At 66.6% G+C, this 57,671-nt stretch carries 42 protein-coding genes (2 of these 42 running past the window's edge); 32 read left to right on the forward strand and 10 right to left on the reverse strand.

The window, feature by feature from the left end; translation table 11 throughout:
* Window positions 1–1,060: the 5' portion of an HNH endonuclease signature motif containing protein gene (locus tag TZ00_RS18815; RefSeq protein ID WP_052521425.1), read on the reverse strand. 242 nt of this gene lie to the left of the window's left edge; the window shows 1,060 of its 1,302 coding nt (coding positions 1–1,060); it begins with the start codon at window positions 1,058–1,060; its stop codon lies off the left edge, out of view.
* 382 nt (window positions 1,061–1,442) lie between these two features.
* On the opposite strand from TZ00_RS18815, the gene TZ00_RS09045 reads away from it, so the two are divergent.
* The 18 genes from TZ00_RS09045 to TZ00_RS09130 all read left to right on the forward strand — a co-directional run bounded on the left by TZ00_RS09045 (window position 1,443) and on the right by TZ00_RS09130 (window position 30,015).
* On the forward strand, window positions 1,443–2,306 hold the full coding sequence (locus TZ00_RS09045; RefSeq protein ID WP_084606010.1) for an ABC transporter ATP-binding protein: 864 nt from the start codon (window positions 1,443–1,445) through the stop codon (window positions 2,304–2,306).
* The gene (locus tag TZ00_RS09050) at window positions 2,288–3,862 is read left to right on the forward strand and encodes a transporter (protein WP_044440989.1); all 1,575 of its coding nucleotides are present in this window, start codon (window positions 2,288–2,290) and stop codon (window positions 3,860–3,862) included. The genes TZ00_RS09045 and TZ00_RS09050 overlap by 19 nt, the downstream gene beginning before the upstream one ends.
* A 24-nt stretch (window positions 3,863–3,886) precedes the next feature.
* Window positions 3,887–4,690 carry an MOSC domain-containing protein gene (locus TZ00_RS09055; RefSeq protein ID WP_044440991.1) on the forward strand — a complete coding sequence of 268 codons (804 nt, stop codon included), beginning with the start codon at window positions 3,887–3,889 and terminating at the stop codon, window positions 4,688–4,690.
* Entirely contained in the window at window positions 4,687–5,646 is a 960-nt protein-coding gene (locus TZ00_RS09060) for a PDR/VanB family oxidoreductase (protein WP_044440993.1), read from the forward strand. The genes TZ00_RS09055 and TZ00_RS09060 overlap by 4 nt, the downstream gene beginning before the upstream one ends.
* 137 nt (window positions 5,647–5,783) lie before the next feature.
* Window positions 5,784–11,840: an Ig-like domain-containing protein gene (locus TZ00_RS09065; RefSeq protein WP_044440995.1), complete on the forward strand. Its 6,057-nt coding sequence runs from the start codon at window positions 5,784–5,786 to the stop codon at window positions 11,838–11,840.
* A gap of 30 nt (window positions 11,841–11,870) precedes the next feature.
* Window positions 11,871–12,845 (forward strand): AAA family ATPase, encoded by a 975-nt coding sequence (locus tag TZ00_RS09070; protein WP_044440997.1) that lies wholly within the window; start codon window positions 11,871–11,873, stop codon window positions 12,843–12,845.
* Window positions 12,842–14,158, forward strand: a complete 1,317-nt coding sequence (locus TZ00_RS09075; protein WP_052521426.1) for a DUF58 domain-containing protein — start codon at window positions 12,842–12,844, stop codon at window positions 14,156–14,158. The genes TZ00_RS09070 and TZ00_RS09075 overlap by 4 nt, the downstream gene beginning before the upstream one ends.
* Entirely contained in the window at window positions 14,158–16,515 is a 2,358-nt protein-coding gene (locus TZ00_RS09080; RefSeq protein WP_044440999.1) for a transglutaminase TgpA family protein, read from the forward strand. Before TZ00_RS09075 ends, TZ00_RS09080 begins: the two co-directional genes overlap by 1 nt.
* Window positions 16,512–17,903 carry an RDD family protein gene (locus TZ00_RS09085; protein WP_161793754.1) on the forward strand — a complete coding sequence of 464 codons (1,392 nt, stop codon included), beginning with the start codon at window positions 16,512–16,514 and terminating at the stop codon, window positions 17,901–17,903. The genes TZ00_RS09080 and TZ00_RS09085 overlap by 4 nt, the downstream gene beginning before the upstream one ends.
* Entirely contained in the window at window positions 17,900–18,724 is an 825-nt protein-coding gene (locus TZ00_RS09090) for a PP2C family protein-serine/threonine phosphatase (protein WP_052521427.1), read from the forward strand. The genes TZ00_RS09085 and TZ00_RS09090 overlap by 4 nt, the downstream gene beginning before the upstream one ends.
* Complete coding sequence (locus TZ00_RS09095) at window positions 18,721–20,142, forward strand: FHA domain-containing protein (RefSeq protein WP_044441003.1); 1,422 nt, start codon at window positions 18,721–18,723, stop codon at window positions 20,140–20,142. The genes TZ00_RS09090 and TZ00_RS09095 overlap by 4 nt, the downstream gene beginning before the upstream one ends.
* Entirely contained in the window at window positions 20,139–21,794 is a 1,656-nt protein-coding gene (locus TZ00_RS09100; RefSeq protein WP_044441005.1) for a serine/threonine-protein kinase, read from the forward strand. Before TZ00_RS09095 ends, TZ00_RS09100 begins: the two co-directional genes overlap by 4 nt.
* On the forward strand, window positions 21,794–22,576 hold the full coding sequence (locus TZ00_RS09105; RefSeq protein WP_044441439.1) for an FHA domain-containing protein: 783 nt from the start codon (window positions 21,794–21,796) through the stop codon (window positions 22,574–22,576). The genes TZ00_RS09100 and TZ00_RS09105 overlap by 1 nt, the downstream gene beginning before the upstream one ends.
* Window positions 22,577–22,579: 3 nt before the next feature.
* Window positions 22,580–27,037 (forward strand): FtsK/SpoIIIE domain-containing protein, encoded by a 4,458-nt coding sequence (locus TZ00_RS09110; protein ID WP_044441007.1) that lies wholly within the window; start codon window positions 22,580–22,582, stop codon window positions 27,035–27,037.
* A 140-nt stretch (window positions 27,038–27,177) separates the two neighbouring features.
* Window positions 27,178–27,444, forward strand: a complete 267-nt coding sequence (locus TZ00_RS09115; RefSeq protein WP_044441009.1) for a WXG100 family type VII secretion target — start codon at window positions 27,178–27,180, stop codon at window positions 27,442–27,444.
* Window positions 27,445–27,536: 92 nt separating this feature from the next.
* Window positions 27,537–28,010 (forward strand): LpqN/LpqT family lipoprotein, encoded by a 474-nt coding sequence (locus TZ00_RS09120; protein WP_044441011.1) that lies wholly within the window; start codon window positions 27,537–27,539, stop codon window positions 28,008–28,010.
* A gap of 149 nt (window positions 28,011–28,159) precedes the next feature.
* A complete protein-coding gene (locus tag TZ00_RS20065) occupies window positions 28,160–29,173 on the forward strand; it encodes a hypothetical protein (protein WP_052521428.1) in 1,014 nt (337 codons plus the stop codon).
* 128 nt (window positions 29,174–29,301) lie between these two features.
* Window positions 29,302–30,015 (forward strand): AfsR/SARP family transcriptional regulator, encoded by a 714-nt coding sequence (locus TZ00_RS09130; RefSeq protein WP_078714495.1) that lies wholly within the window; start codon window positions 29,302–29,304, stop codon window positions 30,013–30,015.
* Between the two features lie 39 nt (window positions 30,016–30,054).
* On the opposite strand, the gene TZ00_RS09135 is transcribed toward TZ00_RS09130, so the two are convergent.
* The gene (locus TZ00_RS09135) at window positions 30,055–31,263 is read right to left on the reverse strand and encodes an ice-binding family protein (RefSeq protein ID WP_044441012.1); all 1,209 of its coding nucleotides are present in this window, start codon (window positions 31,261–31,263) and stop codon (window positions 30,055–30,057) included.
* A gap of 200 nt (window positions 31,264–31,463) precedes the next feature.
* Here TZ00_RS09135 and TZ00_RS09140 point away from each other — a divergent pair, with 200 nt between their 5' ends.
* Window positions 31,464–32,090, forward strand: a complete 627-nt coding sequence (locus TZ00_RS09140; protein ID WP_238579633.1) for an HdeD family acid-resistance protein — start codon at window positions 31,464–31,466, stop codon at window positions 32,088–32,090.
* Complete coding sequence (locus TZ00_RS09145; protein ID WP_044441017.1) at window positions 32,087–32,332, forward strand: membrane protein; 246 nt, start codon at window positions 32,087–32,089, stop codon at window positions 32,330–32,332. The genes TZ00_RS09140 and TZ00_RS09145 overlap by 4 nt, the downstream gene beginning before the upstream one ends.
* A gap of 25 nt (window positions 32,333–32,357) precedes the next feature.
* Here the strand turns inward: TZ00_RS09145 and TZ00_RS09150 are convergent, their stop codons facing one another.
* From TZ00_RS09150 to TZ00_RS09160, 3 genes are read right to left on the reverse strand one after another with little or no spacing between them, the layout of a single operon-like run.
* Window positions 32,358–32,894 (reverse strand): HEAT repeat domain-containing protein, encoded by a 537-nt coding sequence (locus TZ00_RS09150; protein WP_044441019.1) that lies wholly within the window; start codon window positions 32,892–32,894, stop codon window positions 32,358–32,360.
* A 37-nt stretch (window positions 32,895–32,931) separates the two neighbouring features.
* Complete coding sequence (gene purB, locus TZ00_RS09155; protein WP_044441020.1) at window positions 32,932–34,314, reverse strand: adenylosuccinate lyase; 1,383 nt, start codon at window positions 34,312–34,314, stop codon at window positions 32,932–32,934.
* Between the two features lie 45 nt (window positions 34,315–34,359).
* Window positions 34,360–34,896, reverse strand: a complete 537-nt coding sequence (locus tag TZ00_RS09160) for a low molecular weight protein-tyrosine-phosphatase (RefSeq protein WP_044441022.1) — start codon at window positions 34,894–34,896, stop codon at window positions 34,360–34,362.
* Between the two features lie 113 nt (window positions 34,897–35,009).
* Here TZ00_RS09160 and TZ00_RS09165 point away from each other — a divergent pair, with 113 nt between their 5' ends.
* Together TZ00_RS09165 and TZ00_RS18825 are read left to right on the forward strand one after the other, a co-directional pair.
* Window positions 35,010–35,282, forward strand: a complete 273-nt coding sequence (locus TZ00_RS09165) for a hypothetical protein (protein WP_152631130.1) — start codon at window positions 35,010–35,012, stop codon at window positions 35,280–35,282.
* Entirely contained in the window at window positions 35,279–36,712 is a 1,434-nt protein-coding gene (locus TZ00_RS18825; RefSeq protein WP_052521430.1) for a hypothetical protein, read from the forward strand. The genes TZ00_RS09165 and TZ00_RS18825 overlap by 4 nt, the downstream gene beginning before the upstream one ends.
* A 17-nt stretch (window positions 36,713–36,729) precedes the next feature.
* Here the strand turns inward: TZ00_RS18825 and TZ00_RS09175 are convergent, their stop codons facing one another.
* From TZ00_RS09175 to TZ00_RS09185, 3 genes are read right to left on the reverse strand one after another with little or no spacing between them, the layout of a single operon-like run.
* Window positions 36,730–37,128, reverse strand: a complete 399-nt coding sequence (locus TZ00_RS09175) for a phage holin family protein (protein WP_044441025.1) — start codon at window positions 37,126–37,128, stop codon at window positions 36,730–36,732.
* 24 nt (window positions 37,129–37,152) lie between these two features.
* Window positions 37,153–38,448 (reverse strand): glycosyltransferase, encoded by a 1,296-nt coding sequence (locus tag TZ00_RS09180; RefSeq protein ID WP_044441026.1) that lies wholly within the window; start codon window positions 38,446–38,448, stop codon window positions 37,153–37,155.
* Window positions 38,445–40,637, reverse strand: a complete 2,193-nt coding sequence (locus TZ00_RS09185) for a glycosyltransferase (RefSeq protein ID WP_044441027.1) — start codon at window positions 40,635–40,637, stop codon at window positions 38,445–38,447. Before TZ00_RS09185 ends, TZ00_RS09180 begins: the two co-directional genes overlap by 4 nt.
* A gap of 195 nt (window positions 40,638–40,832) precedes the next feature.
* Here TZ00_RS09185 and TZ00_RS09190 point away from each other — a divergent pair, with 195 nt between their 5' ends.
* Genes TZ00_RS09190 through TZ00_RS09205 form a run of 4 tightly spaced genes read left to right on the forward strand, consistent with a single transcriptional unit; the run spans window position 40,833 to window position 44,579 of the window.
* Entirely contained in the window at window positions 40,833–41,672 is an 840-nt protein-coding gene (locus TZ00_RS09190; RefSeq protein WP_044441028.1) for an alpha/beta fold hydrolase, read from the forward strand.
* 2 nt (window positions 41,673–41,674) lie between these two features.
* Entirely contained in the window at window positions 41,675–43,459 is a 1,785-nt protein-coding gene (locus tag TZ00_RS09195) for a sensor domain-containing protein (RefSeq protein WP_052521431.1), read from the forward strand.
* 47 nt (window positions 43,460–43,506) lie between these two features.
* Window positions 43,507–43,917 carry a hypothetical protein gene (locus TZ00_RS09200; RefSeq protein ID WP_044441030.1) on the forward strand — a complete coding sequence of 137 codons (411 nt, stop codon included), beginning with the start codon at window positions 43,507–43,509 and terminating at the stop codon, window positions 43,915–43,917.
* Window positions 43,914–44,579: a DUF1345 domain-containing protein gene (locus TZ00_RS09205; protein ID WP_044441031.1), complete on the forward strand. Its 666-nt coding sequence runs from the start codon at window positions 43,914–43,916 to the stop codon at window positions 44,577–44,579. Before TZ00_RS09200 ends, TZ00_RS09205 begins: the two co-directional genes overlap by 4 nt.
* On the opposite strand, the gene TZ00_RS09210 is transcribed toward TZ00_RS09205, so the two are convergent.
* Together TZ00_RS09210 and TZ00_RS09215 are read right to left on the reverse strand one after the other, a co-directional pair.
* Entirely contained in the window at window positions 44,576–45,616 is a 1,041-nt protein-coding gene (locus TZ00_RS09210; RefSeq protein ID WP_238579634.1) for a LacI family DNA-binding transcriptional regulator, read from the reverse strand. The genes TZ00_RS09205 and TZ00_RS09210 overlap by 4 nt on opposite strands.
* A gap of 48 nt (window positions 45,617–45,664) precedes the next feature.
* The gene (locus TZ00_RS09215) at window positions 45,665–47,209 is read right to left on the reverse strand and encodes a sugar ABC transporter ATP-binding protein (RefSeq protein ID WP_044441033.1); all 1,545 of its coding nucleotides are present in this window, start codon (window positions 47,207–47,209) and stop codon (window positions 45,665–45,667) included.
* A gap of 415 nt (window positions 47,210–47,624) precedes the next feature.
* Between TZ00_RS09215 and TZ00_RS09220 the strand changes: the two genes are divergently transcribed.
* From TZ00_RS09220 to TZ00_RS18830, 6 genes are all read left to right on the forward strand, one after another.
* Window positions 47,625–48,620, forward strand: a complete 996-nt coding sequence (locus TZ00_RS09220) for an ABC transporter substrate-binding protein (RefSeq protein ID WP_044441035.1) — start codon at window positions 47,625–47,627, stop codon at window positions 48,618–48,620.
* A gap of 120 nt (window positions 48,621–48,740) precedes the next feature.
* Window positions 48,741–50,330, forward strand: a complete 1,590-nt coding sequence (locus TZ00_RS09225) for a sugar ABC transporter ATP-binding protein (protein ID WP_044441447.1) — start codon at window positions 48,741–48,743, stop codon at window positions 50,328–50,330.
* Window positions 50,330–51,397, forward strand: coding sequence for an ABC transporter permease (locus TZ00_RS09230; RefSeq protein WP_044441037.1), 1,068 nt, complete (start codon window positions 50,330–50,332; stop codon window positions 51,395–51,397). The genes TZ00_RS09225 and TZ00_RS09230 overlap by 1 nt, the downstream gene beginning before the upstream one ends.
* A complete protein-coding gene (locus TZ00_RS09235; RefSeq protein WP_078714481.1) occupies window positions 51,394–52,434 on the forward strand; it encodes an ABC transporter permease subunit in 1,041 nt (346 codons plus the stop codon). The genes TZ00_RS09230 and TZ00_RS09235 overlap by 4 nt, the downstream gene beginning before the upstream one ends.
* A 109-nt stretch (window positions 52,435–52,543) precedes the next feature.
* Complete coding sequence (locus TZ00_RS09240) at window positions 52,544–57,277, forward strand: family 43 glycosylhydrolase (protein WP_152631131.1); 4,734 nt, start codon at window positions 52,544–52,546, stop codon at window positions 57,275–57,277.
* Window positions 57,278–57,335: 58 nt separating this feature from the next.
* Window positions 57,336–57,671, forward strand: the 5' end (the start) of a protein-coding gene (locus tag TZ00_RS18830) for a family 43 glycosylhydrolase (protein ID WP_152631132.1). The gene runs 3,714 nt beyond the window's last position; 336 of the gene's 4,050 nt are visible here — the first part of the coding sequence; its start codon is at window positions 57,336–57,338; the stop codon falls past the right edge of the window.

The raw sequence follows: 57,671 nt of genomic DNA on the forward strand, positions 1-57,671 counted from the left end.
CTCCGTAGGCGTGGTCTTCGGTGTGGTCCATGTCTGCCTGCTCCGCCGGGACCGTGCATCCCGGGAACACGCATTCCGGGTGCACCAGCCTGGCGTTGTCGATCATCGCTGCGGTGGGCCGGTAGTCCCGAGGGTCGGTGTTGAGGATGCGTCCCGTGATGGGGTCGGTGAGGATGCGCCGCCACGATGTCGCCTCGGCGGTGAGTTGGGCGGCGGTGGCGGGGTCGATGGGGCCGTAGCCGCGGAGGATCGCCGCCTCCTCACCCACACCCAACAGTGTCATCGCAGGAACCATCACATGAACCCGTCCGCGGACGCCTCTGGTCGCTCCAGGAATCGACGTTTCGCCGTTGAGCATGAGGTCGGTGAGGACATCGGCTTTCAGGTGTCCCATGCTCCGCGGGTCACCGCCAGCCTTCAACCCGGCGGCCAGTCGGACGGCACGGTCTGCGATGGCGTGGATCTCAGGGGCCGGGGCGAACAGGGTGAGGGACGCCATGCCATCCGCTGCCGGATCGACATAGATGCGCCGGGTGGCTGCTGCTTTCTCTGCCCGCTCTACCGCGGTGGATGGTTGGGCGAGCTCCACCTCGTGGCGGGCCTTCTTCTCGAGCTGCCGAGGATTCACCTCCGTTGCGAGCGCCGCCAGGCGAGCGTCGTAGGTATGCAGTGCGTCGCCCTCTAATCCGTCGGCGTGTTTCGCGATGACTTCGGCGTGCTCCCACGACATGTGCCCTGCTGACAGGGCGTGAAGGGTGAGGGGAAGAGAGCTGACCAGGGCGATGCTGGTGTCGACGAGGGTGGCGGTGCGGTGTTCGGTGCGGCGAGTCAGGAGCGCGAGTTCGGTGACGAGCTCGATCCTCTCGACCCGGGCCGTTGACCACACGGGCCCGGCGGTGGACGTGTCGACGGGGGCTTGCCGGTGGAGCTGGCGGGCAGCCTCGGTGACGCGTCTGGCCCTGACCGCAGACAGGCGGGCTATCTGCGTGTCAAGGGCGGCGACCTCATCAAGCGCGACCAGGTACGGGTCAGGCCCGGAGGGTGGGGATTCGAATGTCATGGGACAAGTCAAACAGTGACCACCGACACTGGGTGGCGACAGGTATTCGACACTTGATCAGGGGATATTGCTGTGGATAACTCTCGCGATCGATGCCCTGTGGAGGAGTAGTCGTACACGGCCCGGGAGCCCTTCGACAGGCTCAGGGAACGGGGTCTCGATACGCGGTGCTCGTTCCTCGCGACCGCTATTCGACCGGCGCCATGGAGGGCGCGCAGCCGTGCCCGATGTCCCCCGCGCGGGGGATGCGGCCTGTCGGACGCTCCCCCTAGGGTGGGTGACACGCGCCGGGTTCGCGCACGCGCATCGAAAGATCGCACGACGGGGAGCGGCCCGAATGTCCATCGCAAGACGGAAATCGTAAGACGGAAAGCAGGCGGCTATGTCTTTGGAAGATCCACTACAGACAGATCCAGCACACACCGACCCAGCACACACCGATCCACTACAGATCGATCCAGCCCAGGTTCTCCCCCCAGTAACGGATGCTCAGGGCCCGGCCCTCGAGATCCGCGGCCTCACGAAGCGATTCGGCGACAAGATCGCCGTCGACAACCTGGCTCTCACCGTTCCCTCCGGCTCGTTCTACGGGCTCGTCGGCCCCAACGGCGCCGGAAAGACCACGACCCTGTCGATGGCGACCGGCCTTATGCGGCCTGACGCCGGCGACATCACCATCCACGGTGTGAACGTCTGGCACGATCTGCTCAAGGCGAAGCGCCTGGTCGGGGTGCTCTCCGACGGCGTTCGGCTCTTCGATCGCCTGACGGGCACGCAGCTCGTGACCTATGCCGGGCTGCTCAGCGGCATGAGCCGCGAGACTGTCGCCGAGCGCACACACGACCTGCTCAATCTGCTCGATCTCGAATCTGCCGGCGGCACGCTCGTGGTCGATTACTCGGCGGGAATGACCAAGAAGATCGCCCTGGCCTGCGCCCTCGTGCACGCGCCGAGTCTGCTCGTGCTCGACGAGCCGTTCGAGTCGGTCGATCCAGTGTCTGCGGCGAACATCCGCGACATTCTCGACGGCTTCGTCAAGTCCGGCGGCACCGTGATCGTGTCGAGCCACGCCATGGATCTCGTTCAGCGCATGTGCGACCACGTCGCCGTGATCGCCCAGGGCCGTGTGCTCGCCTCAGGCACAACAGAAGAGGTGCGCCAGGGCTCCACGCTCGAAGACCGTTTCGTCGAACTCGTCGGGGGTCGCCGCACAGGAGAGGGGCCGGAATGGTTGCGACTCTCGTAAGGCTGCGCTTTCTCATTCTGGCGAACAGCCTGAAGGGAAAGCCCTGGCAGATCGTCGCCGTGGTGATCGGCGGACTCTATGGACTCGGCGTTCTCTTCGGTGTGGTCGCGGGGCTTATCGCGCTCAGCTTCGCGCCGAGCGAACTGGCCCGCACCGTCACGGTGCTGGGCGGCGCGGCAACGATCCTCGGCTGGATCGTGCTGCCGCTCATCGGCCCCGGAACAGACCAGACCGTCGAGCCCTCCCGGCTGGCCATCTTCCCCATTCCGCTCAACCAACTCGTGCTGGGCCTCCTCGTCAGCGGCGTTCTCGGCGTTCCCGGAATCGTCACCTCGATCGCAGCCCTCGCAACGGCGGCGACGTGGTGGCAGCATCCGCTCGGCGCCATCGCGGCGATCATCTGCGCCGTGATCGGAGTTCTCACATGCGTCGCCGGTTCGCGGGCGATCACCGCATTGAGCTCGGGAGTCGGATCGGGCCGCCGCTTCCGCGAGGCCAAGGGAATCCTCTTCTTCATTCCCCTGATCCTCCTCGGCCCGATCATGATCGGCCTCACGGCGCTGCTGCGCAGCTCAGCGGATGCCCTCCCCGGCATCGCGGACATCGTCGCGTGGACACCGCTCGGCGCGATCTGGTCGGTTCCCGGCTACCTCGTGACCGGAGATCTCGGCCGGGCGGCGGCCGGATTCGTTATCGGTCTCGCGACCCTCGCCATCCTGCTGATCGTCTGGCGGTCGAGCCTGCGGCACGCACTCGAGAACCCGGCTCGCGCGTCGTCGCCCGCGATGAAGGGAACCCGCAAGCTGGGCCTCTTCGGAGTCTTTCCGGCCACGCCCTGGGGTGCGGTCGCTGCGCGAGCACTCACCTACTGGCTGCGCGATCCGCGCTACGCGCAGTCGCTCATCGTCATTCCGCTGATTCCCGTTCTGCTGTTCGTATATTCAGGAAATATGGGCAGCATGGGCGTGCTCAATGCACTCGGACCGGTCGTGGCGCTGCTGTTGGCGCTGTCGATCTACACCGATGTCTCATACGACAACACGGCGTTCGCGCTTCACCTGTCGACGGGCGTATCGGGCCGCGACGACCGGCTCGGTCGGGTAGTTGCCCTGGGCGTGTTCGCCGTACCGGTGTCGGCGCTGCTGACCATCGCGTCGGTGTGGTTCACCAACTCGTGGCAGGTGCTGCCCGGGTTGCTCGGAATCGTGTTCGGTCTGCTGCTTTCGGGATTCGCGCTCTCGTCGGTCATCTCCGGTCGGTTCGTGTTCCCCGTTCCGGCGCCCGGCGAGAGTCCATTCAAGGCGCGTCCCGGTGGTGGCTTTATGCTGACGCTCACCACCTTCGCCACCTGGGGAGCACTGGTCGTGCTCGTGCTTCCCGAGGCAGTCCTGGCCGTCATCGGCTTCGTCACTGGCGACGCGATCTACGGCTGGATCGCGCTGGCGGTGGGGTTGGTGCTCGGAGGCGGCATGCTCGTTGCCGCCGTGCGCTGGGGAGGATCGATTCTCGACAAGCGCGGCCCGGAGCTGCTCGCCGCGCTGCAGGCCGGCAAGTAGCCGCGCTGCTTGTAACCTCGAGGTATGCACGGCAGCATCCATTCGCTCTACCGTTATCCGGTCAAGGGGCTCACTCCGGAGCCGCTCGACCGGGTAGCGCTTGAGGCGGGACGGGCGTTCCCGTTCGATCGCCTCTTCGCGCTCGCCAAGCCGCAGGGCGCGTATAACGCCGACACGTTCGTTCCCGTGTCGAAGCGCGAGTACTACGTGCTGCTCAACACCGATCGTCTGGCGGGGCTCGCCGTCGGATTCGACCCGGAGACGGGTCTGATTCGCGTGACCGTGCAGGGGCATCCTGTGCTTGAGGCCGATCTGAGTACCGAAGCCGGCCGCGCCGAGTTCGTCGAACTCTATGCACGCGTGGCTGATCTTCCCGACGGTGAGCGGCCCGTGCTGGCCGAGCAGCCCGGCTATAACTTCACAGACCAGGCCAACAACGGCTCCCGCATGATGAACACGATTTCACTCATCAACCGCGCGTCCATTCGCGAGTTCGAGGCCAGAATCGGGCGCGAACTCGATCCGCTGCGCTTTCGGGCCAACGTGTACATCGAGGGCCTCGAGCCGTGGGTCGAACGCGACTGGATCGGGCGGGAGCTGCAGCTCGGGGGCTCCGGCGGCGTCACCGTGCGCGTGGTCGAAGAGACCGAGCGCTGCGCTGCCACCGAGGTCGACCCCTCGACGGCTCGCCGCGACGTGCCCGTGGTGCGCCTGCTGCACGAGAACTACGGACACGAGATCATGGGCGTCTTCGCCGAGGTGCTCTCTGTCGGAACCCTCGCGCCAGGCGACAGCGTCGCGGTGCCCGATGCGGCGACGGCCGCATGACCGCATCAACGACGACAGCCGACCTGACAGTCGTCGTCGCAGCCCGCCGGATGCTCACGGCCGACGTCTGCGAGTTCGAGTTGCGTCGCCGAGACGGCGGGCTGCTCGAGCCGGCCGAGCCGGGAGCCCACATCACGGTGCACACGCCGTCGGGTGAGGCGCGCAGCTACTCCTTGACCTCAGATGTGAGCGATCTCGGCCGCTACGTGATCGCGGTGCGACGCGACGAGGGCGGCCGCGGAGGTTCGCGCAGCATGATCGACGAGGTGAACGAGGGCGACTCGCTCACGATCTCCTCGCCCCGCAACGCTTTCGAGCTGATGGATGCTCCTGCGTACCTTCTCGTCGCGGCCGGAATCGGCATCACGCCTATTCGCGCGATGCTGCTCGAGCTGCGCAGACGCGGTGCGGCAGACGTTCAGCTGGTGTACCTGAGCCGTTCACGCGCCGAGACCCCCTACCTCGACGAGCTGGTCGAGATGACACTGAACCGGCCGATCACGCTGCACCACCGCTCGCTGCACGGGGCGCTCGACTGGTGGCCTCTTCTCGAGTCGCCGGGTGAGCGGCACCTCTATGTGTGCGGTCCGGAGTCGCTGCAGAACGAGCTGCGCGCACTGACGATGCACTGGCGCCCGAGCCGCGTGCACATGGAGGACTTCGCCGGGATCTCGGCCTTCGGAGGCATCAGTCTGCCCTTCGTTCTCGAGTGGCAGCCGTCGGGTGTCAGCATCGCGGTGTCCGAGACCCAGACGATGCTGGGTGCTCTCGAGCGCGCCGGTATCGATGCCGACAGCTCGTGCGGAAGCGGCACCTGCGGCACCTGCCGACTGCGGTTGATCGACGGCGAGGCCGATCACCGCGACGTTGTGCTCTCCGAGAGCGAGCGCCGCGACTTCGTTATGCCCTGCGTTTCGCGGGCGTTGAACAAGGGTCTGGTCGTCGCACCTCTCTGAACAACCCCGGCATGGGGAGTTCTCCCCATTTACTCTGGGTCGTGTCCCCGTGCTTGAATGTCCCGGTGCACCCGTGCCCATTTCAGGGGTGCATCCAGTGCATAAAATGACGTAACCGACGTGAAGATGAGGATCGTGTGAGGCTCTTCGAGGCATTGCGCCGCCGCAAGGCGACAGCTGCGTCGGTGGCGACCGTCACGGTCTTTTCGCTTGCGGTCACCACGATGGCATTCCTTTATCAGGGCATCACCACGGCCGACGTCGAACTCAACGACGGGGGCGTCTGGGTCACGAAACCCTCCGGCCTCCTCGTGGGTCACCTCAACTACCAGGCCCAGCTGCTCGACGGCGGCCTCAAGATGACGTCGAGCGACTTCGACATTCTGCAGCACGACGAGACGGTCATCACCGTCGACCACGCCACCGGATCGCTGGCGCCCATCGACCCCGTGTCGGTGACACTGGGCAATGCCGTGGCCCTGCCGGCCGAGTCATCCGTGACCATGGGCGGCAACACTCTCGCCGTCGTCGACAAGACCGGCGACCTCTTCACCACGCGCGCCAGCGACGTCGCCAACTTCCTTCCCGACCCAGACAAGCCGCTGCTGACGCTCGGCTCCGGCGCCGCGGCGACGGTGGATGTCGATGGCGGGGTTCACGCGTTGTCGCCGACGTCAGGCGAGATGGTCACCATCGCGCTCGACGAGAACGGCGCACCGCTCGAGCCCGTGAAGAACGGGTTTCCCGAGACCGAAGACGACGCAGCCCTCACGATGACGACCGTCGGTGACGACGCCGTGGTGTTCGATTCGGCCAACGGCATCGCCTACCTGCCGGGTGGCAAGAAGGTCGATATCGCCGATTCGACCGGCGGCGTGCTGCAGGAGACCGGCCCCGCATCGGATGCCGTGCTCATCGCCACAGCCACCTCACTCATCCGTCAGCCCCTCGACGGCGGAGCCGCCACCGTGACCTCGGCGGGCAAACCGGGCAAGCCGGCCGCGCCCGTGTACCTCGCAGGCTGTGCCTACGCCGCCTGGGCCATCTCGAACGCGTACCTGCGCGACTGCGCCGGCGACGACAAAGACGTCGAGACAACCATCGACGGCCTCACCGCCCAGGCCCAGCTCGTCTTCCGCGTCAACCGCAACGTGGTCGTGCTCAACGACCTCACCTCGGGCGCCGTCTGGCTCGTCAACCAAGACATGAAGAAGGTCGAGAACTGGGACGACATCGTTCCCCCGCCGGACGAGACGAAGACCGACGAAGAGGACGACAGCACCGAAGAAGAACTGCAGGTCATCCTTCCCGAGCGCAGCGAGATCAACAACCCGCCCATCGCCGAAGACGACCAGCTCGGCGTGCGCGCAGGCCGCACCATTGTGCTGCCCGTGCTCGACAACGACTCCGATCCCGACGGTGATGTGCTCACCGCCACGCTCAAGGGGCCGCAACCGTCGATCGGCGAGGTGCAGCCCATTCTCGGGGGTGTGGCCATGCAGATCATCGTCGACCCCGAGGCATCCGGCACCGGCACCTTCACCTACACGGCCGACGACGGCCGCGGCGGCACAGCGGATGCCACGGTGACGCTGACCGTCAAGGCTCCCGGCACGAACGAGGCTCCGGTTCAGAAGCGCGTTCCGAAGGTGCTCTGCGAGGTCGGCTCGACCTGCTCATACAACGTGCTGCCCGATTGGATCGACCCGGACGGCGACGACATGTTCGTGCGCTCGGCCACGGCCGACGGTGCCAACCAGGTGCAGTTCCGGGCCGACGGAGAACTCACCTTCACGGCCCTCGACCCCGATCCGGGTCGCAAGACCGTGACCATCGTCGTCTCAGACGGCGTGACCGACACCGAGGGCACCGTCGCCTTCGAGGTGCGCGAGTCGGGAACCCTCGTTCCTGTCACCAACGGCGACCATGTTGTGACACGTGCCGGCCAGCAGGTCACCGTGTCGCCCATGGCGAACGACTACGCCCCCAGCGGTGCCCCGCTGCGACTCGCGAAGGTCAACGAGGTTCCGGGCGGCACGATCACGCCCGACTACACGACAGGAACGTTCGACTTCACGTCGGCCGCGCCCGGCGACTACTACGCCCAGTACCTCGTGACGGATGGCCCGAAGTCCGCTCCCGGTATCGTGCGCATCACCGTAGTTGGCGACACCTCTGCCGACAAGCCCCCGATCGCCGTGCGCGACGTGGCCCTGCTTACGAAGGGCCGTTCGGTACTCACCGACGTGCTCGCCAACGACTTCGACCCCGCCGGTGGCATCCTCGCCGTTCAATCGGTGCAGGTTCCCGAGGGGCTCGGCGTGAGCGTCGAGGTTCTCGAACACCAGGTACTGCGCATCACCGACACCGGTATCTCCGAACCGACAAGCATCAGTTACACCGTGACCAACGGGGTCAAGTCGGCCAAGGGCGAAGTCTTCATCATCCCGATCCCGGCACCGGAGAGGCTGCTGCCCCCGGTCGCCACAGACGACACGGTGACTGTGAGGGCCGGCGACGTCGCAACGATTCCCGTGCTCAACAACGACTATTCGCCCAACGGCGACACGATCACTCTGGCGCCCGCGCTCATCGCGCCCCTGATCGACCCGGCCGACGGAGACATGTTCGTGGCGCAGGACACGTTGCGCTTCAAGGCCGGCCCTGTGGCCAAGACGGTCTACGCCACCTACGAAGTCGTCGACAGTCAGGGTCAGCGCGACGCCGGCTACGTGACCATCCAGATCGTCGGCAACGACGAGGGAGCAAACTCCCCGCCCCGCCCGCGCGACGTCACGGTGCGGGCCCTCGAGGGCACGACCGTGCGCATCCCGATTCCCCTCGACGGAATCGACCCCGACGGCGACTCCGTTCAGCTCGTCGGCCAGGGCGACGCTCCGAAGAAGGGCCGCATCAGCGAGGTCGGGCAGTCGTGGCTTGAATATGAGGCCTACCCCACCTCGGTCGGAACGGACGTGTTCACCTACACCGTGCGCGACCGTAAGGGTGCCGAGGCGTCGGCCACCATTCTGGTGGGCATCGTTCCCTCGTCGAGCGCGAACCAGCGCCCCTACGCGGTGAAAGATACGGTCTCGGTGCGGCCCGGCCGCACCGTGGCGGTCGACGTTCTCGCGAACGATTCCGATCCCGACGGCGACCCGATCGCCATCCAGAAGAACGGCCTCACGGTGCCCGAGGGCATGACGGGCGAGATCGACCGCGGGCGAGTTACTGTGACCGTGCCGAAGACGCCGGGCGATTACCCGGTGCAGTACACGATCGTTGATCAATACGGTGCGACCGCCGTGGGTCAGCTTCTCGTGACGGTGAGCCCGGATGCGACGCTGCAGGCGCCGATCGCCCGTGACGACCTGGTGCAGGTCGCCGACGTGGTGGGACGCACGACAACAGACGTCGACGTGAAGAAGAACGACGACGACCCCGACGGCACGATTGACGCCCTCGATGTGTCGGTCACCAGCGGCACCGCGACGGTTCGCGGCAACGGCCAGCTGCGCATCCCGCTCACGCCCGAGTCGCAGATCATCACCTACACCGTGACCGATGTCGACGGGCAGAAGGCGTCTGCGTTCGTGTTCGTTCCCGGGCTCGAAAGCGCGCATCCGGCACTCAAGGCGGGCACTAAGCCGATCGTCGTGAACAGCGGCGAGACAATCAGCGTTCCCCTCTCCGACTATGTCGTCACCGGCAACGGTAAGGACGCCCGAATCACGCAGGCCGACAAGGTGGCGGTGTCGCACGGCAACGGGGCGAACCTCGTGACCGACGCGACCACCCTCAGCTACACCTCCGCCGAGGGCTACTACGGCCCTGATGCACTGAGCTTCGAGGTCACCGACGGCACCGGCCCCGACGACCCCGACGGCAAGAAGTCCACACTCGTCATTCCCATCACCGTCGTCTCGAAGACCAACGTGTCGCCGACCATGAGCGGTGGCGCAGTGAACGTGGAGCCGGGTGGTGACGAGGTCGAACTCAACCTGCGCACGCTGTCTCGCGACCCCGACGAGGGCGACCTCGAGAAGCTCACGTACAAGGTCGTCGGCGAGCTCCCGCAGGGCATCTCCGCCTCAACGGACAAGCAGACGCTCAAGGTCAAGGCGGCCGGCAACGCGGCCAAGGGCGACTCACCGATTCAGATCGAGGTCACCGACGGGCAGAGCAAGCCGGGCACGGGAACCGTCACGGTGACCGTGGTCACGTCGACCAGGCCGAAGCCCAGTGCGACCGACGACGTGGTGCCCCAGGCCAATCAGGGCGAGACCCGCCAGGTCGACGTGCTGTCGAACGACTTCAACCCGTACCCCGAGAACCCGCTGAAGATCCTCGAGGCGGTCGTCGAGACCGGCGACGGTCAGGCAAGCCCGGCCGGCAGTGGCGTTGACGTGACTCCCGCGGCCGACTTCGTGGGAACGATGGTGGTGCGTTACCGCATCGCCGATTCGACCGGCGACCCGGAACGCCAGGCCGATGGTCGCATCCGACTGACGGTGCAGGGCAAGCCCGACGCCCCGACGACGCCGAGCGTCACGAGCATTCAAGACCGCACGGTTGTGCTCTCGTGGACTCCGCCCGTGAACAACGGCTCGCCCATCACCGGCTACACGGTGAAGAGCCCGCAGGGGTACTCGAAGCAGTGCGCCTCGACCACGTGTACGCTCGACGGCCTCACCAACGACGTCGAATACACCTTCAACGTCACGGCGACCAACGGTGTCGGCGAGTCCGACCCTTCGCCCTCGTCGGCGCCCGCCCGCCCGGATGCCCGCCCCGATCGCCCGGCCGCGCCGACGCTGGTCTTCGGCGACAAGAGCATGACGGTCAACTGGGTCACGCCATCCACCCCCGGCTCTGCGGTCACCTCGTACAACCTCGAGATCTCGCCGGCCCCCGCGCGCGGCGCGGTACAGAAGACCGGCGTCACGGGCAACTCCGTGGTCTGGGAGGGTCTGGAGAACGGAACCGCGTACCAGGTGCGGGTGCAGGCTGTGAACCGCGCGCCCGATCCCAGCGACTGGAGTTCGTACTCGGCCACGGAGATTCCGGCGGGCAAGCCGTCTGCTCCAGCCGCTCCCACGACCACGCCGTCAACGGCGGTCGGCGGGCAGGCTCAGATCACGGTCTCGTGGACCGCGCCGTTCGCCAACGGCGACCCCGTGGCCAGCTACACGCTCGAGACGCTGAAGGGCGGCTCGGTCGTGAACACGCTGCCCGGCATCACGGGAACGAGCGCGAATGTCGTTGTGTCAGTCGACACCACCGACTACACATTCCGTGTCTCCGCCGTCAATAAGGCGGGTTTGTCCGATCCGAGTCCTCAGTCGGCACCACGTCGTGCCGCGATCGCGCCTGGCGCCCCGTCGAGCGTGAGTATCACTCCCGCGGATCGAAGCGTCGATGTAACGTTCGGCGACGCGGCGGGCAACGGTTCGACCCAAGACGAGTTGACGTACCACTATCGAGTCGACCAGAGCGGCGCCACGGGGACGCTTCCGCGCAACTCCGGAACGATCGGCGGATTGACCAACGGAACGAACTACACGGTGACCATGTGGGCCACGTCGAATGTCGAGGGTGTTCAGCCGGGAGCGGAGACCACATCAAACGCGGCTGTGCCGTACGGCCCTCCAAATCAGCCCGGTGCGAGCGCCAGCCCCAACGACACAAGTGTGACGCTCAGCTGGAGCGCACCTGCCGCAAACGGTCGCGCGATCGTCAAGACGGAGATCTCGATCGACGGCGGCGGCTTCACGGAAGTTGAACCTTCTGGCAACCGCACGGTGGGCAGCGGATACTCCGAAACGCATAGCATCACCGTTCGCGTTACTGACGAGGCAGGTCAACAGTCCTCCAACTCCGCATCCGCGGCGAGCAGACCCGAGCCGGACAGCACGACCGTGACGGTGTCCAAGGGAGGCAACGCTCAGGGACAACCGAATTGTGCTACCTCAGGCTGCCGATTCGTCGTTGTGCAAATCTCTGGCTCTGCTGGAGGAAACTTCAGTGTCGAGTACCACTCGAACCGTCCGGGAACTGAAAATTGGGAATCCGGAACAATCAACGGTAATGGCACCGCGAGCGGCAAGTACTGGGGATACACCGGTTACGACGTCTGGGTGACGATTACGGGGCCCAATGGCAAGAAGTACGAGTCGAACCACGTCCCGTGGTGACGCGATGACACTCAGAAAGAGAAACGCGCAATGACAATGACACCGGAGCAGGCGACCTGGTTCGCCGGCACTTTCGATCGCCTCGTCGCGAACGTGGGAATCGCCGTACTCGGCAAGTCCCACGTGGTGAGGCTCTCGATCATGGCGATGATCGCCGAGGGACACGTGCTGCTGGAGGACGCCCCGGGAACGGGCAAGACCTCACTGGCGAAGGCGATCGCGGCGACCGTGCAGGGAACGCATCAGCGCATCCAGTTCACGCCCGACCTGCTGCCCTCCGACGTGACGGGTGTCACCATCTACGACCAGAAGACGGGCGCGTTCGAGTTTCACCGCGGACCTGTCTTCGCAAGCATCGTGCTGGCCGACGAGATCAACCGCGCCAGCCCGAAGACACAGTCGGCACTTCTCGAGGTCATGGAGGAGTCGCGGGTGACCGTCGACGGCCAGGTGCACGAAGTGGGCCGCCCGTTCCTCGTGATCGCCACGCAGAACCCCATCGAGCAGGCCGGAACGTACAAGCTGCCCGAAGCTCAGCTCGACCGCTTTCTCATCAAGACATCGATCGGCTACCCGGACCTGGCCAGCGTAGAGAAGATCCTGGCCGGCTCCGCCAACCGCAACCCTTCGTCGGCGCTCAGCCCCGTGATTACGACCTCGGCCGTCGCCGACATGGCCGACCTCGCGGCGACCGTGCACGTCGACAGCGCCATTCTGCGCTACACCGCGCAGCTGGCCGAGGAGACGCGCAATGCGCCTGAGAGCCGCGTCGGCGTCTCGGTCCGTGGCGCCATGGCCCTCGTTCGCGCGGCCAAGGTATGGGCCGCGGCCCAGGGACGACACTTCGTGCTGCCCGACGACATCCGCGAGCTCGCCGGCCCCGTCTGGACGCATCGTTTTGTGCTCGACCCCGAGGCAGAGTTCCAGGGAACGACGGCCGAGAAGGTTCTCGCGCGCGTGCTCAGCGACGTGGCCGCACCGCAGGCGAGGCAACCCGCCGCATGACCGTGACCGGGGAGAAGAAGGCCTCCCCGATGGCGTCGATCGGCCCCCGGCTGGCGAGCGCATCGGGCGCGGTGCGCACGAGCGCGCCCGCACGCTGGGCCGCGGGCACCGGATGGCCACGCGCGGTCGCCGGAGCGCGTGCAGCCTGGCGCATCATCGGGCCCGTGCTCACGACGGTCTCGGGCTTCGGCTGGGCCGTTCTCGCGTTCTCTCTCGTCTTTCTGTTCGTGGGGCTCGAATTCGGTTGGCGCGAGTTTCTGGTTGTCGGCTGCGTCGGACTGGCGGCAATCCTGATCGCCATCGGCTTCGCCGTGGGCCGCTCGGCCTACGCCGTGCGCCTCGATCTGGCCAGCGAGCGCGTTGTCGTGGGAGAACGCGCAGTAGGCCGCATCACCGTGTCGAACACCTCGCAGCGCATCCTCCTGCCCGCACGCATCGAACTTCCCGTCGGCGCCTCGCTCGCCGGCTTCCCTCTCCCCCGCCTGGCACCCGGTCAGGAGCACGACGATCTCTTCGGAATCCCCACCAACCGCCGCCAGGTCATCAGCGTCGGACCGGTGCGCTCGGTGCGCGGCGACCCTCTCGGACTGATGCGCCGCGAGCTGCGCTGGACCGACGCCGTCGACCTCTTCGTGCATCCCAGAACCGTGCGCCTCGAGGGTTCGGCATCCGGTTTCATCAAAGATCTCGAGGGCCTCGCCAGCCGAGATCTGTCGAACAACGACGTGTCGTTCCACGCCCTGCGCGAGTACGTGCCGGGCGACGACCGCCGCTACATCCACTGGAAGACGACGGCACGCACGGGCACCTTGATGGTGCGCCAATTCGAGGAGACGCGTCGCTCCCACCTCGCTCTCGCCCTCTCCACCAACACGGCCGACTACGCGAGCGACGACGAGTTCGAGCTGGCCGTGTCTGCGTGCGGGTCCTTAGGCATCCAGGCGCTGATGGAAGAGCGTGACGTGACCGTCATGGTGCAGGGTGCCACCCTGCACTCCGAGACGGGCCGACGTCTGCTTGACGACCTCTCGGCGATCGAAGAGCAAGAGAAGCGCGAGACCATCGTGCACCTGTCGAAGGTGGCGGGTCAGACTGTTCCGGATGCATCGGTGGCGGTTCTGCTGTTCGGCGGCCCGGTCACCCCCACCCAGCTTCAGGCCGCCTCGGTGCACCTTCCCCTCGGCGTGCGCGTCGTGGGAGTGAGCTGCCAGCCCGGAACCGAGCCGATGAGAAGGCAGATCGGCGACATGACCCTGCTCACGATCGGCGATCTCGGCCAGCTGCCGGCTGCACTCAGACGGGTGAACAACTGATGACCGCACAGCCACCGGCCTCCACTCGCCGAGGTCGCGCCGCCCAGACGATCGGCCGACGCTCCGCCCTCGACACCGTGCTCGATTGTGCCGCCATCGCGGCGCTTCTCATGGTCTCCATCGTCGGGTTCGGCCCCGCGTTCGGCGGAACCGGTTACCTCGTCGCCGGCTTTGGCGCCCTGGCGCTGGGCCTCGCGATCGCTCTTCTCGGCGCCCGGCTGCGCGCCAACATCCTGATGCTTTCGGCCGCGACTCTGCTGGTCTACATGGTCTTCGGCGGTCCGCTCGCCGTGCCCACGACGACGCTCTTCGGTGTCGTCCCCAGCCTCGAGACGATCCGGGCGCTCGTTCTCGGCGTGGTCTTCTCGTGGAAAGACGTACTGACCCTCGAGACTCCGGTGGGCGCCTTCGCCTCGGTGCTGATTGTTCCCTACCTCGCCACGCTCGTCGCATCCGTTCTGGCCTTCAGCTTCGCGCTGCGCCTGCGCCGCGCGGCGTGGGCGCTGCTGCCGGCCGGTGTGCTCTTCGTGGTGGCCATCGCCTTCGGCACGAGGGATGCGGCCGCGCCGATCGTGCAGGGTCTCGTCTTCGCCGGCATCGCCCTCGCATGGTGGGCCTGGCGCCGCAGCCAGGACCGCGCCCGCCGCATCGCTGCGACCACACTCGACAGTTCCGCTGGGACGCAGGCTCCGGATGCGGGCCTCGCCCGCACGCGGTTCGCGCTCGGCGCCGGGCTGCTCGTCGTCGCCCTGGGAGTGGGACTCACGACCGGCGGACTTCTCGCCCCCGTCAGCGCCCGCGAGGTGCTGCGCGACGCGATCGTGCCACCCCTCGACCTTCACGACTATCCCAGCCCTCTCGTGGGCTTTCGCAAGTATGTGCGCGACGAGAAAGACGACGTGCTCTTCACCGTCAAAGGCCTTCCCGACGGCGCCCGCGTGCGGCTCGCGACGCTGGATGCCTACGACGGCGTGGTCTACAACGTGGCGGGCGACGGAACGGCCGGTTCCGGCACGTTCACGCGGGTGAGCGGCGACATTCCGAACGACGTGAAGGGCGACAAGGCGACCCTCGACGTGACCATCGGCGATCTGACCGGTGTGTGGATCCCCGACGCCGGCTACCTGGATTCGTTCCATTTCACGGGCGACCGGGCCGACGAGCTCGCAAACTCGCTGCACTACAACCGCACAACTGGAGTCGCCATCTCGACGCTGGGTCTGGCCAAGGGCGACAGCTACTCGATGGACGTCGTGATTCCGAAGGTGCTCACCGAGGAGCAGCTCGAGAGCCACGGCCTGCAGTCTCTGTCGATGCCGAAGGCGACGGGCGTTCCCGAGGAGGTGCCTTCGCTTGCGACCACCTACATCGGCGACGCCGATCGACCGCTCACTCAGGTGCGCAATCTGGCGACCTCGCTGAGCCAGGAGGGCTTCTTCAGCCACGGACTGGAGGGCGAAGCCACGTCGCGGGCCGGCCACGGAGCGGAACGCATCTCTGCACTGCTGAGCGCAGACCAGATGATCGGCGACGACGAGCAGTATGCGGTTGCCATGGCCCTGATGGCGCGCTCGGCGGGCATGCCCGCGCGCGTGGTGATGGGCTTCTATCCCGACAAGTACGCCGGGGCGAGCGCCGAGCAGCAGATCACGGGTGACCAGCTGCACGCCTGGGTCGAGGTCGCCTTCGATGACGCCGGCTGGGTCGCTTTCGATCCGACGCCCCCCAAAGACCAGGTTCCTCAAGAAGAGGCCCCGAAACCGAAGTCCGACCCCAAGGCCCAGGTTCTTCAGCCGCCGCCCCCGCCGCAGGAACCGGCCGACCTTCCGCCGGACCTCCGCACCGACGACACCGATCAAGACGATGATCAAGCGGCGAACCCGATCCTCGTGACCGTGCTGATCGCATCCGGAAGCCTGCTGGCATTGATCATCGTGCTGATGACGCCTGTTGTGGTGATCGGCGCGTTGAAGGCACGGCGCCGCAAGGCGCGCCAGACGGCAGATCGGCCGGCCGACAGGCTGAGCGGTGGATGGGACGAGATCGTCGATCGCGCTGACGACCTCGGCACCGCTGTGGGTCGGGGCGTGACACGTCGAGCCGACGCCGCGGTGATCGCCGAGGCCTGGCCCGACCTGCCCGTGGGTGCGGTCGCGGTGCGCGCGGATCACGGAGTCTTCGGTCCGGGTGAGCCCTCGCCCGAGGAGGTTGACGCCTTCTGGAGCGAGGTGAACGATATCGTCAGGGGAATGCACGATTCGCGCGGATGGTGGAAACGCCTGCGCGCGAGGGTGTCATTGCGCTCGTATATCGGCAGGCGCCTGGAGAGTCGACGCAGACGAAGGAGGGCATCGTGACGAATACCGTTCAGCAGGGCCCCGGGCAGACGATGCCGTGTGTGCGCTGCGGATCGCCCGTTCCGCGCAGCTCGCAGTTTTGCCTCGCGTGCGGAACTCCGACCTCGACCCGCAGCCAGGCCGCGGCGTTCGGAGGCCCCGAGGTGCCTGTGCAGGCCGCGTGGCAGCCCACACCGGTGAACGCGCCCATCCTGTTGAGCACGATCGTGCCCGCCAACTATGGCCGCCGCGTCGTGGCTTTTCTCATCGATGGCGCGTTCGGCGGGGTGCTCACGTCGATCATCGCGCTGCCCATTCTGTGGATCGTGGCCGCCTCGGTCGCTCCCGGCAGCACGTTCGAGCTGGCCGGACTGCCCTCGGCCTTGATCACACTCGCAAGCGGCCTCTATCCACTGGCGATGCTGGTGCTGCAGGCTTTCACCGGCTTCTCGCTCGGCAAGCGCATCATGGGCCTGCGCATCGTCAAGGTCGAGGCGTTGGTTCGGCCGGGCCTCGGCCGGATGCTGCTGCGCGGCGTGATCGTCGGAGCCTCCAACATCGTGATCGGCATCGGTCCGTTGCTCGTCTACCTGTCGCCGCTGTGGGATTCAACGAAGCGCCTGCGCGGCTGGCATGACCGCCTGTCGGGCACCTGGGTCATCGATGTAACGAAAGGCCCGAACCCGCTCGCGAAGAATGCGGGCGAGATCATCGACGACGTTCCCGCGGTTGAGAAGTCGCGGCGACCCGCGGCGGCACCGGCGGCGTCCGCCCCGCCGGCGCCCATGCCCGTGCCTCAGGCGCCGGTTGCTGCACCTCCCGCTCCCCCGGCTCCCCCGGCTCCCCCGGTTCCTGCGTTCGCCGTGCCCGCGAATCCCGACGTTCCGTCGTATCCGTTCGCGTCGGCATCCGGTGCGCCTGCGGCACCCTCTGTGCCCGTTGAGCCCGTCGCGCCCGCTGCCCCTGCCGGGCCGATCGAGGCGATTCCGAGCTTCGATCCGCTTCCCCCGTTCGGTGGCGAAGACCTCGACGGCACCAAGCTCAGCAATTCCGTGCCCAAGCAGGCTCTGCCGACCGGAACCGTGACTCTGCTGTTCGACACGGGCGAGAGCTATGTGATCGCGGGTCATGGAGTTCTCGGGCGTGACCCTGTATCGCCCTACGGTGCACCCGGCGACCAGCTGGTTCAGGTTGCCGGCGACACCCGTTCGATCTCGAAGACCCACCTCGAATTCGAGGTTCAGGCCGGCAGCATCTGGGTGACTGACAGGCGCTCGACCAACGGCTCAGCCATCGTTCGGGCCGATGGCGTGGAGTCGCCGATCACGCCGGGGCAGCGCATGACTCTGCGCAGCGGCGACCGGGTGCGCATCGGAACGCGTGTCTTCACTCTCACGGTGGCGCCGTGAGTCCGCCGCCCGCGATCGGCGTCTCCACCGTTGTGCTTCGTTCGGGCGCGGCGACGCACCGCGGTCTCAAGCGGGCCACCAATGAGGATGCCTACCTGGCCTCGTCGCCGGTCTTTCTGGTGGCAGACGGCATGGGCGGGCACGAGGCGGGCGAGCGGGCCAGCGCGATCGTCGTCGAGTCCTTCGACGGGCTGACAGGGCGACCGACGGTCGACCCCACCGATGTTCGTGCAGCCTTCGACCGCGCATACCGCTCGATCGCCGAGCTGAGCACGAGTGGTCGTCGTCGCGCCGGAACAACGGTGTCGGGAGTGGCGATCGTCGACAGCGAGGGAACGGCGGTGTGGCTGATCTTCAACCTCGGCGACTCGCGAACGTACAGACTCAACTCGGGCGTGCTCGAGCAGATCAGCATCGACCACTCCGTCGTTCAAGAGCTGCTCGACGGTGGAGGCATCGATGAGGCCGAGGCTCTGGTGCATCCCGCTCGCAACGTGATCACCCGCGCTCTCGGGGCCGGTGGTGACTACCGCCCTGACTTCTGGCTCGTTCCCGTAGAACCCGGCGATCGTATGTTCATGTGCTCCGACGGAATCTCGGGTGAAATCGACACGGAGTCGATCGCCCGAATACTCTCGAGTGAAAAAGATCCTCAGGTGGCGGCCGACAGGCTGGTGCGTGAGGGCATGGCCCGGGGAGGCCACGACAACCTCACGGCGGTCGTGGTCGACGCGTCGCTTGCCCCGACAGCATCTGAACCGGCCCTGCCTGACGACACGATCCCCCGCGGATCCGCCCCGACCGAAGGAGCCGTGCGATGACCCGACTCAACTACCAGCCCGGGCAGTGGCGTGGAGTCGTCGCGCCCGGAGCCGTAGCCCTGTTCCCCACGACCCTCGATGGTGAGCTGCTCGACCGCATCTGGCGAACCCTCGACGACGGCCACGGCCTCAGCGGTGTCCTCGAGGCGCTCACGGCCGAATTCGGCACGAATCTCAAGGCGATCCCGCCGTTCGCGGTCGCTGTGGCGTCGGGCCCCGAATTGCGCGTCGCCGTGCGCGGGGCGTTCCGTATCGAGGTGTCGGAGCCTGGCGCATCCGACCCTGTGACCGTGGCGGGCGACGAGGTAACCACCTGGAATGAGCGCGTCGTCGCTCGCGCCGAGGGGTTCGTCGTAAGCAGCGATGGCGCCGACTCGTCGGACTGGTTCGCCATTCGCAGCGGAATCGTGCTGTGTCGCGCGGTCTCGTTCCGCATGGACGATCGGGTGGGGTCGCCCGCGCCGGTCGTGGCTGTGGATGCGGCGCCGGTGCCTCAGCTGCCCGCCGAGACGATCGTTCCGGATGCGGCTCCCGCCGTTGAGCCTGAGCCCGAGCCCGAGCCCGAGCCCGTCGCCGACGATCCCGACGATCCCGACGACACCGTCGATGACGTCGAGCCGATCGAGGCGGAGGACTTCGGCCCCACCGTCACCGAGCTTCCTGACGACGCATACGATCACCTCTGGGGTGCGACGGTTGTGAAGTCGGTCGAGGAAGCTGCGGTTCGACTCGATGACGACGAGTCCTCCGAGGAGGAGAGCGCGTCGGCAGCCCCTATCTCGGCGGTTCCCGCTTCGCCTCCCACCCCTCCTGCCGCCCCGTCGTTCACTCCCCCGGTATCGCCAAAACCTTCCTCCAAGGAATGGACGGCACCGCCGCCTACCGGCCTTATCGACCGGGTACCGGGATTCGCCGGCGTCGGAGCGGCTGCCACCAACTGGAATGAACAATCCACTCCTTCCGCTCCATCGGCTCAGGCGGCGAGCGAGAGCGATCACGACGGCCTCACCGTGACGGTCTCCGAGCTTGAGGCGATGCGTCGCCTCGAGTCAGCCGACGAGTCTGCAACGGCGGGCGGGCCCGGTCGCATCGTGCTCGCCACCGGAGAGGTGATCTCGCTCGACCGCCCCGTGATCGTGGGCCGCCGCCCGCGCGCCCAGCGAGTGCAGGGCGACGTGCTGCCCCACCTCGTCACCGTTCCGAGCCCCGAGCAAGACGTGTCACGCAGCCATCTGGAGGTGCGCGTCGAGGGTCGCCATGTTCTCGTGGTCGACCTCGACACCACCAACGGCTCGGTGCTCCACCGAGCTGGAACCCCGCCCCTGCGCCTGTCTCCGGGCGAGGCCGTGCTTGTTCTGAATGGCGACATCGTCGACATCGGCGACGGCGTCACCCTGCTCTTCGAGGATCTGCCGTGAACGCGCGCCGGCCTCCTTCGCCGCCACCCGAGATTGCCGGGTTCACACACGAGCAGCTGCTCGGCTCCGGAGGCTTCGCCGACGTCTTCCTCTACGAGCAGCGGATGCCGCGGCGCCGCGTGGCCATCAAGGTTCTGCTGAGCGAAGCCCTCACCGCGGGTGCGCGCGAGAACTTCGATGCTGAGGCGAATCTCATGGCGCAGCTCTCGACGCACCCCTCGATCGTCACCATCTACCAGGCGGACATCGCCGCAGACGGCCGCCCCTATCTGGTCATGGAGTACTGCTCCAGGCCGAATCTGGCCGCGCGCTATCGCCGCGAGAAGATCAGCGTGGCCGAAGCGCTGCGCATCGGCATCCAGGTGGCCGGCGCTGTGGAAACAGCCCACCGCGCCGGAATTCTGCACCGCGACATCAAGCCGGCCAATATTCTCACCACGGAATACAACCGACCCGCCCTCACCGACTTCGGAATCTCGGTGACGATGGTCGGCGGTGGCGACGACGAGGCGGTGGGCATGTCGATCCCCTGGTCGCCTCCGGAGGTCTTCGGGCAGAACTCCTCGAGTGGCCCCGGTGGCGACATCTACGCACTCGGTGCCACGGTGTACACGCTTCTCGCCGGGCGGAGCCCCTTCGAGGTTGTGGGCGGAAGCAACAGCGGCCTCGACCTGATCACGCGCATCCAGCAGTCGCCCCTGTCTCGCACGGGTCGGGCCGACGTTCCCGATTCGCTCGAGCAGATCCTCGCCACCTCCATGGCCAAGCGCGAAGAAGACCGCTTCGGCTCAGCGCTCGAGTTCGCCCGGGCGCTGCAGAAAGTGCAGCTCGAGCTCAGCCTCTCGGTCACACCCGCTGACGTTCTCGACGACTCTCTTCCGTCGGCCGCCGAAGAAGAGGAAGACGACGGCAACACGCGCATCCGGGGCATCGTCACGATCGACCCCACCGCGCCGGTCGCGGGAACGGCGAACCGTCGGCCCGTGCCATCCGCGACGCCCGCATCGACGCTGCCGCCCGTGCCGCCCGTGGGCATCCCACCCGTGACGTTCAACCAGCCGAATCGCGCGCCGGTTCCGGATGCCGTGGAGGCGACCCAACGCCGGGGCCAGATTCCCGCCGCACCATATGTACCGGCCTCCGCCCCCGCGGCCTTCGGCCTGACGGCGCCGCCGATCGAACAGACGCAGCATCGCACTCCTCAGCCGACGCAGCACACCGAGGCGTCGCAGAGCAGCCGTTCGAAGAAAGTGCCCATTCTTGTCGGCGCGATCTCGTTGGTCGTGCTGCTCGCCGTGGGCGGCACGATCTTCGCGATCAACGCTGCAGGCGGAAGCCCGGCCGCGGTCAAGACCGAAGACCCTGTCGACCCGATCGACGTGATTCCCGGCGGCACGGTGGCCCCACCTGTCGACGTCGTGGGAGCCCCCGGCGAGGGTGGCATCGTCTTCACCTGGTCGAACCCGGAGCCCGAGGCGGGCGACGTCTACCAGTGGGGACTGCTCGTTCCCGGAACCGAGCCCACCCTCGCGTCGACCACCGATGCGACGGTGACGGTCGTTCCGACCGAGGGACAGAAGACCTGTATCGAAGTGAGTGTGCGTCGCAAAGACGGGCGCGCCTCTGAACCAACGACGGGATGCGCACCCTGATGACCGACGTCAGTAGAACGGAATCGAGCACCAGCGAGACCACCACGACCGATGCCAGTGTCGAGTACTGCGGCGAATGGTTCACGCTCGACAAGAGCAAGCCCTTCGACATCGGTCGCGACGCCGACCTCGATATCGACGACAACCAGTATCTGCACCGCCGCTTTCTGCAGATCGCGTACATCGACGGGCTCTGGTGGCTTATCAACGTCGGCTCGCGGCTGTCAGCGTCGATCTCGGATGCGACGGGTTCGATGCAGGCCTGGCTCGCGCCGGGCGCGCGGTTGCCCGTGGTCTTCGGTCTGACCTCGGTGGTGTTCACCGCCGGCCCGACGACCTACGAGTTCGTGGTGCACACCTCGACGCCCGCGTTCGTCGATTCGAAGCCCGTGTCGTCGAGCGACGGAACGACGACGGTCGGAGCGGTCACCTTCACTCGCTCGCAGTGGCTGCTGATCCTCGCTCTCTCCGAACCGATGCTCAAGCGCGAGGGAACTGGCACCAGCGAGATCCCGTCGTCGGCCGCGGCGGCCGAGCGACTCGGCTGGGTGCTCAGTCGCTTCAATCGCAAGCTCGACAACGTCTGCGACAAGCTGAGTCGTCAGGGCGTCGATGGCCTGCGCGGAGGCGTGGGCGCGCTCGCCACCAATCGTCGCGCTCGGCTGGTCGAGTACGCCGTGCTCTCGCGCCTGGTGACCCCGGCAGATCTTCCCGCGCTCGACGACGACACGGCCGACACTCCCCAGGCTCCTGCCGCGACACCATCGAAGGATGCGCGCTAGTCCATGCACATCAAACTCACGCTGTCCCGCGGCGGCGGAACCGCCACGAACGTCGCCGTCACGGCGGATGCGACCACGTCGGTCTCGAACGTGGCCGAGGCCCTCTACACGGCCGATCCCAACAACGACGTCCAGGTCGCACCGCCCCGGCTGACGCTGCAGGTCACCGAGACCTCAGGTCAGACCCGGGTGCTCGACCCGCAGTCGAACCTCCTCGATTCGGGAGTGCGCTCGGGCTCGACCATCGAGATCCGCCAGCACAGCGACGACTTCAATACGCCGGGTTCTGATCGGGGCGCGGCCGCCGCGACGCTGCGAGTGCTTTCGGGCCCGGATGCCGGTGCCGAGTTCGCGCTGCCCTTCGGCACCAGCTACATCGGTCGTGAGCGCGAGGTGGATGTGCGACTCACCGACTCGCTCATCTCCAAACGGCACGCCCGCATCAACGTGGGCGAGACGGTCGAGATCACCGACATGAACTCGGCGAATGGTCTGCTCATGGGCGGCGAGCAGGTCGCGCGCACGACCCTCAGCTCGGCCGACGTGGTGGTGCTGGGAGACACGGCGATCTGCGTTGTTCCCCTGCAGCGCCTCGGCGGCGCGGCTCCCTCTACCCCGGTGATCGAGTTCAATCGCTCTCCACGGGTGGTGGCCCGGTACCCCGGTGACAAGTACCCGGCCCCCGAGCCTCCGGGCCGCCCGCAGCCGCAGCGCTTTCCGATCGTCGCCCTGATCGCGCCGCTCATCATGGGTGTCGTTCTCTACGCGTTCACCCGCAACATCCTGAGCGTCGTCTTCATCGCCCTGAGTCCGCTGCTGATGATCGGTACGTACATCGATCACAAGCTCACGTCGCGGCGTCAGATGAAGGATGCGATCAAGCAGTTCACCCTGTCGCTCACGGCTTTCGTCGACAAGCTGCACGAGCGCCAGCGGCTGCAGCGCGCGGTTCGTCTGGGAGAGGCGCCCTCGGTGGGCGACAGCCTCGAGTCGGCCCATCGGCTCGGCCACCTGCTCTGGACTCATCGACCCGAGCATGGAGCCTTCCTCGCCGTGCGCCTCGGCCTCGGAACGGCGCACAGCAGAGACAGCGTGACTCTGCCCCAGGCCAACGACACTCTGCCCGAGTACTGGGGGCAGCTCGAAGAGGTGGCCGAGAAGTTCTCGCTCATCGACAACGTGCCGATCGTGGCCGATCTGCGCGAGTCGGGCGCCCTCGGTGTCGCCGGCAGCCTCGAGCTGCGCCGGGGAGTCACCCGCGGCGTCGTCGCACAGCTCACCGCGCTGCACTCCCCCGCCGAGCTCGTGGTCACTGCCCTCGTCTCGCCCGCGTCGCGCGAGAGTTGGGAATGGCTCGAATGGATGCCGCACACCGGTTCACCGCACAGCCCGCTTGCGGGCGATCACCTCGCCGACAACCCCGGCTCCGGCCTCGCCCTGCTGTCGCGACTCGAAGAGCTGGTCGCCCAGCGCACGACGGGAGCCCCGAGCGCTCGCGGCGCGCTCGAGAGCCCCGATCTGCGGCCGAAGAAAGACGATGAGTCGGACGTTCCGCTGCCCATCACGCCGGCCGTCATCGTGATCGTCGAAGACGACGTGCCCGTCGATCGAGGCCGGCTCAACCGCCTCGCCGAGCGGGGGGCCGACGCCAACGTGCACATCGTGTGGTCCGCGCCATCCATCGCCCACCTGCCGGCCGCCTGCCGCAGCTTCGTGAGCGTCGATTCGGATGTCGCCGGCGGCACCGTCGGCCAGGTTCGGCTGGGCGAGCACACCTACCCGGTGGTGTGCGAGACCGTGGAGCTCGAGGCGGCGCACCGCTACGCGCGGCATCTCGCCCCCGTCGTCGACGTGGGCTCGCCGATCGACGACGAGTCCGACCTGCCCCGCTCGGTGTCGTACCTGTCGCTGGTGGGTCCCGAGCTCGCGGAGCAGCCCGACGCCGTGGTCGAGCGCTGGCGTGAGAGCAACTCGATCGCCCTGCGCGACGGATCGCCGCCGGTGCGCCGCAAGAAGGAGGGCTCCCTTCGGGCCCTCGTGGGCCACAGCGGAACCGAGCCGTTCTATCTCGACATCCGCAACCAGGGCCCGCACGCCCTCGTCGGCGGAACGACCGGAGCCGGAAAGAGCGAGTTCCTGCAGTCGTGGGTGCTGGGCATGGCCGCGGCGCACTCCCCCGACCGCGCGACTTTTCTGTTCATCGACTACAAGGGCGGCGCGGCCTTCGCCGACTGCGTGGCGCTGCCGCACACCGTGGGCCTGGTCACCGACCTGTCGCCGCACCTCGTGCGCCGCGCGCTCACCTCGCTGCGCGCAGAGCTGCGCTACCGCGAGCACCTGCTCAACCGCAAGAAGGCGAAAGACCTGGTCTCGCTCGAGAAGACGGGCGACCCCGAGACGCCGCCCAGCCTGCTGATCGTGGTCGACGAGTTCGCCGCTCTCGTGCAGGAGGTGCCCGAGTTCGTCGACGGCGTCGTCGACGTGGCCCAGCGCGGTCGCTCGCTGGGGCTGCACCTGATTCTCGCCACGCAGCGCCCCGCCGGTGTCATCAAAGACAACCTGCGCGCCAACACCAATCTCCGCATCGCGCTGCGTATGGCCGACGCAGAGGACTCGTCCGACATTCTCGGAACCCCCATGGCCGCGTACTTCGACCAGTCGATCCCCGGTCGCGGGGCTGCGAAGACCGGCCCTGGCCGGCTCGCGTCGTTCCAGACCGGGTACGCCGGAGGGTGGACCACGAACGAGCCGCCCCGCCCGCGCATCGACATCACCGAGATGAACTTCGGTGCCGGCGCCGAGTGGGAGGTGCCGGAGGTCGAGGTCGTTGAGGCAGTCGACCCCGGGCCGAACGACATCGCCAGGCTCGTCGCATCCATTCGCACGGCGGCCCGCAGGGCCGACATCCCCGACCCGCGCAAGCCGTGGCTCGATGAGCTCGCCGCCGTCTACGACTTCTCGCTGCTTCCGAACCCGCGCACCGATGAGCGACTGCTGCTCGGCGTGATCGACGAGCCCGAGAACCAGATCCAGCCGACCGTGTTCTACGAGCCCGACCGCGACGGCAACATGGCCGTGTACGGAACGGGTGGATCGGGCAAGAGCGCGACCCTGCGCACGATCGCGGTCGCCGCGGCCGTGACGCCGCGAGGTGGCCCCGTGCACGTCTACGGGCTCGACTTCGGATCGAGCGGCCTCAGCATGCTCGAGGAGCTGCCCCACGTGGGCGCGATCATCGACGGTGACGACGAGGAGCGCGTGATCCGCCTGCTGAGGATGCTGCGCGACACGGTCGACGACCGCTCGGCCCGGTATTCCGCGGTTCGAGCCGGAAGCATCGGCGAGTACCGGCGCATCGCCGGGGCGCCCGAGGAGCCGCGCATCATCGTGTTGGTCGACGGAATCGGAGCGTTCCGCGAGCAGTACGAGTTCGGCGGGCACTCCGCGTGGTTCACGACGTTCGCGCAGATCGCCAGCGACGGACGCCAGGTGGGCGTGCACATCGTGATATCGGGCGACCGCCCCAACTCGGTGCCCGCGTCGCTTGGATCGACGGTGCAACGCCGGCTGGTGCTGCGCATGGCCAGCGAAGACGATTATCAGTTGGTCGGCGTTCCCAAAGACACCCTCACGGCGATCTCGCCTCCCGGTCGCGGCTTGATGGGCGGAAACGAGATCCAGATCGCCGTGCTCGGCGCCGACCCCAACGTGGCCATCCAGTCGCGCGAGGTGGCCAAGCTGGCCGAGGCCATGCGCCGCCAGGGCATTCCCGAGGCGCCGCCCATCCAGAAGCTGTCGGACTCGATCGGCCTGTCGACCCTGCCCGCCACCGCGGGCGGCCTGCCGGTGATCGCCGTTCGCGACGACAACCTGGCCCCGCTCGGCATCGCGCCGCGCGGAGCGTTCATGGTGTCGGGCTCCGGCCAGAGCGGCCGTTCCACGGCGCTCGCGACGATGGCCGCCGCGCTGCGTCGGGCGCAGCCCGGCATCCGGCTCGTGCACATCTCGCCGCGCAAGACGTCGCTCACGCCCCTGCCGTTCTGGTCGATGTCGATCTCCGACCCGACCCAGATCACGGCGTTCGCCGACGACCTGCAGGGCCAGCTCGATGCCGGAACCCTGCGGCCCGACTCGCTCGCGATCTTCGTGGAGAACATCGGAGACCTCACGGGAACCATGGCGGAGAACGACATCGACCGTCTGATCAAGCGGGCGCTGCGCGACGACGTGTTCGTGGTGGGCGAGAGCGAGACGGCCACCTGGTCGGCCGCGTGGACTCTGGCCGGCTCCTTCAAGGGCGCCAAGCGGGGCCTGCTGCTCGTTCCGGGCGAACTGGATGGCGACACCCTGCTCGGCACCTCGCTCGGCCGCTTCCGTCGCGCAGACCTGCCGCCGGGGCGCGGATTCCTGGTGCAACAGGGCCGCATCACCAAGGTGCAGGTGGCGCTCCCCGACGCGTGACGATCAGCCTGAAGTGGGCATGGGGAGTTCTCCCCATCGACTCCCCTATGGGGGGCGCTCTAGTCTGAACACGTGAGATCGACTCACAGGATGTAGCGAAACCGGAACCGCCGGGTCGCCAGGAAAATAAGGAGAAAACAATGGCCGTATGGGGTCTTGACGTTGACCAGGTTCGCAGCCTCGGAAAGCAGCTCAACCAGCAGTCGCAGCAGGTCCAGACGATCCTGACGACGCTCACCAGCGCTCTGCAGAGCGTTCAGTGGACCGGTCCTGACGCGGAGAACTTCCGCAGCGAGTGGAGCGGCACCCACACCGCCGCCCTCAAGCAGGTCATCGCCGCACTCGAGGACGCCTCGCAGAAGGCAGCGAAGAACGCTGCCGACCAGGAGAGCACCTCGAACGCGTAGCACTCCCATCCGGATACTCCGGAAACGGGCGGGCGTCGATCATTCGACGCCCGCCCGTGGTGTTTCTCCCCTCATGAAAGGCCCACGGCTCGATGTCGCGCACGCTCACCTTCCCCAGCTCGGATGCCCCGGCTCTTCCGATCGTGTCTCTCGACGTGCCCGACGACTGGCACGTGCTGTCGACCACGGCAGCAGTTCTCGCCACGGCCAAGGAAGTCGAGCAGGGCGAGTTCCGCCCCAACGTCGTCGTGGCGATCTCGCGCTTCGGGTCGGGATACACCCTCGATACGGCCATCCAGTCTGTGATCGACAAGGTCGCTTCGATAGACGGGGTCGTCGAGTTAGGCCGCGATCGTCCTGAGGTACTCGGCCGTGCCGGGTTCCGTATCGAGTTCAGCTATCCCGACGCGCGGCTGGGCACGCTCATCCAGGCCGTGCGTCTCGCCCTCGTCTCGAATGGGCCCGCCCTCGACCTGGTGCAGGTGACCGCCACGGCGACGGCTGCGCAGGCGATGGAGATCTGGCCCGAAATCCGTGCGATCCAGGCGAGCGCTACGCTCTCCTGAACCCCCACCACTGTGGTCTCACGCCGGGGTCGGCCGCTGGTCACTCCGGTGTCATACCCGAGTCACGGATGCGTCGTCGCACCGTCACGGCAGGGTCACGGTTTGGTCATGGGCCTCAGGCGAGACTTCTCGTAATAAGGGGAGTCACCATGACCACACACGCGCGCGCTCAGTCGCGACACTTTCTCGGCCTCGGGGCCGCACGCCGCCGATTGTTCATCGCAGCGGCCCTGCTGGCCGTTGCAGCGGTCGCCTGCTTGCCTCTTCTGGGAGCGAGCAGCGCATCAGCCGCGCCGCTGCCGATCTCGCAGTGCAACGGAACAGACAACGACACGAACCAGGCAGTCGAGTGCCGCGTGGTCGTCACCAACACCGTGAACGTCGCCACGGGCGTGAAGAGCAGCTCGACCGTCGTCACCGTGTGCCACGGCGTTGCCGGTGCACCTCCTACGTGCCTGACGCCTCAGACCTTCAACACGAACGATCTGGTTTCGTCCGTCACCCAGTGCAACGGCTCCGGCAATGGCACAGGCGGCACGGTTACCTGCCGGGTGGATGTCATCAACAACATCGTCGGAGCGGCCACGCCGCAATCCATTACGGTCAACCAGTGCCAGGGCTCGGCGGGCGGCGGCGGAACCTTCCTCGACTGCTCCTCTTTGGAGAGCACTGACCCATCGACCGCGACGGTCGTGCAGTGCAACGGTTCGGGAGTAGGCGGTGGCGGCGGCGTGACCTGCACGGTCGACGGAAATTCGACAGCATCGATCATCCCCACCAGGGTCAACCAGTGTGTCGGTTCTGGCACGGCCGGTGGGGCCTTCGTGACCTGCGAGGTGACGTTCACCACGAACATCGTTGCCGATGGTGAGGGAACTGATGGCGGCACCGGAGGGACGGATGGTGGAACCGGCGGAACCGGTGGAACTGACGGCACCGGTGGAACTGACGGCACCGGTGGCGGCACTGGTGGCGGAGACTCCGGAACGCCAGGCGGCCCTGGGACCCCCGGGAATCCGTCGGGAAGCGGGCCCGGATCCGGCGGCACACTCGCCAACACCGGAATGCCCGTCGAGAACATGCTGCTCGGTGGGGCATCGGTTCTGCTCCTCGGGCTCGGACTGGCAGCACTCGCGCGTCGCCGGCACACAGTGAAGCGCTGAACGCCCAGGGTTCGCCCCTGGCTCCACACTCCCTCATATGGGAATATGTGTTTCTAGGAGCGAACCCATCACATGTTGCCTCAGCACAACCCGAGTTCTCCGGTCGTTCCGACCCGGAGAATTTTGGGGTGGGCGGCGACATGATCGAGATCGACGTGCTCGGGCCGCTCACGGTCCGAAACGACGGAGAGGAGATCCTGGGTCTCTCTGTAGGAACCAAACGGCTTATCGCTTTTCTTGCCCTTAGACCGCGGGGCGCAAGGCTCGCCATCTCCGGCGAGATGTGGCCCGATGTCACCGAGCGGCGTGCCAGTGACAGTCTGCGCTCGGCCCTCACTCGTCTCGAAGACGCGATCAAGCCGGCAATCACCATGACCCCGGCCGGACTCGGCCTCGCTCCCGGCGTGATCGTCGACCTCAACGTGGCGCAGGCATCGGCGAGGCGCCTGCTGCAGCCGGGTCGGGCATCCACGGTCGACGATCTCAGCACGCGCGCGATCGAGGCCTTCGCCTCTCGCATCCTGCCCGACTGGTACGACGAGTGGGTTCTCTCCGAGGTCGAGGACTGGCGTCAGTTGCGACTGCACGCTCTCGAGGCGCAGGCGGAGCTGCTGATCCTCGAGGGAAATCTGCGTGCTGCCGCCTGGGCGGCCCGTGCCGCGATGCGCGTCGAGCCGTTGCGGCAGAGCGCGATTGTGAGCCTCATCAAGGTGCACCTCGCAGAGGGCAATCAGTCGGAGGCGCTGCGCGACTTCGACATCTACAAGGCGCTTCTGCAAAAAGAACTCGGACTCGAGCCGACGTCGCTCCTCACCCAGCTGGTGGAGCCGCTTCGCCGCTGAGGCGGTCGCATGAGCGGCGCCGCCATCAGTGGGATCGCGCTACGAGCGCCGGCGGGCGGTGCGCACTGCGAAGAGCAGGCCAGTGGCGAGCAACGCCCCTGCGCCGGCGATCAGGCCTCCGGGCGCGAAGCCTGTAGCCGCGAGTGAGCCGCCCTTGCCCGACCCGACATTCTGGTCGGGGGTCACCGGGGTTTCACTCGTCGGGGGTATCGGCACTACGGGCGCCTCCGCCGTGACGATCGTGTAGGTCGCCGTGACATCACCCTCATCGCCGTTGCTTGCGGTGACGGTGAATGTGGTGGTGCCCGGCGTAGTCGGGGTTCCCGAGATCACGCCGTCGGTGATGGTGAGGCCGGCAGGAAGTTCGCCCTCTGTAACGGTGACCGTGGGAGTCGGCGTGCCCGTGACGGTCACCGTGTGAGTGTAGGGCGTGCCGACCGTCGCGTCGTCTGGTGAACCTGAGGTGATCTCGGGGGTCGTCGTCTCGACCGGTCCTGAACCGGCAACGCATCCAGAGGGCCGCGTGATGGTGTCGTTGATGAGCGTCACCGCAGAGACGCTGGCCAGCAGTCTGCCCTGGATCACTGCCGCGTTGCCGACACTGACGGATTCCTTCGCCAGGATCGTGCCGACGAAGGTCGAACCACTTCCCAGGGTGGCCGACGATCCGACCTGCCAGAAGACGTTGCAGATGCTCGCGCCGTTGATGAGGAGGATTTTGCTGCCCGATCCGGTGACGAGGGTGCTCGCCGCCTGGAAGACCCAGACCGATTCGGCGCCGCCGTCGAGCGTCAGCGTGCTGCCCGACGCCAGGTCGAGTGCTCCGCCGGAGTAGACGCCCGGCTTCAAAGTTTTGCCGGCGAGTTGCGAGAGGCCGGATGCCTGGGGAGTCAGGCTCGCGGCTGTGTCGAAGGCGGTGCTGAGGTCGATCTTGGCCTGGTCGACATCGGGGTCGGTGCGAGCGGATCCCGTGCCGAGAACGAAGGAGCCGTTCGGAGCACCCGTGAAGCCGGTTATTTCGGTTCCCTCGGAGAGGCCGACATCACCCGTGACCACGGTCGGTCCGGTGTTCGTCACCTTCGAACCTGCGAGCACGGCGTAGCCCGCGGCCGTTCTGAGATTGATCGGTCCGTCGAGCACGGTCGCGGCCTGGGCGGCGCCCGATAGGCCCAATGCCATCGCCGAGCCCAGTGCCAGCCCGACGATTCCTACGAAATACATACGACGGTGCAGTTGCGTTCTCGACATTCGGTAGACCCCCAAGGTCCTCCGCGAGTGAGGCGACAGCGCCTCAATGCGACGAAATGTCGCACCGTCCTCGATCTCGAGTAGACCACAGCCAAGATTTTCTTCGGTTGGCCAGTGACAAGAGACGATATGAGGTGTAGGGAAAGTGTGCGCGGGGCCGTCGGAGAACCATCAGCATTCGGCACGGTAAACTGGCGAGGTTGTCGAACTCGAAAGCAGGCCGCGCGGTGACCACCCAGCCCACCCGCCTCGAGGCGCAGTCGCCCTATTGGGGCGTGCCTATCGCCCGGGCGATTCCGGCGATCGTCGTAGCCCTCGTGGTCACCTTCACCCCGAACCATTCGAGCGTCATCGGCCTACTGGTCTTCGGTGCCTTCGCCCTCGCATCCGGCGTGCTCACCGGCATCCTGACCCTGCGTGCCGTGCCCGTGGGCACGAGCCGCACCCTTCTTCTCACTCAGGCAGTCACAAGCGTTGTGGCGGGCGTGCTCGCGCTCGTGCTGCAGGGCTTCGGACTCGGGTTCCTGCTCTATCTCGTGAGCGTCTGGGCGGCGATCACCGCCGTTCTCGAACTCGTCACCGGTCTGCGTTCGCGCGGTGATGCGCCCGCCAAAGACTGGATCGCCATGGGAGGCCTCACGGGCATTCTGGCGTTGGTCTTCCTCCTCCTCCCGCTCACAGACCTGGTGGCCGTGGGCCTCTTCGGCGCCTACGGAGCGGTTCTCGGAATCTACCTCGTCATCGCGGGGCTGTCGCTCCGTTGGGGCACCGAGGCCGGGGCCTCCACAACAAAGGAATCCGTGACTCTCGAGGTGCAGAACCCGTGACCCAGCCATCCAAGCGCGACGTCTTCAAGCCGGTCGAACTCATCGTTCTGTCGGCGGTGATGGCCCTGTTCGTGGGGCTCACCGTGCTGCTCTCCACGCGTAATCCACTGCTGGCGGTGATCTTCTTCGGGGTGGCGTTCATCGTCGTACTCGTGGTGATCGCGATGCTGGTGCTGACGTTCAAGCCGAACAAAGATGAGCAGACGGAGCTCGACGACGAGCTTCCGCCTTCTGCGCACTAGAGCCGCGTTGCGCTCTGCGCTGCTTTTAGCTCAGGGCGTCTTTCAGGGTTTTGAGGGACTGCTGGGCCGTTCTGCGCACGTCTTTGTCGGGGTCACGCAGGAGGGCTTCCAGGGTGTCTTGGGTTGCGGCGTCGCCGGTTGCGGCCAGCGCTCTCGCCGCCGCGGAGCGCACTCGTGCGTGATCGTCCGTGGTGAGGGCCGTGAGGGCTTCCGGGGCCGCGATCGACCGCAGGGCCGCCACCTTCGCACACATCTCTCGTACCCGCCATGCCTGGTTGCCGAGGCCGGCGATGACGGCCGGCGCAGCGGCATCCGACCACACGTAATTGAGCGCGCGGGCGCCCCATAGCTCTGGCCAGTAGAGAGACGGCGCGCCGGCCAGGATGCCGTCGGCGTGCGGACCCCCGACGACGCGCAGGAAGTCTTCGCCCTCGTAGCCACCCTCGAGCAGAGACCTGGCGCGCAGCACCACGGACGTCTCGCCCTCACTGTCGACGGCGGCCTGGATGCGCTCTTCGAGCGACGCGGTGTGGTGGGACGGGGTCTCGCTGTCGTGTGCCATAAGACACCAAGGCTACCGTGAGGCGCCTGAGAGCGCCTTAGAGGATGTGCTCCACCAGAGCCGACGAGATGCCGACGTACGTGTGCGGGGTGAGCGCGAGCAGCCGCTGCTTGGCCGCACCGCCGATGTCGAGGCCGTCGACGAACGTGGCGAGATCGTCGGCTCCGATGCGCTTGCCGCGTGTGAGCTCTTTGAGCAGGGCGTAGGGATCGGTGATCGACGAGCGACCCGCCGTGATCTCGGCGCGCACAACGGTCTGGATGGCCTCCGCCAGCACCTCCCAGTTGGTGTCGAGGTCGGCTGAGAGCAGCTCGCGGTTGAGCGAGATCTGGCCGAGGCCCGACGTGATGTTCGACAGGGCGAGCAGCGAGTGGCCGAGGGCGACGCCCACGTTGCGCTGTGTTGTGGAGTCGGTGAGGTCGCGCTGCAGGCGGCTGGTGACGAGGGTCTGGGCGAGCGAGTCGAGGAGCGCCGACGAGAGCTCGAGGTTGGCCTCGGCGTTCTCGAACTTGATCGGGTTGATCTTGTGGGGCATCGTCGACGAGCCTGTGGCGCCGACCACGGGGATCTGAGTGAAGTAGCCGAGCGAGATGTAGGTCCACACGTCGGTGCAGAGGTTGTGCAGAATGCGGTTGCCGTGCGCGACCTGCGAGTAGAGCTCGGCCTGCCAGTCGTGCGACTCGATCTGTGTGGTGAGCGGGTTCCACGTGAGACCCAGCGAGGTCACGAACTCGCGCGACACCGCCTGCCAGTCGAGGTCGGCCTCGGCCGAGAGGTGCGCGGCGAAGGTGCCGGTGGCTCCCGAGAACTTGCCGAGGTACTCGGCCGCCTCCACCTGCTTGCGGATGCGCTCGAGGCGGTAGACCGTGACCGCCAGCTCCTTGCCCATGGTGGTGGGCGTGGCGGGCTGCCCGTGGGTGCGCGCGAGCATGGCGTCGTCGCGGTACTGCACGGCCTGGGTGCGCAGCTCGTCGATGACCGCCCGGAACGCCGGCAACCAGACCTCAGTCACGGCATCCCGAATGACGAGCGCATAGCTGAGGTTGTTGATGTCTTCGCTCGTGGCCGCGAAGTGGGTGAGCTCGGCGATGTCGTTGAGGCCGAGCTCGCTGAGCCTGCGGCGCACGTAGTACTCCACCGCCTTCACGTCGTGCTTCGTGGTGGATTCGAGGGCGCCGAGCTCTGCGACCTCGTCGTCTCCGAAGTTCGGGGCGAGCTGGCGCAGCTGGCGTTGCTTCTCGAGGTCGATCGGGGTCGAGCCGAAGAGCGAGTGATCGGTGAGGTAGATCAGCCATTCGACCTCGACCTGGATGCGGGCGCGGTTGAGACCCGCCTCCGAGAGGAACTCGCCCAGCTCGGAGACGGCGGACGCGTAGCGGCCGTCGAGGGGGCTGAGGGGCTGGGGGGAAAGAGCGCTCATAGTGCGGGGTAACTCCAGTGCTGGGCGGCCGTCCGGCCGCGTCGGTCAGGCGTGGGTGGGTGTCTGCGGCGCGCGGAACGCCGGCTCGAGCTGGGCGAACAAGGATGCGCAGGCCCGCTCGATGGTGGTGAGTACGGCGGCGAAGGTCGCTGCGTCGGCGTAATAGGGGTCTGGAACGTCGAGCTGGCGGTTCGGATCGGTGTCGAAGCTCGTGAGCAGCCTGATCTTCGATTTGTCGGAGTCGCTCGACGCCCAGGAGCGAATCGCCCGTTCGTGCGTTCGGTCGAGCGCGATGATCAGGTCGAGTTCGTCGAACGACGACGAGTCGAACTGCTTGGCCCGGTGCATGGATGCGTCGTAACCGCGATCCGCGAGAGCGTCGATCGTGCGCGGGTCGGCCTGCTCCCCCACGTGCCAGTCGCCCGTTCCGGCGCTGCTCACTGAGACGCGATGGCTGAGGCCGGCCTTCTGAACGAGGTCACGCAGCACGATCTCCGCCATGGGAGAGCGGCAGATGTTGCCCGTGCAGACCATGCAGACTCGAAAGACCCCAGGGGGAATTTCGGTCGCGTCGTGGGGCATGCCTCTATCTTGGTGCAGTTTCCTCTCCTCCACATCAGTCGTCTCGTCGCCAGCACTCCCCCGATCCTGGCTTGAGCCGTGTGACGACCGAGCTCGGCGTCGACACTGGTGCCGTGACAGATCATCCGAACCCCCTTCTGACCCACGTGAGCGAAGCGCTCGAGCACGACAGAGTCGCCGTGCAGCGACTGAGCGTCGAACTCTGCGCCGAGCTGCTGCCCACCTTTATGCGCGACGACGCGCCGGGGTGGCAGGGCATCGCGCGGCGGTCGTTCGATACGCGGTGCGAGCACGTTGCAGCCGACGTTCGCCGGGTGTCATCGACTCTCGACGAGATCGCCGGCGCGCTCGCGGGCGCCATCGAGAGGATCGGCTCAACGCCATGAACTCCGACACAGACGAACTCGTCGTCTCTGGAGGGGGCAGCTTCGCTGTGTCGACAGACGAGATTGCGACCACCGCCTTTCGACTGAGGTTCATCGAGGCCGAGGCGCTCGCGGCCGCCGCGCGGCTGAGAGGGCTCCAACTCTGCCTCGATCCGCTGGTCGCCGCTCAGGCGCCGACCGTGCCGACGCTTGTGCTGCAGGCGGCGCACGACCTCGAGCAGGCGTCGCGCTCGGCGGGCGAACTCGACTTCTCCCTGCGGCTGGCCGCCGAGGCGTACGGCATGGTCGAGAACACGATGGTCGACGGTATCCGCATGACCTCGGGTGTCATCGGCAACGTTCTCGGGCACATCGCACCCTTCCTTCTTCTGGCGGGTGCACCGTTTCTCGCAGCAGCAGGCTCGGGGGTGCTCCTGGGCCTGGCGTTGCGGCCAGGCACCTCGAGGAACCCGGCCGATGCCGCCGAGTGGATGCGCGAGCATCCCGAACTCGCCAACAACCCGGCCATCTCGGCCGCCGTGCGCCTGCTCTTCTCGTCGAGCGACGACATCATCGCGGGGTTGCTCGGCGTTCCTCCCGGCGCTGGAGCTCTCATCGGCGACGAGGGGCTCGGTCTGTTCGGCATCAGAGAAGCCGCGGGTCTGGTGCTCGTTGCGGCAGGGATTGCGGGTGCCGGCGGCGCAGGGCGCAGGGCGCTCGTGGAGACGCCGGTGCGCACGACGAGGGTTTCGACCTCATCCGTCACAGCCCCATCGAGCATGTCCGATCTAGCCTCGCGGATGCCAGCCACGAGCAGTGCGGGTTCGCAGATCAAGATCGAGAAGTACGTCGACGCCGAGGGAACTCCGTCGTACATCGTCTATCTCGGCGGAACCGTCGACATGAACGCCATGCCGACCGGTGAGGCGTTCGACATGACGAGCAACATCCAGTCGATGAGCGCAGGCGATGGCGCTTCGTATCGCGCTGCAGTCGAGGCGATGCGCGATGCGGGCATCCAGCCCGGCGATCCCGTCTTCGAGGTCGGCTACTCGCAGGGTGGTCTCCTGGCCGTGCAACTCGAGCAGTCCGGTGACTACAACGTGCAGGGCGTGGTGACGCTCGGCTCGCCAGTCGGTCAACTCGAGACCGCAGCACCCACGCTCACCATCGCACACACCGAAGATCTCGTTCCTGCCCTCGGCGGCCTCGACACGGTATCCGGCGACGACCGCGTGCTCGTTCGTCGCTCACTCTACGACGATGCGCCGATTCCCACGGGCGACGCTTTTCCCTCGCACAACCTGGGCGCCTACCGCGAGACGGCCGAGCTGGTCGATGCATCCAAAGATCCGAGGGTCGAGAAATTCATCGACGACGCGGCCCCATTCCTGTCGGGTACAGCGCCGGGCACTGCCATGGAGTATCGCGCCGAGCGGGTCGATGGGTGAGAGGTCAGGCCGTGGCGTCAGTCTCTGTCGTGGCCGGCAAGCGGGCGCAGGATCGAGCCGATGATCGCCGACAGGATGGCGAGAACGAGGGCGCCGAGCACGGCCCATCCGAAGTTGGTCACGGTCAGACCGAAGCCGAAGAGCTGCGAGAACCACGCCGCAAGCATCAGCAGCAGTGCGTTGACCACCAGGGAGAGCAGACCGAGAGTGAGGATGTACAGAGGGAACGCGACGATGCGGATGGCCGTGCCGACGATGCCGTTCACCACGCCGAAGATCAGCGCCACAAACAGAAACGACAGAACTACGCCGAGGGTGTCGTCTTGAAAAGGGTCGACGGTGACGCCCGTGACGATGAGCGTGGTCAGCCACAGGGCGATGGCATTGGCCACCAGAGAGACGAGGAATCTGCGCATGTGCCCAGTATTCCAGGTCGTCGGCTAGCTCGACAGCGCCTCGTGTGCTCGGTCGCGACCGGGCAACGCACGCAGCTCGGCGCCGAGCAGGCGGCTACGATCACGAAGTTCCGTGGCGGTCAGCAACGACTCGACCGCCGTGCGCAGTTCATCGACCGACGCCGTGTTGGGGGCGAGCGCGAGGCCGTAGCCGCGCGACTCGATGGCTTCTGCGCCCGCGAACTGGTCTGTCGAGAACGGCAGCACCAGCATCGGAACGCCGGCTGTTGCCGCCTCGGTGACACTGTTGTTGCCGCCGTGGGTCACCGCGAGCACGGAGTGCTTCAGCAGAGTGACCTGGGGCAAGAACTCGCGCACCAGCCACGTATCGGGCAGCTCGCCCAGCTCTCGTCGATCAGCCGAACCGATGGCCAGCGCGACGCGCACGTCGAGCGGCCTCAGGGCGTGCGCGACTCGCGACAGAACGTCGGAACGAACCGAGAGAAAGCTGCCGAAGCTCACGTAGACGATCGGTGCGCCTCCCCCGCTGAGCCAGGCGTCGACCTCCGGGTCGGTCGGCTCGTCTCGAACGGCCGAGCCGAGAAAGGCGTGCTTGGGAAGCAGGGCTGTGCGCTCAGGGTCGTGCAACTGGCCCGGGTAGTTGAGCAGCAGGGTGTCGCCGTGCTCGGCGAAGGCATCAGAGGTTGGGATGGCAGCCGGATTCAGCACGCGCAGGGCATCATTCCACTGTGCGGTGAAGCGATCGCGAACAGCTTCGCAGCTGTGCCGCAGGCGCTCGAGCGCGTCGCGATCAGGCTCAAAAGCCCGTGGCCACGAGGTCGGATACCCATATACCTCTTCGGCTATGGGTAGTGCGGTCGGATGGCCGAGCACCACGTCGGCGTGCTGAATTCCTGCGGCCTGCAGGGCGAGCCGGGCCGTGAAGGCGAGGTGATCGACGATCACCGCATCCGGTCTCACCTCACCGATGACCTTGAGTACGGCGCTCGCGGTGTCGACCGGCCGCCAGAGCAGATCGGTCGTGCGCTGCGACGCCTGATAGGCGAGGGTCTCGACGAGTCCCTGGCGGGTGGCGTCGAAGAAACCACGCAAGGAATCGTCTTCGCCTGCAGGCTGTTCCTCGGCGCGGATCGTTCCAGGGTTGGAGCCGCGCCCGAGTCGCAGCTCGGCCCAGCGAAAGCCGAACGACGACACGATCGACGAGGTCGCAGGCCCGGACGCGACGACAACATCGTCTCCCCTGTCGCGCCAGGCGGTGGCCAGGGTCGCGAGAGGCAGCAGGTGAGAGGCGTAGTCGGGGCTGATGACGAGCAGCGTCACGATGCGGTGCCCGTGCTCGTCAGAGACATGCCCTCGAGGCGCCGACCCTCGACGACGCTCGCGTACACGCGCTCCAGCGCCGTGGCCATGGCCTGCACGGTGAAGCGATTCCGCACGATGCCGCGGGCCGCGTCAACCCGACCAGCATCGTCGCGAGCAGCGATCTGCAGCGCCCCGGTCATGCCCCGACGTACGCCCGTGGCCGATCCGGTGTCGACAAGTATGCCCGTGACGCCGTCGTCGACGTACGTCGCCGGACCGCCGGCGTCGGGCGTCACCACAACGAGTCCCGCCGCCAGAGCCTCGAGAATAGCGATGCCGAACTCCTCCTTCAGACTTCCGCACACATAGATTCCCGATGCGCCGATGAGGTCTCCCGATCCGAGCCGGGTCACCGCGAGCCACCGTGACACCACGTCGTTGGGACGGTGCCCGGCGAGCACGAGTCCCTCTGCGGCCCTGGGATTCTCGCGCAGCACCCCGTCGATCGCGTCGAGCTGCGACTGTTCGTCGGCCGAGGGCGCGAGCAGATCACCGCCCACGATCACGAGATTGCAGGCGTCGAACAGCGCGGCATCAGCGGCCCATGCCTCCACGATGGTCGCCATGCCCTTCACTCGATGAAGGCGGCCGACGCTGAGCGCGATGGGCAGGCCTCGACGGTGTTCGGGCAGGGCGGCGATCAGCGCGTCGAGCTCGTCGATGGCGTCGTGCCGATCGAGCGAGTCAGCAGCGTTGCGGGCTTCGACCTCGAGGAGAGCGTCGTCGATGGTGGCGAGGTCGATTCCCTCAGGCACCACGGTGTAGCGCTCGGGCGACTCGGCGATGTCGATGCCCAACAGCTCCTGCAGCTCCTCGCGCACCGCGGGCCGCGGAAACAGCACGGTGTGATCCGCGTCGGCAGCAAGGCGCTGAACGAGGCGGTGCCTGAACCAGTAGTGCTCGTGCTCGTCGACATCGCCGAAGTTCGCAGGCGTCAGCGAGCCCGCGACATCGAGTGCGCGGATGACGCCGTGCGGATCCGGCGCCAGCGTGAAGACCACGGGAATGCCCAACTCGCGCGCCACGCTCGACGCGGCCATGCTGCCGACATCGGCCATCCGCAGATGCAGCACGTCGACAGGGCCGAGCGCCGTGAGCGCACGACGGATGCCGCGCTCGGCCGCGACCCTGGTGTGCCAGGAGCGGGCCTGCGGGCTCGGCTCGGAGAGCAGGGGAACGGGAACGAACTCATGGTCGGCACCCGTGCGCGCTGCTAGATCGAGCAGGCTGTCGGCGGCGGCTCCGGCATCGCCGCGTGACATGGTCAGCACCCGGTCGATGTCGTCGAGGTTCGCCAGGGCATCGCCAAGCCGCACGAGAAGCGTGGCCACTCCCCCGTTGTCACCGGCCCCGGCACGGGTGAGCCCGCGGTCTATGTCGGCGTGCAGAAACAGCTGGGCCACGGTGATGCCGTCGCCGAGCCGGATGGCGGCCGGTGCGTCGCCCAGGTCGATCAGGGCCAGTCGCGCCGCCTCGGCGATCGCCCGCGGACCCGTCGCCCCGGCATCGCTGTCGATGGAGGCGAGTTGGCGCACCAGGCTCAGACCGCGCTCGTCGCCGCGCCGGTCGCCCATGCCCGCGATCGCCGCGATGCGAACCTCGTCGTGCTCCGTGGTGTCGGAGGCCAGTTCGCGCAGGGCCCGCCCGGCGACGCGCCCTGAGACCAGTCCGAGCGTTTCGACGACGCGGGTGCGCGCATCGACCGCGAGATCGGCGACGAGTGCGCCTTCTAGAGCCAACGCGACGTGGTCCGGTGCCGAAACGGCCCACTGCTGCAGCGTTCGCTGAGCGAGCATGCCGGTGAAGCCCGCCTGCACAACGCACGCGACGAGTCGCGACACGGCATCCAGTCGCGGAAGCCGGCTGCCGAACGCCCACGCCGCGTGCTCTCTCAGAAACGCACGGTCGCTCGAGAGCAGCTCAGACAGGGCGTCGTCTGCCTCGTCATCGAAGACCCGGCCGAGGGCATGCACCGCGGCGATCGCCACGAGCTGATTCTGTTCGTCGTCGATGGCACGGCGCAGGATGCCGACGGCCTGGCGACCGCCCGCCCGCGATGCGGTCAGCGCGAGGTCATCGGCAGCGCCAATCACATCGAGGAGAAAATCCGTTCGACGAAGACGGTCGAGAGCGGCGGTCAGTTCCATCGCGGGGATGTTTCCATGGTGCAGGCGGGTCCGAATTCGTGAGGATGAGATGTCTCGGGTCTATTCGGAGCCGTGGCGGCGACGGATCGGACTCGGACCTTACGAGTACACGTGACTTCGAATCGTGCTGCAATGCCATTGACAGGCGGCCGCTGAGCACGCATACGGAGCCGTGCATGTGCGAGGGTGGAGGGTATGGCACTCTCGCATAACGCCACGGCGTGGGCCGCCGCGGTGGTTGCACGCAACAACGTGCAGATCTCCGGCCCTCTCGATGCGCCGGTCCTGGTGTTCGCGCACGGCTTCGGCTGCGACCAGACCATGTACTCGCGCCTGCTGCCCTACTTCGAAAGCCGTTTCCGCATCGTTCTGTTCGATCACGTGGGGTCTGGTGGGTCGTCACTCGCCCACTACGACGCGGTCAAGTACGCGACGATCGATCGGTATGTCGACGATCTCATCGAGCTCTGCGCAGCGTTGGAGTTCAGCGATGTGACCCTGATCGCACACAGCTTCTCGGCCATGTTGGCCATCGCCGCGGCTGTGAAATCACCCGAGCTCTTTCGCGGGCTCGTGCTGCTCGCCCCGACACCGTCGTACATCGACGATGCCGACACCGGCTACGAGGGTGGGTTCACCCGGGAGGACATCGATGGACTCCTGGAGTCGCTCGATGACAATCACCTCGCGTGGGCGGCGATGATGGCACCGGTGGTGATGAAGAACCCCATGGAGCCGCAGCTCACTGACGAACTCGAGCAGAGCTTTTGCCGGGTCGACCCTCGGGTGATGCGAACGTTTGCCCGAGTCGCCTTTCTCACGGATGTGCGCCCGTTGCTGCCCCGGGTCGAGGTGCCCGCGCTCATCCTCCAGTGCACCAACGATTCCCTTGCGCCGCTGCACGTGGGCGACTACATGAAGGCGCATATGCCTGACTCCACCGTCGACGTTCTCGATGCCGAGGGGCACGTGCCGCACGTGAGTGCGCCCGCAGAGACGTCCCACGCGATCCTGCAGTTCCTCGCCGAGCGCTGACCGTGCCGACGAACCTGCCCGTCGTGGTCGACTACGAGACCCTGTTCCGCGCGGGGCCGGGTGGGATCGTCATCGTGGATTCGAGCAGCACGATCGTGCAGGTCAACGACCACATCTTGGCGTGGACCGGCTTCGTGAGGGAAGACCTGATCGGAACGGCTTTCACTCGCCTCCTTCCCCCCGCTGATCGCATCCTGTTCTCGGCGCGTGTCGTGCCTCTGCTCCACCTCGACGGGCGTGTCTCGGATATGTCGTCCGCCCTGCTGGGTAAGGACCGCGTTGCTCGCGCCGCCCATCTCTCCGCATCGCGCGTGACCGAACAGACGGATGCGCAGGCGCCTGGTGCGGTGGCTCCCGCTGCGGCCACGGTTTTCTTGTTCACGCCGCGCCGGGATCGTACGGCGGAGGAGGAACACCTCATCAGGGCGGTGCGGCATGCCGAGAAAGCCGATGCGCTGAGGCGGGAGGCCGAGAATGATCTCGCTCGATCTACCCAGTTCGACGCGCTGACGTCTCTGCTCAGCCGCGCCGGTCTTATGCCGAGACTCGCCGACATGGTGAGAGATGCGCCGCCCGAGTGCGATCTCGTCACCTTCGTGCTGGGGCTCGACCACTTCAGGGTCGTGAACGAGAGCCTGGGTCAGGCGGCTGGCGATCAGGTGCTGAAGGCGGTCGCGGAACGCCTCACGGCCCTCGCGGACGAAGGATTCCTCTGTGCGCGGGTGGGCGACGACGAGTTCGTCGTGGTCGGTCCAGGGTCGGCACGCGGACTCTCCTTCGCCGACACAATCCTCGAGTTGGTGAGCGTTCCGATTCTGGTCGATGACCTCGACATCGTGGTGACCGCGAGCGTGGGGGCCTCCGAGGGGCCCATCACATCTGCGGATGATGTCTCCCCCGCGAGCCTCGCGGAAACTCAGGTGAGACAGGCGACGACGGCCATGTACAAGGCGAAGGCGACGGGTCGCAACCGGTGGAAGCGCTTCACCTCGGTCGTCGACGACTCGGCGATCAACGAGATCCGCCTGCTGGGCGAGATTCGCACTGCGCTCGCCGACGAACAGTTCCGACTCGAATACCAGCCCCAGCTTCACGTCGAGACAGGCCGGCTCCACGGCTACGAAGCGCTGATGAGATGGGATCATCCTGAACGCGGCGTGATCGGGCCGGCCGACTTCATCGATGTGGCCGAGAGATCCGGCCTCGTCAACCAGCTGGGCGCATGGGCATGCCGGGTAGCCATCGAGAAGTGCGTGCAGCTCAATTCAGTGCCGCATGCGAGGCCCGTCACTGTATCCGTCAACGTCTCGGCCCGCCAGCTGGGCGATCCTCGTCTGGCGGATCTGGTCGGAGCCATGCTGAACGAGAATCGCCTCGACCCGGGTCTGCTCACCCTCGAGATCACGGAGACAGGCCTGATCACCGACAGCCCGGCCGCTCATCGCAATCTCGACCTGCTGCACGGTCTGGGCGTTCGCCTCTCGATCGACGACTTCGGCACCGGTCACGCCGGTTTCGCGTACCTCAAGGACTTTCCGGTCGACGAACTCAAGATCGACGGCTCGTTCGTGGCAGGACTGGGCGTGTCCGCTGAGGACACGGCCATCGTCGCAAGCTGCATCGATGTCGGCCACGCCATGGGCATGACCGTCGTCGCCGAAAGGATCGAGACGCGCGACCAGCTGAAGCGGCTCACCGATATGGGCTGCGACATCATTCAGGGGTACTTGTATTCCGTGCCCTTGCGCAGCGATGATCTGCAGTCGTGGCAGGGCTCGGTCTTGTGATCGTGCCGCGCAGGGTTGCCGGGTGTGCAGGCGGTAGCGTCGTGTCTATGCCCGTGACCGACGCCCCCGTTCCTCCCTACGATGGGCCCCGCGGCATCCTGCACGCCGACAGGCACGACGTGGCCGCACGCCTGTTCGTGGCGACGTTCCTGAAGCAGAAGTCGTCGCCGCTGCCCCGGGTCGACATCGAGATCCCGGGTCTGCCGGGCCTGCAGGGAGAGCTGGCCGAACTCGGAGGCTATTCGGTGGGGTCGTTCACCCTGTTCGCGAACAAGCAGCCGTGGGCCATCACCACGCAGCTGGCCCTCGAGTGCGTTCTGATCTGGGAGCGGGCATCGATCGCCGCCCGCTACGGAGACAAGGTCGTCGTGCTCGAGCCGGGCATGCGCATCCTCGTGTCGAGCGAGCCCGACGCCGCGGCCGACAGGGCGATGGCACGAATCAGGCCCGCAGCATGACCGGCGAGACCAGCACCCGTGACTTCACCGACTTCTGGCACCGGGCAGGTGTGCGAGCCGCCGTTGTTCTCGTCATCTTCGTCGTGGTCTTCGCTGTCACAGGATTCGTCGGCTCGTGGGTGTTCGCCCCTGCGGTCGGTTGGATCGCGGCGGCGGGAACCTTCACCGCATGGGTGTGGCTGTCTGTGCTGCGTCTCGATGCAGCCGACACCGCTGCGCACGCGACTCGCGAGGATCCGTCGCAGCCAATGGCGCAGACTCTCCTGATCCTGGCGAGTATCGCCAGCTTCGGTGCGATCGCGCTGCTGCTGATCGAGGCGGGAAGACTGAATGCGAATGCGACGCTGGGTCTCATCGCGACGGCTCTGGCTACGCTGGCGGCATCGTGGTGGCTCGTACACACCGTCTACACCCTGCGCTATGCCGGGTTCTACTACCGCGCTGGAGGCACGGGTATCGAGTTCAATCAGACGGAGCCGCCGCGATACCTCGACTTCGCCTATCTCGCGTTCACTCTGGGCATGACTTTTCAAGTGTCGGACACGAACATCACGTCGTCGGTGCTGCGTGCAGAGGCTCTGCGTCACGCGCTGTTGTCGTTCCTGCTCGGAGTCGTGGTCGTGGCCTCGACGATCAACCTCGTCTCGAGCCTGCTGCACTAACTCGCTCGGCGAGCGAGGCCTGTCGATGCGCGCTCGATCAGTGTGGGCAGCGATTGCGGCAGCTCGGTCGCGCTCTCACCGTTGATGCGCGACAGCAGTGTGCTGAGCATGTCGCGACCGATCGTCTCGAAGTCTTGGCGCACCGTCGTGAGCGGCGGCGATACATATGCCGCTTCGGGAATGTCATCGAATCCGATGATGCTCATGTCGGCTGGCACGGCTAGGCCACGTGCGTTCAGTGCGTGGATCAGGCCGATCGACATCTGGTCGTTGGCCGCGAAGATCGCCGTGAGTCCGCTCAGGTCGCAGGCTTCGCCGAATCGGTGACCGGATGACGGTGACCAGTCGCCGATGCCGATCACTCGTGCCGCGAGATCGTTTGCTCCCAGTTCGTCACGCCATCCGCGCTCGCGCTCGCGGGCGTCGACCGAGTCGGCGGGGCCCGCGAGATGCGCGATGCCGCGATGCCCCAACTCGATGAGATGCCGCACCGCGTTGCGCGCGCCGTTGTACTGATCGGCCCCGACCGTGGCGAGCCCGGCGTGGGGAGTGGCCTCGAGAGCGACGAGGGGAATCGTCAGCTCCATTCCGGCGACGACATCAGCCGACCCTTCGTGACCAGAGATGACGGCTATGCCTTCGACGTTCTGGCGCAGGAAGGCCTCGACCGCACCCCGAATGGAGCTCGGATCGCTGTCGGTCATGTTGGCGGTGAAGACCGACCAGCGCGCGTCGCGTGCGGCCGCATTGAAATAGAGCACCGTCGACGAGGGGCCGTACTCCGGCCCGCCGGTGGCGATCAGCCCGATCGTTCGCGATCGTCGCGTGACCAGGGCCCGCGCGGCGGGAGAGGGAACGTAGCGCAGCTTTTTGATCGCCTCTTCGACGCGGACACGCGTGGAGGGACGCACGTTCGGCAGGTCGTTGACGACTCGCGACACAGTCTGATGCGACACGCCCGCAAGTCGGGCCACATCGAAGATCGTCGCTTGGCGCGGCGCCTCTTCGGTCACGTAGTCCACCTTATCCAGCGACACGCCCGTGATCGTGTCGTGAATCGAAGACTAGTCGACTGACGCCGTCGCTCAGACATCGTCGCCGTCGCTCGAGCTTTCGGCGATGATCGTGAGCAGTCTCGCCACCGTGAGGTCGTGGTTCTCGAGATCGGCGACTTTTCTCTTATCGCGCAGGATCGCAATGCGGTGGCTGATGCGGAGCACCTCTTCGAGCTCGGCCGAGATGAAGACCACCGACAGCCCGTTGTCGGCGAGGTCGGAGACAAGGGTCTGGATCTCGGCCTTCGCGCCGACGTCGATGCCCCTGGTCGGTTCGTCGAGCACGAGCAGTCGCGGAGCAACGGCGAGCCATCGTGCGAGCAGGACCTTCTGTTGATTTCCTCCCGACAGCGTTCCCATCAGGGCGTCGGGGTCGGCGGGGCGAATGTTCATGGCCTGGATGTAACTCGCGGCGAGTTCGTCTTGACGATGGCGGGGGATGCGCCTGAACCAGCCCATGTCGGCCTGCAGGGCGAGGGCGATGTTGTCGCGCACCGACAGATCGCCGATGATTCCTTCCGTGCGCCGATTCTCGGATGCGTACGCGATGCGGTTCTGCAAGGCTTTGCGCGGATTTGTGAGGCGTTCGGGCCGCCCCTCGATGAGCAGTTCACCGCTGTCGGTGCGGTCGATGCCCGACAGCAGTCGAGCGAGCTCGGTGCGCCCCGAGCCGAGGAGCCCGGCGATGCCCACGACCTCGCCCTCGTAGACCCTCAGATCGAACGCCTCGATCGCGCCTCGGCGGCCGAGCCCAATTGCGCTGATCAGGGGTTCTTCAGTAGAGAGGCCTTCTTCGACATCGCTGTTGCTGGTGTGTTCTCGAATCGTCGTCAGCGCGGGCAGGTCTTTGCCGACCATCTTCTGCACCAGATCGATGCGCAGCAGATCGGGGGTGAGATACTCGCCGACGAGCCGCCCGTCGCGCAGAACCGTGATGCGGTCGGAGATCTCGTAGACCTGGTCGAGGAAGTGCGAAATGAACAGGATCGCGACGCCAGATTCTTTGAGGCCCGCGATGATGCGAAAGAGCTCGGTCACTTCGTCGTTGTCGAGACTGGACGTCGGCTCGTCGAGCACCAGAACGCGTGCCTCGACGTAGATGGCTCGGGCGATGGCGATCAGCTGCTGGATGGCGGGGGAGTGGTCGGCGAGCATCGACCGTGGATCGATGTCGAGCCGCATCGTCGCCAGGAGTTCTCGGGTGCGCTCGTGCGCGGCGCGCCAGTCGATGCTGCCGAAGCGGGTGCGCGGCTCGCGCCCGAGCATCACGTTCTCGGCGACGGAGAGATTCGGCAGGAGGTTGACCTCTTGGTAGACCGTGCTGATACCTGCCCGCTGGGCCGCAGCGGGCGTCGAGAACGATACCGGCTGACCGTCCATCTCGATCGTTCCGCCGTGGATCGGCTGCACTCCGGTGAGCGCTTTGATGAGGGTGCTCTTTCCGGCGCCGTTCTCTCCCATGAGGGAGTGAACCTCGCCTGCAAAGAGGCGGAAGTCGACGCCGTCGAGGGCTCGTGTGGCGGTGAAGGTGACAGACACGTCGGCGAAGCGGATGACGGGCTCAGCCTCGTTCACTCTCGCCTCCAGCGAGGAGTCGTCACAGGGGAACCTCCTCGTTCGTGCACGCGAGAACGCGTGCTCCCAGTGGGAATGTTAGGGCTCACATTTGGCATGCACAAGTCGAGGCCGACGAACGGCCGCGGCGGTTCGGTGCCGACGGCTCCGTTGCCGATTCGTTATCGAAGCCATGGCGGTACTCGCTTGACATGACGATCAGGACGCGGATATCGTCTCGCCTAAGCAAACTGTGAGCGCTAACAACTTTTCACAAAACGCCGAAGGATCTCAGGGACGAGATGACAAGCTCCCCTGCAGAGCCGCCCGGCCAAGCGAATTGTTAGCCCTCACAACCTCAGCCCATTGCATCAATCACGGTTCACATTCACTCCGTCGGCATCTCCCTAGCCGGCGGGTCTCAAGGAGGAGATCAATGTTCAAGGCACCTCGATTCAGGTCCATCGCAGGCCTCGCTCTGGTAGGGGCTGTCGCCCTCAGCCTGAGCGCCTGCTCGGCAAGTGGCGGCGGCGACGACGCGTCGGGCGACGGCAAAGACCTGACGACCATCGGGTTCGTCGCGGTCGGCCCCGAGGGCGGATGGCGCACGGCCAACGAGAAGAACATCCAGGACTCGTTCTCGGAGGAGAACGGATTCGAGCTCAAGTACGCCCCCGCCACCAACGGCGACCAGAACTCGCAGATCACGGCGTTCACCTCGTTCATCGATGAAGACGTCGACGCGATTCTGCTGTCGGCCACGGAGGCCACTGGTTGGGAGAGCATCCTGGAGCGCGCCAAGGAGGCCGAGATCCCCGTCGTGCTGCTCGACCGCGGCATCGAGCCGAACGACACCAAGCTCTACACGAGCCACATCGCCCCCGACAACGTGGGCATCAGCGCCTCGGCAGCGGAATGGGCCAACAAGCAGTTCCCCAACGGCGGCAACTACGTCGTGCTCGAAGGACCTCCCGGACTGTCTGTTGTGAACGACCGCAACAAGGGCTGGGACGAGAAGATCGACTCCAACCTCACCAAGCTCGAGAGTCAGTCGGCCAACTGGTCGACCGAAGAGGCGAAGAGCGTCTTCGAGACGATCCTCAAGGCCAACAACAACAACGTTCAGCTCGTGTTCGCACAGAACGACGAGATGGGTCTCGGCGCGGCACTGGCCGTCGAAGAGGCTGGCCTGAAGCCCGGCACCGACGTCAAGATCATCACGATCGACGGCACCAAGGCGGCCCTCGAGGCCCTCTCGGCCGGACGCCTCAGCTTCGTCGCCGAGTACAACCCGCTGTTCGGTGACACCGCCATCGACGTGGTGAACAAGGCCATCGCCGGCGACAAGGTCGAGTCCGACATCGTCGTTCCGAGTGTGACCTTCGACTCGCCCGAGGCCGCCAAGACGGCGCTGCCCGACCGCAAGTACTGATTCACCCCGCTCATTCGGTTCCCCGGGCCTCGCGGCTCGGGGAACCGAATGAGCTCCCGCGTGGGAGAATCCACGCGACTCAAAGACGAGGCCGGCAGACGGCAGAACGAGCAGGCAGACATGGCAGCGACAGAGCCGATCGTCGAGATGACCGACATCTCGATCGAGTTCCCTGGCGTCAAAGCCCTCCAGAACGTGCAGCTGAAGCTGTACCCGGGAGAGGTGCACACCCTGATGGGTGAGAACGGTGCGGGCAAGTCCACCCTCATCAAGGCACTGACCGGCGTGTACAAGATCGACTCCGGCAGCATCCTCGTCTCTGGCGGCCCCCGCCAGTTCTCGGGAACGGCCGACGCCCAGAGCGCCGGCATCTCGACCGTCTATCAAGAGGTCAACCTCTGCGACAATCTCACCGTGGGCGAGAACGTGATGCTCGGCAACGAGATCCGCGGCGCCTTCGGAATCAACTGGAAGAAGACCCACGAGGCCGCCCACGAGGCACTCGTCGGCCTCGGCCTCGGAGACCTCGACCCCCGCCAACCGCTGTCGAGCATCTCGCTCGCCCTGCAGCAACTCGTCGCCATCAGCCGCGCGATGGTGGCCAAGTCGAAGGTGCTCATTCTCGACGAGCCCACCTCGAGCCTCGATGCCAACGAGGTCGAGGGCCTCTTCGCCGTTATGCGTCGCCTGCGTGATCAGGGCGTCGCCATTCTCTTCGTCTCTCACTTTCTCGACCAGGTCTACGCGATCAGCGATCGCCTCACTGTGCTGCGCAACGGCGAGTTCGTGGGGGAGCACCTCACCCGCGAGCTGGGTCGAAGCCAGTTGATCTCTCTGATGATCGGCAAGGACTTCGAGACCCTCGCTTCGCTCGGCTCGAACAGACGGCGGGATGCGCGGGAGAGTGGCGAGCAGCCCTTCTACAGCGCCACCGATCTCGGCCGAAAGGGGTCGATCGAGCCCGTCGACATCGCCGTGTACCCGGGCGAGGTCGTCGGCCTCGCCGGACTTCTCGGCTCCGGCCGCACCGAACTCGGCCGTCTGATGTACGGCGCCGACCGGCCCGATACCGGCGAGGTCACCATCGGAGGCAAGAGCACCGAGGTGCACAGCCCCGTGGCCGGGCTCGCCACCAAGATCGCGTTCTCGACAGAGAACCGCCGCGACGAGGGCATCGTCGGTGACCTCACGGTGCGCGAGAACCTCATCCTGGCCGTCCAGGCCCGGCGCGGCTGGGCCCGCCCGCTCTCGAAGCGCGAGCAGAAAGAGCTGTGCGACAAGTACATCGTCGAGCTCAACGTGCGACCGAGCGACCCGGAACGACCCATCAAGAACCTGTCCGGCGGCAACCAGCAGAAGGTTCTGCTCGGCCGTTGGCTCGCAACGAACCCTCAGCTGCTGATCCTCGACGAGCCCACCCGGGGCATCGACATCGGAGCCAAGGCCGAGATCCAGGAGGCGATCGCGACCCTGGCCGAAGAAGGAATGTCGGTGGTGTTCATCTCGTCGGAGCTCGAAGAGGTCGTGCGCCTCAGCGAAAGAATCGTGGTCTTGAAAGACCACCGCAAGATCGGAGAGATCATCAACGGGCCAGACATCGACGCCGACACGATCGTCGACTTGATCGCATCGGATGGCGCGGACGCCGCGGGAGTGCAGGCCTTCGAGCCCGAACCCGCCGCCTTCGCTGCCGAGGGGAGCATCAACTGATGTCGAACACCTCATCGAGCTCGTCGTCGTTCGTGAAGACCAGTGTCAAGCAGCCCTACATCTGGGCGATCGCCGCCCTCGTGCTGCTGCTGATCATCAACCTCATCAAAGACCCGTCGTACCTCGGCATCTCGGTCAACGCCGTCACCGGCGACCTTTCGGGAAACCTCATCGACATCCTGCGAGCCAGCGCACCGATCATGATGATCGCCGTGGGCATGACCCTGGTGATCGCCACGCGCGGCATCGACCTCTCGGTTGGTTCTGTCATGGCCGTCTCCGGTGCCGTGTCGATGGAGTTCATGCACGATGCCGGTGACGGTTCGCTCGGATCCGCGCTTATGGCCATCGCTCTCGCCCTCGGCATCAGCGCTTTCCTCGGTCTGATCAACGGCCTGCTCGTCTCGATCGTGGGGCTCCAACCATTCATCACGACGCTGATCATGATGCTCGCCGGTCGAGGACTGGCCAAGGTCATCACCTCCGGTCAGAACACCTCTGCCAGCAACGAGTTCTTCCGCTGGATCGCCAACGGCACCGTCCTCGGCTTTCCCGTCGTCTTCGTGATCGGGGCCGTGATCGTGGCGATCGTGGCACTGCTGGTGCGCCGCAGCGCCCTCGGGCTGATGATCGAATCGATCGGCATCAACCCCAAGGCGGCGCGCATGGCGGGCATCCGACCGGTCGGCCTGCTGATCTTCGTCTACATCCTCAGCGCCGTGCTCGCAGGGGTCGCGGGAATCTTCAGCACCGCCAGCGTTATGACCGTCGAGGTGGCCAAGACCGGCTTCTCTTCCGAGATGGATGCCATCCTCGCGGTGGTCATCGGCGGCACCTCGCTGGCCGGCGGAAAGTTCTCGCTGACCGGCAGCGTCATCGGCGCCCTGCTGATCGCCACGCTCGACAAGACCATCGTGTTCCTCGCCATCCCGTCGTCGGCGACCCCTGCGTTCAAGGCCATCGTCATCGTGGCGATCTGCCTTCTGCAGTCGCAGCGGGTTCGCGCACTCTTCAGCCAGCGTCGTGCCAGAACCAGCACGCCACGAAAGGAGGCGGTGTCGGCATGACCTCCGTCATCGAACGCCCGAGCGCGCCGCAGAGCCCGCACACACCGTCGCCGGTGAGCCGCCTCAAGCCGAACCTCGAGACGCTGCCGACCCTGGCAGCGATCGTGATCTTCGTCGGCATGATCATCTACGGCGAGATCGCCTACGGCCGCATCCTGCAGTTCAGCACGCTGTCGAACCTCTTCATCAACAACGCCTACCTGATTATCTTGGCGGTCGGACTCACCTTCGTGATCCTCACCGGTGGAGTCGACCTCTCGGTCGGCGCCATCATCGCCATCAGCAGCCTTGTGGGGGTGATGCTCGCCAATGCCGGGTGGAACCCGTTCGTGGTGATCGTTCTGATGATCCTCATCGGCTCGGCCTTCGGCGCTGCATCGGGAATCCTGATCCAGTACTTCAATGTGCAACCATTCATCGCGACGCTGGCGATGATGTTCCTGGCCCGGGGACTCGCATCCATGCTCTCGACCACGCCCGAGCGCCTGGCCGACGAATCTCCCATCCGCACCCTCTCGACCGAGTGGAAGGTGATCGACGGGCCGAAGATCAACGACCTCGTCACCACGCCGAACGTGATCATCGCGGCCGTCGTCGTGATCATCGCCTTCTACATTCTGCACAAGACGCGCTTCGGTCGAACGGTCTACGCGATCGGTGGATCCGAGCAGTCGGCGACGCTGATGGGCCTTCCCGTCGTGCGCACCAAGCTCGCGATCTACATCATCAGTGGAACCCTCGCCGGCCTGGCCGCCGTGGTCTACACCTCGAAGCTCGGCATCGCCCAGAACATCACGGGCGTGGGCTGGGAGCTCGACGCGATCGCCGCCGTCATCATCGGAGGCACCCTGCTCACGGGTGGTGCCGGCTTCGTGCTCGGCTCGGTCATCGGCGCGCTCGTGCTCGGCCTGATGAACGTTCTCATCACTCGCGACGGCAGCATCCCGCCCGAGGCGACCACCATCATCACCGGCGCCATCCTGCTTGTCTTCGTGCTGCTGCAGAGGCTCGTCGTCTCGCGCAAACGCAAGACCTGATCTCGATACGCCCGCTCGTTCCTCGCGGGTTACTCGATCGACGAAAAACCGCAGCACCCGCAGTACCCAATTCCCATCGTCAATGAAGCCGACCCGGAGACTTCGCGCCATGAAACTAACCACCCTCACGAAATCACTCGTGGCCGCGACGGCCTTCGCCCTCGCCGTGCCCCTGCTCAGCGCGACGCCCGCGCTCGCGGCCGATGACAGCCTTGTGCTCTCCTACGCGCTCGACGAAACGAGCGGAGGGGTCGCTGTCGACTCCTCGGGCAATGGTCGCGACGGCACCGTCGTGGGCGGGGCTGTCCAGTCCGGCAGCGCCGGGCTGGTGCTCGACGGCACGAACGACCACGTCGCCCTGCCGAACAATGTCCTTGTCGGCCTGGACTCCATCACGGTGAGCACGCAGGTGCTCGTGCGGCCCGAACAGGCTACGCCGTACTTCATCTTCGGCCTGGGCAACCCGGCGAGCTCGAACTCCGGCACCGGGTACCTGTTCGTGACCGGCAACGCGTATCGCGCCGGCATCACCACGGGCAACTGGAGCGGCGAGAAAGTCGTCAACTCCGGTGCCAACCTGGAACGCGGCAGTTGGAAGACCCTCACTTACACGCTCGACGACGCCACAGACACTGCACGGCTCTATCTCGATGGTGCGCAGGTGGCAGAGCAGACCGGCATCACGGTGAAGCCGAAGGACCTGGGCGGCGGCGTGACGACCGCGAACTACATCGGTCGGTCGAACTACGGCAGCGACCGTTACCTCGCCGGCAGCGTGCGCGACTTCCGCATTTACAACACGGCCCTCACCGGCACCGAGATCGCCGCCCTTCAGCCTGCCGACGCCGACCGCGCGGTTCGCGACGCCGACGCGCTCAGCCTCGGCGACCTGAGTGCCGTCACGAGCAACCTGACCCTGCCGACAACGGGAGTCAACGGATCGACGATCGCCTGGGCATCCGATGCGCCCACCGTGATCTCGACTGCGGGTGTCGTCACACGGCCCGCGGCGGGTCAGAACCCGGCCGCGGTGAACCTCATCGCCACGATCACCCGCGGCGCCGCAACCGAGATCCGCACCTTCCCGGCGACGGTCTTGCCGCTGCCGTCTGATCAGTACGACGTGGATGCCGCCGCCGCGGCTCTCGAGATCGCCGGCCTCGACGACGTGCGCGGCAACCTGACGCTGCCCACGACATCCAACGGCGTTTCGTTGGCATGGTTGTCGTCGAACCCGGCCGTCGTCTCGACCGACGGAGTCGTGGCGCGCCAGGCATCCGGCACGTCCGTCGTGCTCACGGCGACCCTCACGAAGGGCGCCGCGACCGCGACCCGCGAGTTCACTGCGCAGGTGCGCGCAGCTGCCCCGACAGCCGAGTACGAGGGCTACGCCTTCGCGTACTTCACCGGCAACACCCTCGCCGGTGAGAACATCTTCTTCGCGGCGAGCGAGGGCAACAACGCCCTCGACTGGCGCGAACTCAACGGCGGACAGCCGGTGCTCACCTCGACGAAGGGCACCAAGGGTCTGCGCGACCCGTTCCTCATCCGCTCTCCCGAGGGCGACACGTTCTACCTGATCGCCACCGACCTCTCGATCGGCAGCGGAACCTCGTGGGGCGACTCCGTGCGCACGGGCAGCAAGTACCTCGAGGTGTGGGAATCGCACGACCTGAAGACCTGGTCGCCGCAGCGCCACATCAAGGTCGCGCCCGAGAACGCGGGAATGACGTGGGCGCCGGAGGCGTACTACGACGAGACCATCGGATCGTATGTGGTGTTCTGGGCGTCGGCTCTGTATGCCGACGACGACCCCGGCCACACGGGCAACACCTATCACCGCATGATGTACGCCACCACGCGTGACTTCGTGACCTTCACCCCGGCGCAGGTCTGGCAGGACCAGGGCGTGTCGCGCATCGACTCGACCGTTCTGAAGGAGGACGGCACGTACTACCGCTTCACGAAAGACGAGGGAGCGGGCGGCACCGGCTGCGCCGACATCATCCAGGAGAAGTCGACAGAGCTGCGCGCGACCCTCGAGTCGTGGAGCATGGTCGACAGCTGCATCGGACGCGACGCCGGAACCAGCGCGGTCGAAGGACCGACGGCGTTCAAGGCCAACCCCGGCGACATCAACGGCGAGAAGTTCTATCTCTTCGTCGACGAGTACGGCGGACGCGGGTACATTCCGCTCGAGACCGACGACATCGCGAACCCCGACTGGAAGGTCGCTTCGAACTACGACCTGCCGGCCAGCCCGCGCCACGGCACGGTCATTCCGATCACCGCGGCCGAGCTCGAGAGCCTCGGCAGCGGGCCCGCGCCGGCTCCGGTCAACGAGGATGGCGAGATCCTGCGCTACGACTTCGAGAACGGCCAGGGTGCGACCCTCAAGGATGTCTCGGGCAACGGACAGGACGCCACGATCACAGGGGGAGCGAGCTGGGGCGACGGCACACTGACCTTCGACGGCAGTGACGACTACGTCAAGCTTCCCGACAATCTGCTCGCCGGTGTCACCGATGTGACGGTCGAGGCGGATGTCTGGATCGACTCGGCGCAATCGGGCAACTACTTCATCTACGGCCTGGGAAACACGGTGGCGGGAGCCGGAAACGGGTACCTGTTCACCACGGGCAACGCCTATCGCACCAGCCTCGCGACGGGCAACTGGACGACGGAGCAGACGGTGTCTCAGGGATCGGACCTGCCTCGAGGAAAGTGGGCGCACCTCGTCTACACGCTGAAGGGCAGCACGGCCACGATCTACCTCGACGGCGTCGCCGTAGCAAGTGGCACGGTCACGAACGAGCCGGGAGACATCGGCGGCGGCATCACCACGGCGAACCACCTGGGTCGCTCCAACTACACGGCCGACAACACGTTCCGCGGCAAGTACCGCGAGTTCGCGCTGTACGACCGCGCACTGTCTGCAGACGAGGTGCTGGCCCGCTCGGGCAACGTGGGGGCGCTCGCGGGCGTCACCCTCGCCGAATCCGACGCGCTGAAGACCGCTCCGATCGTGAACAACACCACACACGAAGTCACCTTCCCGGTGAAGCCGGGCACCGATGTGACCGCTCTGACGCCCACGTTCTCGACCGCGGCCGGAGTCGTGGCGAGTCCGGCATCCGGAACCACCAGCGACCTGAGCACCCCGCTCACGGTCACGCTCACGCCGAACGGCGGGGGAGCGGCCACCACCTGGACGCTGCGCGCCGTCGTGATGGCGAGCCCCAGCATCCCTGGTCTCTACGCAGACCCGAATGTGATTGCATTCGGCGACACCTACTACGTCTACGCCACCTCCGACGGATACGCCGGCTGGGGCGGCAAGGACTTCTACGTGTGGTCGTCGAAAGACCTGGTCAGCTGGGAACGCTCGGAGGCGCCGATCCTGACGCTCGACGGCGCGAATGGGAACGTTCCGTGGGCCACCGGCAACGCGTGGGCTCCGACGATCGCGGAGAAGGACGGAAAGTTCTACTTCTACTTCAGCGGACACAACGCGTCGCTCGACCGCAAGACGATCGGTGTGGCCGTCGCGGACAGCCCCGAGGGTCCGTTCACGGCGCAGCCCGAGGCGATGATCCTAAACAACGAGGCAGTCACATCCGGCCAGGCGATCGACCCGGCGACCTTCACCGACCCGGCCACCGGCAAGAACTACCTGTTCTGGGGCAACGGTTCACCCGTCTACGCCGAGCTCAGTGACGACATGCTGTCGATCAAGCAGGAGACGCTGAAGCGCATCGACGGCCTGAACGACTTCCGCGAGGGCTCGTTCGTGAACTACCGCGACGGTCTGTACCACCTCACCTATTCGATCGACGACACAGGGTCGGAGAACTACAAGGTCGGATATGCCACCTCGACGAGCGTCGACGGGCCGTGGACCTACCGTGGCGTGATCCTGCAGAAGGACAAGTCCCAGGGAATCCTCGCGACCGGGCACAGCTCGATCCTCAACGTTCCTGGCACCGACGACTGGTACATCGTGTACCACCGCTTCGCGATTCCCGGCGGCGACGGCCAGCACCGCGAGACGACGATCGACAAGCTGACGTTCGACGCGGAGACCGGCCTCATCAACGAGGTGACGCCGACCCTGACGAGCGTGGGGCCGCAGACGATCGTGGATGCGCAGCCGCTGACCGCCACTATCGCCGGAACGGCGCGTGCCGGTGAGACACTCACCGCAGCTGCCTCGCAGCCGTGGACGGCGACTGGCTACACGTGGAGCCGCGACGGCGTGGTCATCGAGGGCGCGACGGGCTCGTCGTACCTGCTCACGGCATCGGATGTCGGCGCCACGATCGGCGTGTCCGTCACGGCCTCGAAGCCGCTCTTCGATCCCGCCTCCGCCGTGGCGTCGGTGGGTCCGGTACTCGCTGCCGGCGGCACAGGACCGGGCGACGGAACCCCCGCGCAGCTGCAGCTCGCCACCACCACCCTCACGGTCGGGCAGCCGTTCACGGTGACCGGTAGCGGCTTCGGGGCGGGAGAGCGCATCGAGTTCACCCTGTTCTCGACGCCGACCTCGCTGGGTGCAGTGCAGAGCGACGCGCAGGGCAATCTCATCGCCACGCTGACGGTTCCGGCCGGCATCGAGGCGGGGGCGCACACGCTGCGGGCCGCCAGTGCGGATTCGGCGGACATCGCCGAGATCGCTGTGACGGTGAAGGCCGCTGCGGGAACCGGGTCCGACCCGGCGGGCGGATCGCAGTCCGGCCCGCTTGCCAGCACGGGCCTGGCCGTCGGCTGGTCACTTGCCGGCGGTGCAGTGTTGCTCGCCGCGGGCCTGCTGCTGGTCATGCGCCGCCGACGGTCCGTCTCGTAACCCGATCACCCACCGCTCACCGAAACCATCAAACAACCCACACCGAAGTGAGTTCCCTGTGAAAAAACGTCTCGCCATGCTCACCGCGTTCGCGGTGGCCTTCGGCACCCTCCTGGCCGCGCCACAGGCATCCGCCGCCGAAGGCGACCTGCTTCTGCACTACGACTTCAGTGATGTATCGGGCACGACCGTGCCGGATTCGTCGCAGAACTCGAACGATGGCGTGCTCAAGGGCGCCGGGGCCGTCGTCACCGACGCCGAACTCGCGCTCCCCGGGGGAGCGAGCAACAGCAACGCCGCCTACGTGCAGCTTCCCACCGGCCTCTTCGACGGGCGCGACACGCTCACGATCTCCACGTGGCTGCGCAACGAGAAGGCGTCGGGCAACTACGCG

This window comes from Agreia bicolorata (genome assembly GCF_000938265.1).
GTDB classification, from domain to species: domain Bacteria; phylum Actinomycetota; class Actinomycetes; order Actinomycetales; family Microbacteriaceae; genus Agreia; species Agreia bicolorata.

Bases quoted from the DNA above. Each gene is read 5' to 3' on its own strand.
- purB (WP_044441020.1), bottom strand. From the start codon at position 34,314: ATGAGCGCTCTTTCCCCCCAGCCCCTCAGCCCCCTCGACGGCCGCTAC.
- TZ00_RS09080 (WP_044440999.1), top strand. From the start codon at position 14,158: ATGACCGCACAGCCACCGGCCTCCACTCGCCGAGGTCGCGCCGCCCAG.
- TZ00_RS09075 (WP_052521426.1), top strand. From the start codon at position 12,842: ATGACCGTGACCGGGGAGAAGAAGGCCTCCCCGATGGCGTCGATCGGC.
- TZ00_RS09185 (WP_044441027.1), bottom strand. From the start codon at position 40,637: ATGGAACTGACCGCCGCTCTCGACCGTCTTCGTCGAACGGATTTTCTC.
- TZ00_RS09135 (WP_044441012.1), bottom strand. From the start codon at position 31,263: ATGTCGAGAACGCAACTGCACCGTCGTATGTATTTCGTAGGAATCGTC.
- TZ00_RS09235 (WP_078714481.1), top strand. From the start codon at position 51,394: ATGACCTCCGTCATCGAACGCCCGAGCGCGCCGCAGAGCCCGCACACA.
- TZ00_RS09060 (WP_044440993.1), top strand. From the start codon at position 4,687: ATGACCGCATCAACGACGACAGCCGACCTGACAGTCGTCGTCGCAGCC.
- TZ00_RS09175 (WP_044441025.1), bottom strand. From the start codon at position 37,128: ATGCGCAGATTCCTCGTCTCTCTGGTGGCCAATGCCATCGCCCTGTGG.
- TZ00_RS09240 (WP_152631131.1), top strand. From the start codon at position 52,544: ATGAAACTAACCACCCTCACGAAATCACTCGTGGCCGCGACGGCCTTC.
- TZ00_RS09070 (WP_044440997.1), top strand. From the start codon at position 11,871: ATGACAATGACACCGGAGCAGGCGACCTGGTTCGCCGGCACTTTCGAT.
- TZ00_RS09120 (WP_044441011.1), top strand. From the start codon at position 27,537: ATGTCGCGCACGCTCACCTTCCCCAGCTCGGATGCCCCGGCTCTTCCG.
- TZ00_RS20065 (WP_052521428.1), top strand. From the start codon at position 28,160: ATGACCACACACGCGCGCGCTCAGTCGCGACACTTTCTCGGCCTCGGG.
- TZ00_RS09160 (WP_044441022.1), bottom strand. From the start codon at position 34,896: ATGCCCCACGACGCGACCGAAATTCCCCCTGGGGTCTTTCGAGTCTGC.
- TZ00_RS09205 (WP_044441031.1), top strand. From the start codon at position 43,914: ATGACCGGCGAGACCAGCACCCGTGACTTCACCGACTTCTGGCACCGG.
- TZ00_RS09190 (WP_044441028.1), top strand. From the start codon at position 40,833: ATGGCACTCTCGCATAACGCCACGGCGTGGGCCGCCGCGGTGGTTGCA.
- TZ00_RS09105 (WP_044441439.1), top strand. From the start codon at position 21,794: ATGACCGACGTCAGTAGAACGGAATCGAGCACCAGCGAGACCACCACG.
- TZ00_RS09095 (WP_044441003.1), top strand. From the start codon at position 18,721: ATGACCCGACTCAACTACCAGCCCGGGCAGTGGCGTGGAGTCGTCGCG.
- TZ00_RS09150 (WP_044441019.1), bottom strand. From the start codon at position 32,894: ATGGCACACGACAGCGAGACCCCGTCCCACCACACCGCGTCGCTCGAA.
- TZ00_RS09050 (WP_044440989.1), top strand. From the start codon at position 2,288: ATGGTTGCGACTCTCGTAAGGCTGCGCTTTCTCATTCTGGCGAACAGC.
- TZ00_RS09230 (WP_044441037.1), top strand. From the start codon at position 50,330: ATGTCGAACACCTCATCGAGCTCGTCGTCGTTCGTGAAGACCAGTGTC.
- TZ00_RS09055 (WP_044440991.1), top strand. From the start codon at position 3,887: ATGCACGGCAGCATCCATTCGCTCTACCGTTATCCGGTCAAGGGGCTC.
- TZ00_RS09200 (WP_044441030.1), top strand. From the start codon at position 43,507: ATGCCCGTGACCGACGCCCCCGTTCCTCCCTACGATGGGCCCCGCGGC.
- TZ00_RS09110 (WP_044441007.1), top strand. From the start codon at position 22,580: ATGCACATCAAACTCACGCTGTCCCGCGGCGGCGGAACCGCCACGAAC.
- TZ00_RS09045 (WP_084606010.1), top strand. From the start codon at position 1,443: ATGTCTTTGGAAGATCCACTACAGACAGATCCAGCACACACCGACCCA.
- TZ00_RS09115 (WP_044441009.1), top strand. From the start codon at position 27,178: ATGGCCGTATGGGGTCTTGACGTTGACCAGGTTCGCAGCCTCGGAAAG.
- TZ00_RS18825 (WP_052521430.1), top strand. From the start codon at position 35,279: ATGAACTCCGACACAGACGAACTCGTCGTCTCTGGAGGGGGCAGCTTC.
- TZ00_RS09220 (WP_044441035.1), top strand. From the start codon at position 47,625: ATGTTCAAGGCACCTCGATTCAGGTCCATCGCAGGCCTCGCTCTGGTA.
- TZ00_RS09225 (WP_044441447.1), top strand. From the start codon at position 48,741: ATGGCAGCGACAGAGCCGATCGTCGAGATGACCGACATCTCGATCGAG.